This window comes from Amycolatopsis sp. NPDC051372 (assembly GCF_040682095.1).
In the GTDB taxonomy this organism is placed as follows: domain Bacteria; phylum Actinomycetota; class Actinomycetes; order Mycobacteriales; family Pseudonocardiaceae; genus Amycolatopsis.
On sequence record NZ_JBFBAF010000022.1, the window covers coordinates 18,273 to 73,414 of the forward strand.

The following is a 55,142-nucleotide window of genomic DNA, read 5'->3' on the forward strand; positions in this document are numbered from 1 at the left end:
ACCACCGCGCGCAGAGGACATGCGGACCACCGGTGAGAGACGGCTGAGGAGCGGCGCGACAGGCCTGGACCGCCAACACGGCGAAGCGACGAGAAGCATCGACAACCGCCGACCAGCACCGCCGTGGTCACACCACCGCGCGCAGAGGACATGCGGGCCACCGGTGAGAGACGGCTGAGGAGCGGCGCGACAGGCCTGGACCGCCAACACGGCGAAGCGACGAGAAGCACCGACAACCGTCAACCAGCACCGCCGTGGTCACACCACCGGGTGCAGAGGCAGGCGAGCCGCGGGTGGGAGCGGTGACGGCTGCGGGGTGGCGCGGAAGGCCTGGATGGCGAGGGCGGCGAAGCGACGCGAAGCCGCGACGCGCGCGGCGGGCGAGGTGGCGTGGATGCCGTTGTTGGCCATGAGGACCATGACGAGGTCGTCGACCACGAAGTCGGGGCGGAGGTGGCCCGTGGCTTTGGCGCGGCGGGCCAGTTCGGCGATCGAGGTGAGGGCGGAGTCGCGGGCGGTGGTGAAGTCGAAGGCGCGCGGGAAGCGCGAGAGGAAGGCCGCGGTGAAGCCGCGGTCGCGGGCGTGGACGTCGAACAGTTCTTCGATCACCAGGCAGAAGCCGAGCCACGGGTCGGGGGTCGCGAGGCCCTCGTCGACGATCTGCCGGCAGACCTGCAGCTGGTCCGCGAAAGCCGCGCCCGCCAGGTCTTCCTTGGTCGGGAAGTGGCGGTAGAGCGTGGCGGGTCCGACGCCGGCGCGGCGGGCGATTTCGCGCATCGGGACGTCGAGGCCTTCAGCGGCGAAGACCTCGCGGGCCGCGGTGAGGATGCGGTCGTGGTTGTCGCGGGCGTCGGAGCGGAGGGTGCGCGAAGCGGCCGAGTCACCGACGTCGGCGCGCGAGGCCGCTGCGGGCGGAACAGCAGCGCGCGGGGTGGCGGGGCGCGAGACAGTCGCCGACGGAGCAGCAGCGCTCGGCGTGGCGGGGTCCGAGGGAGCTTGACGCATGGCATCCGCAGGCGAAGCAGCAGCGCTCAGCATGGCCGGGCCCGAGGCAGCCGGACGCAGAGCATCCGCAGGCGAAGCAGCAGCACTCGGCATCGCAAGGCCCGAGACAGCCGGACGCAGAGCATCCGCAGGCGAAGCAGCAGCACTCGGCATCGCAAGGCCCGAGACAGCCGGACGCACAGCATCCGCAGGCAAAGCAGCAGCACTCGGCATCGCAAGGCCCGAGACAGCCGGACGCACAGCATCCACAGGCAAAGCAGCAGCACTCGGCATCGCAAGGCCCGAGACAGCCGGACGCACAGCATCCACAGGCAAAGCAGCAGCACTCGGCATCGCAAGGCCCGAAGCAGCCGAACGCACAACATCCGCCCGCGAAGCAGCAGCACTCGGCATCGCCGGGCCCGAAGCAGCCGGACGCACAGCATCCACAGGCAGGACAGCGGCGCGCGAGGCAACAGCGCGCGGTGCCGCCGGGCCCGACGCAGCGGCGTCCGAGCCCAGGGCGGCGCGCGAGGCCGCTGCGGGCGAAGCAGCACCCCCCGAGACCGCGGAGTCGGGGTGCGAGGTCTGAGGCAAACGAGCCGTCACGCTCTCACTTTAGCCGAAACGGACGCCCCCGTCCGTTAGCGTCGGGGGCGAGATCGAGAGGAGAACACGCAGGTGAAAGCAGTGGCGATTCAGGAGTTCGGGCCGCCCGAGGGGTTGCGGGTCATCGAGACACCGGAGCCCTCGCCCGGTGCGGGGCAGGTGCTGATCGAGACCGAGGCCATCGGGGTCGGCGGGGTGGACGCGGTGATCCGGCGCGGCACGCTCGGCAGTTACGGCTTCAAACCCGGCCACATCCCCGGCAGCGAAGTCGCCGGGACGGTCGTCGCGGTCGGCGAGGGCCTCGACGAGAACCTGAAGGGCCGGCGGGTGTGGGCGTTCACCGGCACGGGCGGCGGGTACGCCGAAAAAGCGGTGGCCAGTGATTTCCTGCCGATCCCCGAGGCTCTGACCAGCGAAGATGCCGTGGCCATCGGCACCTCGGGAGCCGTCGCGCACTTCGCGCTGGCGCACGCGCACTTCGAGGCCGGCGAGTCCGTGCTGGTGCGCGGGGCGGCCGGGAGCATCGGGGGGTCGGCGGTTCAGCTGGCGGCGCGAAACGGTGCCAAAACGGTGGCCGTCACGACCTCGAACCGAGAGCGAGGTGGGCGCCTCAAGAAGCTCGGCGCGACGGAAGTCCTGGACCGCGCGGGGACCGGCGAAGGCACCTACGACGTCATCATCGACCTGATCGCCGGCCCGAACCTGCCGGACTTCTTCGACAAGCTCAACCCCAACGGCCGCCTCGTCGTGGTCGGCGTGGTCGGCGGGATGCCCCCCGGCGACTTCGCCGCGAAGCTCCTGCAGAACTTCCAGAAGTCCCTGTCGTTCATGACCTTCAGCGCCGACACCGTGCCCCGCGAGGAGCTGCGACAAGTGCGCCTGGAGCAGTTCGACGACGACAGGTTCCAAGGCGTCGTCCACGAGATCCTGCCGCTCGACCAAGCCGCACTGGCCCACCGGAAGATGGACGACGGTGAGGTCTTCGGCCGGATCGTCCTGAAGCCCTAACCCTGGATGAAGTCGCGGACGGACGTCACCGGGTCGCCCGAGCGCACCAGCGCCTCGCCGACCAGGACGACGTCCGCGCCCCAGCCGCGGTACTCCGCGACGTCACCCGGGCCGGCCACGCCCGACTCCGCCACGCGCACGCGGTCGGCCGGGATCTGCGGGCCGAGCTCCTTGAACACGGTCCGGTCGACCTCCAACGTCGTGAGGTCACGAGCGTTGATCCCCAGCACCTGCGCCCCGCAAGCGACCGCGCGCTCCAGCTCACCGGCCGTGTGCGATTCCACCAGCGGCGTCAGGCCCAGCTCCACCGCGAGGCCGTGCAGGTCGTCGAGCAGCGAACCCTCGAGCGAGACGACCATCAGCAACGCCAGATCCGCGCCGAACGCCCGCGCCTCCCACAGCTGGTACGGCTCCACGATGAAGTCCTTGCGCAGCACCGAAACGTCCACCCGCGCCCGCACGGCTTCGAGGTCCGCCAGCGACCCGCCGAACCGGCGACGCTCCGTCAGCACACTGATGGCCGCCGCACCGCCCTGCTCGTACTGGCCCGCGAGCGCGGCCGGGTCGGTGATGTCGGCGAGCGCGCCCTTGCTCGGGCTCTTGCGCTTCACCTCGGCGATGATCGACACGCCGGGTGCGCGGAACGCCGGCAGCGGATCCCGCGTCGGCGGCAGATCACGGACGCGCGCCTGCAGGTCGGCCAGCGACGTCGACCGCTTGCGCTCCTCCAGATCCTCGCGGACACCCTCGAGAATCCCGTCCAGCACGCTCATACCCAACTCCTCCACCGACGACCAGCCAGCCACCATCGTCGGTCCGCCCGGGACAGAAGGCACGCGGGAGTGCGCGCGATCACTGCGTGACGTACCGCCCAGGGCACACAGCGTGGCCGAACAGGCGCCCACCGCACCATCGCATCGCGAAAAAAGAAAACCCGAAATGCCCGTTACGGCCAGAACTTGCGCCAGCCGTCCGCTTCCAACGTCGACGGCTCCACGCCCGCGTCCCGCGCCGCTTCCTCAGCCGCCCGGATGTCACGCTCGAACTGCTTCGCGACGGCCCGCAGCTCACCCTCCGGGTCAGTGCCCGCCCGGCGCGCCGTGGCCGCCGTGCGGAACAGCTGCGAGGCCGGATCGGAGCCGGCCGGGAACAGGTCCAGCGGAATCCCCGCCCGCCCGCTGCGTTGCCCGAGCTTGGCGGCCAACGCGACCGCCGGCTGGCCGAGCGCAACACCGTCCACAATGGAGCGACGCTGCTTCTCCGCCTGCTTGAGCTCTTCCCACTTCAAGTTCTGCTGATCGACCGTGGCCACCTTCGCCGCGTCGGTGAACACGTGCGGGTGCCGCCCGACGAGCTTCGCCGTCAACGCCCGCGCGACGTCGTCGATCGTGAACGGATCCTCGGCGTCCTCCGCGGCCACGCGAGCGTGGAAGAGCACCTGCAGGAGGACGTCGCCGAGCTCTTCGCGCAGGGCCTCGCGGTCGCTCTCCTCGATGGCGTCGAGCAGCTCGTAGGTCTCCTCGACCAGATACTGGCGGAGCGTTTCGTGTGTCTGCACCGCGTCCCACGGGCAGCCGCCGGGCGAGCGCAGGCGGTCCATGACCTCGGCGGCTTCCACCAGCGGCGCCACCGGAGCCTCGATCACGCGCGCACCCGCGGCCACCAGCGCGGCAGCTTCCGGCGACGACGTCGACCCGGTGATCAGCACGAAATCACCGGAAATACCGGATGGAACCGGCGCCACGCCGAACTGCGCAGCGTCAACGTCCGAAGCCGCGTACACAGCGGCGCCACGCACCAAACCGACCGCTTCGGCCGGCACCGTCGCCCCATGCGCGACGACGACAACCGACCCGCTCACTGCTGAGCCGGAGCACTACCCCGGACCGGCAGCACGATTCCCTGGAAGCTGTTCGCGTTGGCCGCGAGGTCCATGCCGACCGGGTCCCACACGCCGTAGCGCGGGTTGATCTTGTAGTCCACGTCGTTCACGTACGGCTGCAGCAACCGCACCCCGATCGCCCCGATCTGGTCGGGCGTCGGCTGCTGGACCTGGTCGGTGGCCACCGGCTTGTCGGTGGCGCGCTGCCGCACGATGGCCGTGACCCACCACGTCGGCGCCGACGTCGGGTTCGGCTGGAACGCGATGGCCGTGTTCGCCGGAACGCCGAACAGCACCGTCGCGGCGTCCTCCGGCGACGACAGCGCCGGCGCCTGCTGCCCGACGTTGCCCTGCGCGCGGCTCTGGATCTCGGCCTGGATGGCGTTGGGGTTGGCCGCGTATTCCTCGGCCTTCGCGATGGCCTGGCTCCGCGCGGTCGCCGCGTCGATGGCCGGCGCTTCGCTGTCGGACGTCGGCGCACCGATGCTCGTGTAGTCGAAGTTCACCGACAGCGTCGGCAGGTACTTCGCCGCGAGCTTCTGCTCCAGGTACTGGTCGGTGATCGCCTCACGGTGGTCACGCACGCGCCAGACGAGCTGCGTCACGGCCGCGGGCTGGTCCTGCGCGAGGTTCTCCGGCAGCGCCCCGGCCAGCGGATCGCCCTGCGACATCGCGGCGGAGATGGCGGCGTCGTCGGTGGAGAGGCCTTCCTTCTGGGCGGCCTTGCGCACCACGGCGTGGAGCAGCTGCTGGCGCACGATCTCCCGGCCCACCAGGTCGAGCTTGTGCTGCGCGGCGAGCTGCTGCGCGTACGGCTGCTCCTGGACGGCCTTGTCCAGCAGGCCCTGCACCTGGTCGATGGTGGTGACCTGGCCGTCGATGACGGCCGCGGTGCCCACCTGGCTGGGGCCGGCGCCGCACCCGGCGAGCAGGAGACCACTGGCAACGACACCCACCAGCGCGCTAGACCGTTTTTTCGAGCCGAGGCGCCCCATGATCCGCATCACAGGCCATACCCTCTCACACCGCCGCCCCCGAAACGCAACACCATCGGGGTGCGCGAAGCATTATTGTCGACAAATGGACTCGTGGTTGTCGATCGAGGTTCTCGACGGGGAGTTCGCAGCGCACAGCTGGCAACGCGCGCACGGCGACAACCTCACCGAAGCCGCCCTGACCCATGGCGCCGAACAGTGGACGTGGCACGTCCACCGGTGGGGCGTCACGCTCGAGATCGAGTTCGCCACGGAGGCACAACGCGACCGGTTCCGCGGCCTCCCGGCGGTGACGGCCGCCCTCGACGCCGTCCCCGACCCCGAACACGGGTTATTGGTGTACCCCGGCCGCGGCGGCGGCTCGGGCTCACGCGTGCCGCGCCGCCCCCGGCCCCTGCCGATGGCCGGCGCGGGCGCGGTGCCTACGCCGAAAGAGGAAGTCCGTTTACAGCTGGCAACAGGTGAGCCGCCGATGTTCCAGCTCAGTTCAAGCGGCTGAGAAGTTCCTGCCAGGCAACCGCGGGGACGGTGAGGTGGCCGCCCTCGCGGTCCTTCGTGTCGCGAACGAGCACCTCGCGACCGGTCGCAACCTCCACGCAGTCACCGGCATTGGGACTGTAGCTGCTCTTGCGCCATTCGAGGGACATGCGACTGCTCTCCTGGTGAGTAGAGCTCGATGGCCATGTCGGCTACGAGCTCCCTCGATTCTGCCTCACCGAGCGCAGCGCTACCAAGGCGCTTAAGAACACCTCGATAGGCCTTGATCTCCTCAGGTTTCTCCAGGAAGAGCGAAGCCACCTCGCTGTCGATATACGCAACCGGCCCGAAGTCCTCCGAATCGATCAGCTGGAAGTGACCTGCCACCGCAGCGTGACTACCGAGCGCTGCGGGCACGATCCGGATCGAAACGTTCGGCCGAACCGCCAGCTGCAAGAGGTGGTGCAGCTGCCCCGACATCACACTCTTGTCAGTCCTGCCCACCTCAAGTCGCAGAACGAACTCGTGCAAGAAGAAGTCGAACTTGATGAGAGGCTGCCGGCTCAGGAGCGTCTGCCGCGACATGCGCGCGAAGATCAGCTGATCAAGGTCGTCACGGTCAGGCACCGTGCCAGCTTCCTCGGCCAGCGCTCGTGCATAGGCCGGAGTTTGCAGAAGGCCGGGCATGATCATCTCTTGGTATGCAGCGATCGCGCTCGCGCGCTCTTCGTGCCACACCAACGTTTTCACCTGCGCTGGCAGGTTCGGATAGGTCTCCAGCAGTCCTGGCTCGTCGAGGTCGTCACACAGGGCGTAGATCTCATCGGCCTTGTCACCGATCACTCCCATGAGCGTGAGCATCTTGACCACGTCGATGTACTTGCTGCCCCGCCGCGCGTTGAACATGTTGGAGATGCGGGTGGGCGGCCAGCCCAACCGGCGCGCCATTTCCCGCACTCCCCAGTGGTGCTCTTCCATCAGCTCTCGCAGACGGACACCGAGCTGGCGGCTGCGCACGGTCGAATAGCGGTCGTCCATGCGAGGAAGCGTACGGTCGAAACCGGTTCCACTCCAACGTTTCCGCTGGTAGTTCGCCCAAAGGTCGCGCTGTGCCCAGCCGCGTACAGCGTCACACGACGGCGGGGGTTTTCGTGAGCTGGCTCAGGAGCTTCGTGCACCACTCGAGCAGTTCGACATCGCGCAGTGTCGGCGCGCCCATGCGGCCGCCGGCCGGGCCTTCGGTGGGTTTGGGCACGGAGACGGTGTTGGTCACCGCCTTGTACAGCGCCTTGGGGTACAAGCGTTTCAGCCGCACCATTTGCGAATCGGCCAATGGCAATGGCGCGAAGCGGATGGTGTTGCCCTGCACCGCAACCTCCGTGACGCCCGCCGCGCGGCAGGTGTGGCGGAAGGCGGCCACCGCAAGCAGACGGTTGACGGGCGCGGGCGGCAGGCCGTAGCGATCGATGAGTTCTTCGCGCACGGCGTCGAGGCCCGCGGTGTCGGGCGCGGCCGCGATCTTGCGGTAGGCCTCCAACCGCAACCGCTCGCCTTCGACGTAGTCGTGGGGGATGTGGGCGTCGATGGGGAGGTCGACGCGGACTTCGGCGAGTTCCTCTTCCTCGCTGGGCTCGGCGCCGGCGTGGCGGCGGAAGGCTTCGACGGCTTCGCCGACCAGGCGCACGTACAGGTCGAAGCCGACGCCCGCGATGTGGCCGGACTGTTCGGCACCGAGGATGTTGCCCGCGCCGCGGATCTCCAGGTCCTTCATCGCGACAGCCATGCCCGCGCCGAGCTCGGTGTTCTGCGCGATGGTCGCGAGCCTGTCGTGCGCGGTCTCCGTCAACGGCGCTTCCGGCGGGTACAGGAAGTAGGCGTAGCCGCGTTCACGACCGCGGCCGACGCGTCCGCGCAGCTGGTGGAGCTGGGCCAATCCCAGTAGGTCACCGCGTTCGACGATGAGGGTGTTGGCGTTGGAGATGTCCAGGCCGGTTTCGACGATCGTGGTGCAGACGAGCACGTCGTACTCGTTTTCCCAGAAGCCCTGGATGATCTTTTCGAGCTTGTCCTCGTTCATCTGGCCGTGGGCGGTCACGACGCGCGCTTCGGGCACCAGCTCGCGGATGCGTTTGGCGGCCTTCTCGATGGAGGACACGCGGTTGTGGACGTAGAAGACCTGGCCGTCGCGCAGGAGCTCGCGGCGGACGGCGGCGCCGACCTGCTTGTCGTCGTAGCCGCCGACATACGTCAGAATCGGGTGCCGGTCTTCCGGCGGGGTGAGGATGGTGGACATCTCGCGGATGCCGGCGAGCGACATCTCCAGCGTGCGCGGGATGGGGGTGGCCGACATCGTGAGCACGTCGACGTGGGTGCGCAGCGCCTTGATGTGTTCCTTGTGCTCCACGCCGAAGCGCTGCTCCTCGTCGACGATCACGAGGCCGAGATCCTTGTACCGGATTCCGGTCTGCAGCAGGCGGTGCGTGCCGATGACGATGTCGACCTCACCCTCGGCGAGCTGCTCCAGGACCTGGTCGGACTCGGCCTTGTGCGTGAACCGCGAAAGGCCCTTGATGGTGACCGGGAACGACTGCATGCGCTCGGTGAAGGTGTTCAGGTGCTGCTGCGCGAGCAGGGTGGTCGGCACGAGCACGGCGACCTGCTTGCCGTCCTGCACCGCCTTGAACGCGGCGCGCACGGCGATCTCGGTCTTGCCGTAGCCGACGTCGCCGCAGATCACGCGGTCCATGGGGACGCCGCGTTCCATGTCGGCCTTGACCTCGTCGATGGCGGCGAGCTGGTCGTTGGTCTCGGTGAACGGGAACGCGTCTTCGAGCTCGCCCTGCCACGGTGTGTCGGGGCCGAAGGGGTGGCCGGGCGCAGCCTGGCGGGCCGCGTAGAGCTGCACCAGCTCGGCCGCGATCTCCTTGACGGCCTTCTTGGCGCGCGCCTTGGTGTTCTTCCAGTCGGAGCCGCCGAGCTTGTTGAGCGTGGGCAGCTCGCCGCCGACGTAGCGGGAGACCTCGTCGAGCTGGTCGGTGGGTACGAACAGGCGATCGCCGGGGTGGCCGCGCTTGGAACTCGCGTACTCCAGCAGCAGGTACTCGCGCGTGGCGCCGGCGACGGTGCGCTGCACCATCTCGACGAAGCGGCCGATGCCGTGCTGGTTGTGCACCACGTAGTCGCCGGCCTTCAGGGCCAGCGGGTCGACGGCGTTGCGCCGCCGCGACGGCATCTTGACGTTGAGGTCCTTTGTGGACGTTCCGGCAGTGGCGCCGCGGCCCGTGAGGTCGGCTTCCGAGAGCACCACGAGGGCGCGCTCGGGTGAGACGAAGCCGTCTACGAGGGCGCCGCAGGTGACGGTGACGACGCCGGCGTGCGGGGCCTCGGTGATGCCTTCGCCGGCCAGCGCCGCCGGGACCTCGGCCGCGGTGAGCTGCTCGACGGCGCGGCTGGCCGTGCCGTGGCCCGCGACCACGAGCACGCCGGTGCCGCCGGCGGCCACGTGGGCGCGCAAGTCGGTCATCGCGCGGTCGAACTCGCCGCGGTAAGCGGGCGCGGCCTCGACGCCGACTCGGTAGACGTCGGGGTCTTCGCTGCTCAGCTGGGTGATCGTCCACCAGGCACGCTTGGTGTCCTGCGCGTGCTCGGCGATCTCGGCGAGGTCGCGGTAGGCCGAAGCACCGAGGTCGATGGGCGCCTGCCCGCCCGCCGCGGCCGTGGTCCACGAGGCTTCGAGGAACTCCTGGCCGGTGCGCACGAGGTCGTGGGCGCGGGCGCGGATCTTCTCCGGGTCGGCGAGCAGCACGTGACTGCCGCGCGGCAGGGCGTCGGTGAGCAGGGTGAGCTCGCCGGCGCACAGCACCGGGATGAGGGCTTCCATGCCTTCGACGGCGATGCCGTCGGCGAGCTTCGTGAGCATTTCGGCCAGCTGGGCGTCTGCCTCATACGTGACGGCGAGCTCGGCGGCCTTGGCCTTGACGTCGGCGGTGAGCAGCAGCTCGCGGCACGGCGGCGCGGTGACGTGCTGGATCTCGCCCGGCAGGGAGCGCTGGTCGGAGACCGCGAACGCGCGGATCTCGCTGACCTCGTCGCCCCAGAACTCCACGCGCACGGGGTGCTGCGCGGTGGGCCCGAACAGGTCGAGGATGCCGCCGCGCACGGCGAACTCGCCGCGCTTCTCGACCATGTCCACGCGGGTGTAGGCGAGCTCGACCAGGCGCTCCAGCAAGCCTTCGAAGCTCTGCTCCTCGCCGACGACCAGGTCGACGGGGTCGAGCGAGCCGAGGCCGGGGGCCATGGGCTGGATCAGGCTGCGGACGGTGGAGACGACGACCTTGAGCTCGTCGTCGCCCTTGTGCAGGCGGTGCAGCACCTCGAGGCGCCGCCCGACGGTGTCGGCGCGCGGCGAGAGACGCTCGTGGGGCAGCGTCTCCCACGAGGGGAAATCGACGACCTTCTCGCGCCCGAGCAGGGCTTCGAGGGCGGCGGTGAGCTCGTCGGCTTCCCGGCCGGTGGCGGTCACGGCCAGCACGTGGCGGCCCGCGCCGCCTCTGGATTCGTCTTCGGCGAGCGCGGCGGCGACCAGCTGACGTGCGGTCACGGCGCCCTGCAGCTCGAGCAGCGGGGCGCCGGCGCGTTCGACGACCCCGCGCAGGGCGGGGTCGGGGAGGATGGCTTGGAGGAGTCCGGACAGTGGAGCGTCGGTCACGTCTTCCAGACTACGTCGGGGCACCGACAGTCCGGGGGCGACCTAGCCACGTGGTGAGGGCGGCGCGCAGGTCGGTTTGGCCGGGGCTCACCCAGGCGACGTAACCGTCGGGGCGGATGAAGGCCGCGAGAGGCTGGTCGGGGAAGGCGGTGGGCCTGGCGGTGGTGATCGTCAGGCGGTCCGACCAGGGTGCGGCCGTGGCTGTGGCGTTGGCGCCCGCGTCGAGGAGGACGGCTTTGCCCGCGCGGAAGTGGGCGGCGAGGGTGGTGCCGTCGTCCAGTGGGAGGTCGGGGACGCGGTGGCCGAGGAGGGTTTCGTCGGTCCCTTCGCCGTAGTGCTGCCAGGTGCCGCTGATCCGCGTGACGACGTGGGTGGCGCCGTCGGGGGTGTCGAGGAGGTCGGTGATCACCTCGCGCAGCGCGTCGGCGCGGGCGCCGCGGTGCTGGGTGAGGGCGGTTTGGGCCATGCTCCAGCGCTGGGCTCAGGCTCCGATGGGATGGCGTTCTTCGGTGTAGGTGTCCAGGAGCGTTTCGGGGGCCTGCTCGCGGACGACGAGGGCGAGCTTCCCGCCCAGGTTGGTGGCGTCGCCGAGGCCGACGTTGAGGCCTTGGCCGCCGGCCGGCGAGTGGACGTGGGCGGTGTCGCCGGCGAGGAGGACGTCGCCCTGCCGGTAGGTGGTGGCTTGGCGGGTGGTGTCGGAGTAGCGGGTGGCTTGATGGAGCTTGGTGATCTTGAAGTCGGTGCCGGTGGTGCGCCGGAGGCTGGCTTGTAGTTCTTCTCGGGTGACGGGGCCGGTGTCGGTGGGGGCGGTCAATTCGACGGTGTGGATGCGCAGCGCTTTGCCGGCTTCGGGGGCCCAGCCGCCGACGGTGTAGGAGCCGTTTTCGGTGCGCTGTCAGCCGTCCGCGGTGAGTTCGGCCGGGTCGTCGAGCTCGACGATCGCCTGGCGGCCGGTGAAGACGGGATCTTCGCCGGGGAACTCGAAGCCGGCGAGCTTGCGGACGGTGCTGCGGCCGCCGTCGGCGCCTACCAGCCAGTTCGTGGTGATCGTGCCGGCTGTGGTGTGGACGGTGCCGTCTTCGAAGCCGACGAGTTCGGCGCCTCTTTCGACGTGCACGCCCAGGCGGGTGGCGTGGTCTTCGAGGATGGTTTCGAGATCGGCTTGGGCGATCACGCCGGCACCGAGGAACTCCTGCTGCGTGTCCGGCTTGAGTCGACTGGCGCGGACGCCGATGCCGGCGAAGTGGCCGACGAAGATGTCTTCTGGTGGTTGTTCCCGTTGCAGGGCTTGCCCGTTGAACCACCACAGGGCGGCGGACTCGACTTCGGGCAGAAGCCCGCGCAGGTGCAGGGCGTGGACGCTGGGGGCGTTGAGCGCGCGGGCGCCCATGGAGCCGTACCGCGTCGGCGGACGTTCCGTCTCGCGCTCCAGGACTTTCACACTGGCGCCGCCCAGCCTCAGCTCCGCGGCGAGCATCAGGCCGACCGGCCCCGCACCGGCCACGACGACGTCGTAGTCCATGTTCGCCCCCCAAAACCCGGTTACAGTGTTCCTGGTATACCGAACTGGGTACGCAATAGCTTGTTTTTCGAGTCGGCGAGGAGGCCCGGGCGGTGGCGGACTACCCCGTGATCTGGATGCGCCCCGAACACGGCACGCGCGGCCCCCGCCCCGCCCACAGCCGCGTCGATGTGGCGCGCGCGGGCATCGAGCTCGCCGACGCCGAGGGCCTGGACGCCGTGTCGATGCGGCGCATCGCCTCGGCGCTGGGCGCCGGCACGACCTCGCTGTACCGCTATGTGTCCAAAAAGGACGATGTACTCGAGCTGATGGTCGACGAGGTCATGGGTTCCCTCGCCGGCACGCGGCTGAGCGGGTCCTGGCGCACCGACCTCGCCACGATCGCCCGCGCGCAGCGCGGCCTCGCGCTACGGCACCCGTGGCTGGCCGGCCTGTCCTCCGGGCGCACCAACCACGGCCCGAACAGCCTGCGCTGGCTGGAACTCTCGCTGTCGGCCTTCGACGGCCTTGACCTCTCGACCGACGACATGCTCGCCAACCTGGGCACCCTGTCGGCCTTCGTGCTTGGCCACGTCCTCGGCGAACTCGGCGACCGCGCCGCCGCCCACCGCTCCGGCCTCACGCACGCCCAATGGATGGACCAGCAAGGCGAGTACGGCCCGACGATCGTCGGCAGTGGCCTCTATCCGCGGTTCACGCGGGTGATCGTGGAAGCTGAGACGCCGCACGCGGAGGACCGGCAGGATCGGCTGTTCGAAGCGGGGCTGGCGCGGGTGCTGGATGGGCTGGCGGCGCATGTGCCTTGAGCCGGCCGGTGTCTCCAGCCGGGCTGGAGTCCTTGCCGCCGGCCGGCAGGAGTGCCGCTTACTGCTTGATGAGCGTCGCGACGTTGATGTGCGGCCAGTCGATGCCGAGGAAGCGCAGGATGATCGTCTGCGTGTACTGAAGCTGGAGGAAGTGGCCCAGCACCGGGTCCTCGACCTTCTCGATCCAGAACACGGCCGTCATGCTGGTGGCGTTGGCGTTCGCCACCACGAACGGGATGTTCTGGATGCCGCCGGCCGTGCCGCCGATCGCGTCGGTGGTCGAGAGCGGCAGCACTACGGTTTCGGTGATCTTCTGGCCCTTGATCGCGTCGGTGAGCAGCACGTTCGGGTTCAGCACCGCTTCGGCCGGGATGCCGACGGGCAGCGCGGTGTTCTTGAACGGCGCCAGGTATTTGTCGTCGGTGACCGGTTTGCCCGTGCTGGTCGTGATGGGCGTCGAATCCACCGGATCGATGCGCGGCCCGCCTGGCACGGCCAGCGGTTCTCCCTGCGCCAGCAAGGCATCCCCGTGCGGGATGGTGGCGAGCCTGGTCACGGTCTCGGGAGCGGCCGGCGCGGTGGTGGCCGGAACGTCGAGCCACATGCCCGTTTCGAAGTGCAGCGCACCGCCCGTGGCCGCGTCCGCGATCTGCTGTGTGTAGTGCACGCCACGGAAGAAGATGTCGTCTTGCGCCGAACCGCGGTTCGGCACCGGAGCGCCGATGGGCGCGAACTCGATCGTCTCCTGCGTCGCGCTGAGCTGCAGGAAGAACGGCTGTTCGTCGTGCTTGTCCGGGCGCGAGATCAGGTTGAACCCTTTGCCCATCCACCTACCCGGCAGCTCCCGCAGCGAGCGCAACGTCGCGAGGTTGGCGGGCGCGCCCGCGCGGAAGACGTGAGGAGTGGTCATGACTGCACTTCCTTTCCGTGGCAACGGATCCCGGTGATCGAGTCCGCGGGTGACACGGCGGGGACCTGGGCGCTGGTTCAGGGGTTCACTCGAACGGGCACAAACGCTGCCCGGGTGGCATCGCGGTTCCAGTCGGGGTCTCCGGTGATCTTCATGGCTTTCCTTTCGTGTCAACGGATCCCCCGGGTGGGGATCCGTTCATGACACGGATGGAAGGCACTCGAGGGTTCAGCGTTCTTTGGAATTGGTCGGCAAGAGTCCGGACAGCAGGCGCAACTGGTCGGCCACCACGCCGGCGTCCAGGGCGGCGATGCGGATCAGAATATGGTCTGCACCAGCGAGTTCGTACTCGCGCAAGCCGGCCGCGACGGTCTGGACCGGGCCGGTGAGCATCGTCTGGATGGTGCCGATCGCGGACAGCGGGCGGCCGTAGGTGGCTTGGCAGTAGGTGTCCAGCGACTGGCGGCCGCGGGCGGGCTCGTCGGCGATGAAGGCCGTCGCGAAGAGGGCCGGGGTGATGGGGCGGTCGGAGAGGGAGCGGATGGTGGTGAGGCCGCGGGCGTAGTCGGCGGGGTCGGGCGGGTAGGGCAGCCAGCCGTCGTAGAGGTCGGCCGTGCGGCGGAGGGCGGACGGCGTCGCGCCGGCGAGCCACAGCGGGGGGCCGCCGGGGCGGGAGGGCGCGGGGACGTCGGGGAGCCAGTCGTGGTGGAGGACCTTGCCGTGGAACGAGCGGGGCGTGCCGGTCCAGAGGTCGCGCCAGAGGCGGGCGACGTCGTCGAGGTGGGAGAAGCGCGTCTTGAACCGCACGCCGACCAGGTCGAACTCCGGCTCGCTGAAGCCGGGGAACCCCGCGCCGAGGCCGAGCACGAGGCGGCCGCCGGAGAGTTGGTCGAGGGTCGAGATCGCGCACGCGGCCTGCACGGGCTGGCGGAACGCGGGCAACAGCGCGGCGGTCCCAACCGTCACGCGCTCGGTGGCCTGCGCGACGGCGGTCAGCAAGGTGAGCGGCTCGGCCCGGGCACGCACGAGCGAGTCGCCCGCCCAGACGGAGTCGAAGCCGAGGCGCTCGGCCTCGCGCGCGAGCTCGACGACGGCGGTGACGGGAAGCTGGGCCTGCCCGGCGGGCAGGAGGAGTCCGTAGTGCATGGGGTCGAGATTGTTCCGCCGCGGGTCCGGCGGCAATTCCCTTGAAGGAATGGCACGGGTTCTGCTTGCCTGGCCCCATGGACCCGGCCTTCGCCACCGCGCTGCGCGACGCCCGCACCCGCCGCCGCCTCAGCCAGCTCGACCTGGCCCTGGCCGCCGGCACCACGCAGCGGCACGTGAGCTTCCTGGAACGTGGCCGTTCGACTCCTGGCCGCGGCATGGTCGTCCGCGTGGCCGAAGCCCTCGGCCTGCCCCTGCGCGAACGCAACGCCCTGCTCCTGGCGGCCGGCTTCGCCCCGCGCTACGCCGAGACGCCACTGGGCGACCCCCGGCTGGCCCCCGTCCTCGATTCCTTGACGGCCCTGCTCGACGGCCACCGCCCGTACCCGGCGCTGATCATCGACCGCTACGGCACGCTGGTCTCCGCGAACGACGCCTTCACTCTCCTGACGGAAGGCGTCTCGCCGGACCTGCTGGCTCCACCCGTGAACGTCCTGCGCCTCGCCCTCCACCCCGACGGCATGGCCCCGCGCATCCACAACTTCGCCGACTGGGCGCAACACGTGCTCGAACGCCCCCGCCAGGGCCTGCCGAATCCGCGTCAGGCCGAGTTGCTGGCGGAGCTGACGTCGTACCTGCCCGCGCCTTCGCCGCCTTCGCCGGACCACCTCGGCTTCGCGGTGCCCCTGCAGCTGTCCACCTCTCTGGGCGACCTCCACCTGATCACCGCCATCACCCGCCTCACGACGGCCGTCGACGTGACGATCGCGGAGCTGAGCCTGGAGACGTTCCTGCCGGCGGACGCGCAAACGGCGGCTTTGCTTACGGCACAACCCACCCCGCCAGCTGCCCCGCCAGCAACTCCACCCCCGCCCACATGACCGCGGCACAAACACTCCCCACCACAAACCGCCGATACGGCAGCCCGGCCGAGCCCGCCACTCGGGGCACCAACGTCCGCACCCCCGCCAAACACCGGCCCAAAACAACCGCCGGCACGCCGAACCGCACGATCACCGACTCGGCCCGGTCCCAGCGCGCCGCGCCAACCCGGCGCCCCAGCCGCGAAGAACGCAGCCGCGGGCCCAACATCCGCCCCTCCCAGTACGCGACCTGGTCGCCGAGAACAGCGGCGCAAACGCACACCACCAAAGCCACCCACCAGGACAAAGTCCCCCGCTGCACGAGGAAACCCATCAGCAGCAAAGTGGACAGTGTCGGCAGCACGATTCCCGGCAGCAGAGCCGTTTCCGCCGTGATCACCAAGGCACACACGACGTAGACGACCACAGCGGGTGCGTCAAGAAGCGGGTGCAGCAGAGCGTTCACGGGAAACCCCAGCGCAAACCGGCAAAGCGGCCCGATACACGTACGCCGGCGGCAAGTTCCGCCACACCACCGGAGTCCGCTCGACCACGAAGAAGCGGCTGCGCAGCAGGCGGGCGAAGCGGCGGGCCGGCGGTGTCCAGGCGGTGTGCGCGTAGGCGAAGGTCGTGAAGCAGCCGCGCGGGGACAGGATCGAGCAGGCCGAGTCCAAAATCTCCTGCTGTCGCGAAGAAGGCATGGCGGTCCAGGGCAGGCCGGAGATCACGACGTCCGGTGGGGCCAGCCCCAGGGAACCCAACGAGGAAGCCGAGCCGCACACCACCGAGACCGAGGGAAACCGCGAACGCAGCGAAGAGGCCAGCCGGGGATTGATCTCCACAGCCGTGAAGGACGCAGACGCCGGCAGCAACGCCAGCACCGCCGACGTGAACACCCCCGTCCCCGGCCCCAGCTCGACGACCGAAGACGCGCCCTCGAGACCCAGGCCTCGGGTCATGGCCGTGGCCAGGAACCCCGAACTCGCCGCGACAGCACCCGTCAGCATGGGGTGCCGGAAGAACTCCGTGGTGATCGACATGTTCCCGAAACTAGGGACGTCGGGTGTGGCCGCGGATCGGCCGATCGGGCCCTGTGGGTCGTCCCATCGGAGGAGGCGAGGCATACCGCGGAAGGACGCGGCGAGCGGCCGGCGAGCGTTACGTTCGGAGACGTGCGAGCACTGGTGATGTGGGTACGCAGGCAGCGCTGGACGCTGGACCTGCCGCTGTACGCCGTCTTCGTGCTGCTCGGGCCGAACATCGCGGCCGGCGACTGGTCCCTGCGGCTGGTGCCGCTGGCGTTCCTGCTGCCGCTGCTCGTGCGACGGCGCTGGCCGCGGACGACGGCGGTGCTGATCATCGCCGGGGTGGTGGCCGTCTACACGAACGAGGTGTGGGCGTTCGACCGTGGGCGCAGTGAGCTGGCGATGGCGGTGGTGCTGTTCACGCTGGTCAAGAAGGGTGACCGCCGGTTCGCGGCGGTGATCGCGGCGGCCGTGCTGGGCCTCGACTGGATGTGGGGGGCCACGTGGGGCGTCGCCACGCAGAACCCGACGTTGACGATCGTCGGGGTGCTGCCGCTGCACATCGCGGCGTGGGCGCTCGGCGAGTTCTTCCGCGCGAAGGAGCAGCTGACCGACGAGGAACGGCTGCGGGCGGACCTCGCGGTGTCCGAGCGGCAGGCGCAGGCGCGCGCGGCCGTCGCGGAGGAGCGCACGCGCATCGCGCGCGAGCTGCACGACGTGCTCGCCCACAGCATGAGCGTGATCGTGCTCAACGCGGAGGGCGCGAAGCTCGCGCGGCACCAGGACCCGAACGCCGTGGACCGCACCCTCGACACCATCAGCCGCACCGGGCGCGGTGCCCTCGCGGAGCTGCGGCGGCTGCTCGAGGTGATGCACGCCGGCGAGCCCGCGCGCACGCCACAACCGACGCTCGACGAGCTGCGCACCCTCGTGGAGCAGTCCGGGCGGGACGTCGAGCTCGAAGTGACCGGTGATGCCACCGACCTGCCCACGGGCGCCGCGCTGCAGGCGTACCGGATCGTCCAGGAGGCGCTGACCAACATGCTCAAACACGCTCCCGCCGACGCGTCCGCCCGCGTGCGCGTGGAGTTCACGCGCACCGAGGTGCTGGTCGAGGTGACCAACACGGGGGGCCACGAGCCCGTGGCGGCCGGGCTGCCGTCGTCGGGGCGCGGGCTGGCCGGGATGGCGCAGCGCGTGGAGCTCTACCGCGGCAAACTCGAAACGGGCCCGCTGCCCGACGGCGGGTTCCGCGTGCTCGCGACACTGCGGACGGACGCGGCGCGATGACGTCCGTGCTGATCTGCGACGACCAGGAACTGGTGCGCGTCGGGCTGCGGATGATCGTGGACAGTCAGCCGGACCTCGACGTCGTCGCGGAGGCGGGCGACGGAGCGGAGGCGGTGCGGATCGCCCGCGAACGGCGACCTGACCTGGTGCTGATGGACGTGCGCATGCCGGTGCTCGACGGCGTCGCCGCGACCGAGCGCATCTGCGCCGCCCTGCCGGACGTGCGGGTGCTGGTGATCACGACGTTCGACCTCGACGAATACGCCTACTCGGCCCTGCGCGCCGGCGCGAGCGGGTTCCTGGTGAAGGACGCGCCGTCGGACGAGATGCTGGTGGCCATCCGCGGCGTGCTGCGCGGCGACGCGATGGTGTCGCCGTCGGTCACTCGGCGGCTGCTCGACCGCTACCTGACCGGGCGGCCCGTCGAGTCGGCGAAGCTGGGTTCGCTCACCGAGCGTGAGAAGGACGTGCTCGGACTGATCGCTCGCGGGCTGTCGAACGGCGAGATCGCGGGCAAGCTGATCATCGGCGAGACGACGGTGAAGACGCACGTCGGGCGGGTCCTCGCCAAGCTCGGCCTGCGCGACCGGGTGCACGCGGTGGTGTTCGCGTACGAGTCGGGGCTGGTCCGGCCCGGCGATTGAGACGCGAACGTCGCTTTTGTCGGGCATGCTGGGTGGTATGCGCCTGCCCGGAGTCGTGCTGCTCGCGTCGGTCGCGGTGCTCGCTGCCGCTTGTACGGGGGCGGCAAGTGCGCCACCGCCGTTGACGAGCGCGCCTTCGTCGGCGTCTGCCACCGGGTTTCGCGTCGAAGAGGTGGCGGGCGGGCTCGAGCACGGGTGGGACGTCGGATTCCTGCCGGACGGGTCGCTGCTCGTGCCGCAGCGGCCGGGCAAGCTGGCCTTGATCCGGGGTGGGCGGACCACTGAGGTGCGCGCCGACTTCTCCGACGTCCTCGTGCAGGGTGAGGGCGGGTTGATGGGGATGGTGCTCGCGGCGGATTTCCCTTCGTCGCGGGAGTTCACAACGTGCCAGACGCATCAGGAGAGCGGCCGGGCAGTCGACGTCCGGCTGATCACGTGGCGGCTCGCGCCCGATGGGGCGAGCGCGTCGAAGGTGCGGGACCTGCTGACGGGGCTGCCGGTGAACCCCAGCGGCCGGCACTCCGGCTGCCGGCCGACGCTGGCCCCGGACGGCGCGCTGCTCGTCGGGACCGGGGACACGGCGCGGTCGACGATCGCGCAGGACCGGCACAGCCTGGGCGGGAAGGTGCTGCGGATCAACGCGAAGACCGGCGAAGCGTTGCCGGACAACCCTTTCTTCGCTTCGACAGATCCGCGTGAGCGGCGGATTTACACCTACGGGCACCGCAACGTCCAGGGCGTCGCGATCCGGCCCGGGACCGGGCAGGTGTTGACTTCCGAGCACGGGCCGACGTTCGACGACGAGGTGAACCTTCTGCGCGCGGGCGCGAACTACGGGTGGGATCCGTCGAAGGGCGGCACGGATTCTTCGTACGACGAGAGCGTGCCGATGACGGACCTCACGCGGTTCCCCGACGCGGTTCGTCCACTCTGGACTTCCGGGGAGATCACCGAGGCGACCTCCGGTGACGCGTTCCTGACCGGATCTCAGTGGGGTGCCAATGAGGGCGCGTTGGCCGTGGTGGCGTTGAAGGGGCAGAAACTGTTGCTACTGCACCTGGATGCCGCGGCGAATGTCACTTCGGTGACGCTTCCGCCCGAATTCGACGACCGGTTCGGGCGGTTGCGCGCCGTCCGTTCCTCGCCGGACGGCGCGCTTTACGTGACCACCTCGAACGGATCGGATGACAAATTGCTGCGTGTCACTCCGGGCACCTAAGAGCCCTGGTACGCGCCGCCGTTGACGTGCACGACCTGACCCGTCACATGGCCCGCGCCGGGACCGGCGAGGAACTCCACGACATCCGCGATGTCTTCCGGACGGCCCTCTCGTTTGTTCATCGTGTTGGCGACCAGCCGGCCGCGGCGTTCGTCGGTGAGCTTGCCGTGGAAGAACTCCGTGTCCACGACCAGGCCGGGCGCGACCACGTTCGCGGTGATCCGCCGTCGCCCCAGAACCTTGGCGATATCCGAGTTCCACGCCTCGACGGCCGCATTGGCCCAGCCGTACGAACCGGCGCCGGTGTGTGCGGCGATGGACCCGATGGTGATGATTCGGCCGTTGTCGGCGATCCGGTCGCGCAAACCGGCCGTCACCAACGCGGCGGTGAAGACGTTGGCGCGGAAATTGGCCGTCCAGGCGGTGTTCAGGGTGGCGAGGTCGATGTTGTCGTCGCGGAGGAAATCGGTGTTGCCGCCCGCGTTGTTCACCAATACGTCAACGCGTTCCGGCAGTTCGGGCAAGGCCGCCTCGACGGCCTCGTGATCGCCGGCGTCGAACGCGACCGCCTTCGCACCGAGCAGCGCCGCGGCCTCGGCGAGCACGCTCTCGCGGCGGCCGGTGATCGTCACGCGGTCGCCGGCGCGCGCGAACGCGGCCGCGATGGCGTAGCCGATTCCCGTGCCACCGCCGGTGACCACTACTTCCCGGTTCATCACGGACATCCTTTCCCCAGTGGACGAACACAGACCGTACCGGGATCGGCCTAGGATCTGCCGTATGACTGAGATCGACCCCGCGTCGACGGCGCTCGTGCTCGTCGACTTCCAGGAGCGGATCGTCGCGATGCCGACGACGCCGTTCGCCGGGCCCGAGGCCGCCGCCAACGCCGTGCGCCTGCGCGACGCGTTTTCCGAAGCCGGCCTCCACACGCACCTGCGCGACGCGGGCGTGCGCACCGTCGTCTTCGGCGGCATCGCGACGGAGTTCGGCATGGAGTCGACGCTGCGGGCCGCCGCGGACCACGGGTACGCCGTGATCGGCGTGTCCGACGCGATGACGGGCCTTTCGGACGTGTCACACGAATCATCCACCACCAAGATCTTCCCGCGCCTCGGCACGGTGCTCACCACGGCCGAAACCCTTGCGGCGCTGGGATGATCGACAAACTCGCGTGGCTGCACGTGGTGGACGGCCGCGTGCTCGCGGCGGTGTCCTCCGGCAAGAACACGTGGTACCTGCCGGGCGGCAAGCGCGAGCCGGGCGAGTCGGACGCCGAGGCGCTGGTGCGGGAGATCGCGGAGGAACTGTCGGTCGCGCTGGACCCGTCGTCGCTCGCGCCCGCCGGCGTGTGGGAGGCGCAGGCGGACGGGCGTTCGGCGGGCACGGTGGTGCGGATGACCTGTTACACCGGCACGTTTTCCGGCACGTTGGCGGCCTCAAGCGAGATCGCCGCCTTTGATTGGCTGGGTTTCGAGGACCGTCCCCGGGTGTCCGCGGTGGTGCAGTTCATCTTCGACGACCTGCACGCGCGCGGCGTGCTCTAGCTGTCGCCGAGCTGCTTCTGCATCGCCGCGGCCAGCGCGTTGAGCCCCGACAACGGGCGCACCATGACGACGAACTCGTCGATCTGACCGGCTTCGTTGGTGCGCAGGAAATCGCAGCCCTCCACCTCACGGTCGCCGACGCGCGCGGTGAAGACGAGGGCGTGACCGTGGTCGTCTTTCAGTTCCCGCTGGTAGCCGAAGTCCTCGAACACCGCGAACGCCGCGCGCAGGATCGCCGCGACCTGCTCGCGCCCCTGGTAGGGCCGGTGCACGGCGGGGCTGCGGAACACGGCGTCCTCTGCGAACAACGCGATGGCGGCGGTGAAGTCTTTGGTCTCGACGGCTTCCCGGAAAGTCTTCATCGGATGATCGTCAAGCACTTGCGCCGTTCGGACAAGCCCGAGCTCGGCACCAGTGGGGTCCGCCCGTCGGTACCCGCTGACACCGGGACAAGTCCCCGGCTCAGCCCAGCAACCTCGGCTTGTGCTCCAAATGCGACAACCCATTCCAAGCCAAGTTCACCAGATGCGCCGCCACCTCATCCCGCTTCGGCTTGCGCGCGTCCAGCCACCATTGGCCCGTCAGCGCCACCATCCCCACCAAGGCCTGCGCGTACAGCGCCGACAGCTTCTCCTCGTACCCGCGCGCCGCGAATTGCTGGGCGAGGATGTGTTCGACCTGGCCCGCGATGTCGTTCAGGACGGTGGAGAAGGTGCCCGTGGAGCTGGCCACCGGGGAGTCGCGGACGAGGATGCGGAAGCCGTCGTGGGAGTCCTCGACGTAGCTGAGCAGGGCGATCGCCGCTTGTTCGAGCATGACGCGCGGGTGGCCGCCGTGGAGGGTGTTGACCATGCGGTCGAGCAGGAGCTGAGTTTCGCGGTCCACGACGACCGCGTAGATGCCTTCCTTGCCACCGAAGTGTTCGTAGACCACGGGCTTCGAGACGTTCGCGCGGGAGGCGATCTCTTCCACCGACGTGCCGTCGAAGCCCTTCTCCGCGAACAACGCGCGCGCGACGAGGAGCAGCTGCTGCCGGCGCTCGCTGCCCGTCATGCGGACGCGCGTCACCGGCGCCGCCGGTCGCGCGCCGGTGACCGCTGCTTCGCGCTTCGCCCTTCGTCTCCCCGCCATGCGCAGCAGGGTAGCCGCCGGGTGTCACGCCATCGGAGTGAGCACCGTTCGGGAGAAGGCGCCGCCCGAAGCGGCGGCGTGCGCGACAGCCTTGTCGACCTCGGCCAACCCGAACCGCGTCACCCGCTCCGGTGCCAGGTCGAGCGCACCCGACGCGACGAGGCGGATGATCCCGACGTTGGCCGCGCGCGGGTACATCCACTGGCCCCGCACCGTCACCGAGTTCCGCATCAGCCACGGGTACGGCAGGGACAGATCCGCGCCACCGAGCATGCCGACACCGCCCATCAGCACCACACGGCCGTGTTCGCGCACGGTCACGCGGCGGCGCGGGCGACGGACGCCGAGGCCCGCGGCGGGAGGAGGTCGAGCACCAGGTCGACGGGACCGTTCGCACGCATCGCGGCACGGTCCGTGTCAGCGTCGCCGCAGAGCTCGACCGGCCGCACGCGCGGGCCGAACCGCTCGGCCAGCAGGTCGAGCACCGCCCGGTTGCGGCCCGGCGCCACGACGAGGCCGGCTCCCATCGCCAGGGCCACGGCCACCGCGCAGCTGCCCAGGTTGCCGGTCGCGCCGCTGACCAGCACCGTCTCTCCGGCCGCGAGCCCACCCGCGAGCAGGCCGCCATACGGGATCACGTGCACGCCCAGCACTGCCCACCGCACGGGATCCACGCCGGCGGGCAGCGGATGGACGTTTTCAGTGGGCACGCGCATGAGCTCGGCGAACGCGCCGTCGTGGAAGTACCGCGACAGGCGCGCGCCGCCTTCTCCGCGGGAGCTCCAGCCCTGCAGCGTGATGTCGGGGGTGAGGGCGTCGTCGCGGGCGCGAACGGTCGAATCGCACCACACGAGGTCACCCGGAGTCAGTTTGGTCGCGTCCGCCCCGGCGCGTCGAACCCGCCCGATCCCCCCGATGCCGGGCACCACCGGCGGTTCGAGCGGATACCGCCGTTCACCGCTGAACACTTCGGCGGCGTACGGGGGCACGATCGTCGCGAGGACCTCGACGAGCACTTCGCCGTCCGGCGGATCGGGCACCTCGCCGACGACGAGCGGGGAACCGAAAGCGGTCAGAGTCGCTGCGCGCACGGGAAAGCCCTTCTGCTCAAGCACTTTCCCGAACAGTAGGACCACTCGGAGCCATGCCGGAAGCGAAGATCAGTCAACCCGGGTGTGCGTAATCCGCATGGTCCGGGCACGACACGAGCCGCCGGCGAAGACGCGGCGCGCTCAGGCGAACGCGGTGTCGCGCGCGTGGCCCTCCCAGGCCGTCAGATCGGCGCGCACCTGGTCGAGGTGGCCGCCGATGGCGTCGACGGCGTCCGCGCCGAGGGCCAGGCGCAGCGGGGTGTCGGGGGCGTCGAGCGCGGTGAGGATCGCGGCGGCGGCCTTGGCGGGGTCGCCGGCCTGCGTGCCGTCGGCGTCGACGACGAGGCGGCGCGTCGGGCCGACCGACTCGGCGTAGTCGTCGATCTCGCCGCTGCGGGTCGTGCTGCCCCACAGGCCGGTGCGAAACGCGCCCGGCTCCACGATCAGCACCTTGATCCCCAGGCGGCCCACCTCGTCTGCGAGCCCCTCGGACAGCCCCTCCAACGCGAACTTCGTGCCGCTGTAGGCGGAGAACCCCGCGAACGACAGCTGCCCGCCCATGCTGCTCATCTGCACGATCGCGCCGGAACGTCGCTCGCGCATGTACGGCAGCACTGCGCGCACGAGGGCCGCGGGGCCGAAGACGTGCACGTCGAACAGCGACCGCAGCTCCGAGTCGGTGGTCTCTTCGAACGCGCCGACGTGGCTGCGGCCGGCGTTGTTCACCAGCACGTCGAGCCGGCCGTGCCGCGCGATCACCGACGCGACGACCACGTCGACCGCCGCGAGGTCCGTGACGTCGAGCGCCACCGCCTCCACCTGGTCCGGGTGCGCGGCGACGACGTCGGCGAGCGTTTCGGTGCGCCGCGCCGCCGCGACCACCACGTCGCCGGCCGCCACCGCGGCCTCGGTGAGCGCGCGGCCGAAGCCGCTGTTCGCGCCGGTGATCAGCCAAACCTTGTTCATGTCCTGAGCCCCTTTCGCTGCCACCGACTCTGGGCGAAAATCGCTCGCGGGTCCAAGACCTGCTGCGATAACCATTGGCTATGGACGTGCACGGCCGCGATCTGCGGTACTTCGTCACGGCCGCCGAAGAGCTCCACTTCACGCGCGCGGCCGAGCGGCTCTACGTCTCCCAGCCCGCGCTGAGCAAGCAGATCCGCATGCTCGAACGCCAGCTCGGGGCCCCGTTGTTCGATCGCGACCGCCGCGAGGTCCGGTTGACACCGGTGGGCGAGGCCTTGCTGCCGCACGCCCGCCGGGTGCTCGCGGAGTGGGACGCGGCGCACGACGCCGTCACGCAGGCGAAGGCCGAGAAACGCGGCACGCTCGTCGTCGGTATGAGCACGAGCCCCGGCCGCGGCGGCATGCTGCCCGCGATCCGGTCGAGGTTCACCGACGAGCACCCCCACGCCCGGCTCACGCTGCGCCAGGTCGGCTGGCACGACTCCACGGCGGGGCTCGCCGACGGCTCCACCGACGTCGCCTTCGTCTGGCTCCCGGTGCCGGGCGCCGAACGCTACAGCTGGGTCGTGGTCGCCGAGGAACCCCGGCTGGTCGCGATGTCCGCCGCCCACCCGCTCGCCGGGCAGTCCACAGTGGACTTCACCGACCTGCTCGACGAACCGTTCCTCGCCCTGCCCGCCGACGCTGGCCCGCTGCGCGACTACTGGCTCGCCCCCGAAGCCCGCGGCGGCCGCGCCCCCGTGATCGGCGCGGAGATCAGCAGCGCGGACGAAACCTACGAGGCGCTCGTCGACGGCCGCGGCGTCTGCCTCATCGCCGCCGGCAACGCGCCCCTGCTCACCCGCGGCGACGTCGTCGCCCTCCCATTGCGCGGCGTGTCCCCCAGCCGCCTCGCGCTGGCATGGCGCAAGGACGACACCCGCCCGCTGGTCCACGGGTACGCCCGCGCCGCCCGGCTGGCCACCCAATCGACCGAGGACGAGCAGTGACCGGCGTGTTCTGCGCTCTGCTCAAGACCGGCGCGGCGACCTGGCTCGTCCGCGAACCGCACGCCGCCGCCTCCGCACCGCTGCCGGAGCGTCCACTCGCGCCGGGCCATGCGCTCGTGGCGCCGCCGGAGCATCGCGTCGGCGTCCTCGACGCATCCGACGCCGCGCCGCACCACACCATCAGCCTGGTGCGCCGCGTCGGCGACGCGATGACGCGCGCCCTGGGCGCAACCGGTGTGGACGTCCTCAACGCCGGCAGGCCCGGCTCGGGCCAGAGCGTGCCGCACCTGCACGTTCACGTGGTCCCGCGGTGGCCGGGCGGACCGCTCACGCCGCCGCGCGACCGGCGACGAACACGAGCGGCTCGCGGACGTCCTCAAAGAGAAGCGGACCACCGAAAACCGGTGGTCCGCAGAGGAAAACAGAAAGACTCAGCCCTCGGAAGCGATCCGCGCCAGCCGTTGCGGAGTCGGCCAGCGCACGTCGTGCACCCAGCCGAACTTCTCGAACATCCAGATCAGGCGGGCCGACATGTCGATCTGGCCGCGCTTCACGCCGTGGCGGGCCGAGGTCGGGTCGGCGTGGTGCAGGTTGTGCCACGACTCGCCGAAGGAGAAGATCGCCAGCGGCCAGAAGTTGGCCGAGCGGTCACGCGCCGCGAAGGGGCGTTCGCCGATCATGTGGCAGATGGAGTTCACGGACCAGGTCACGTGGTGCAGCACGCAGATGCGCACGAGGCCGGCCCAGAAGAACGCGGTGAGCGCACCCCAGAACGACCACGAGATCAGACCGCCCAACAGCGCCGGCAGCGTCAGCGACAGGAGCGCCCAGAGCCAGAACAGGTCGTCGACCTTCCGGATGGCGGAGTCCTTCACCAGGTCTGGCGCGAAGCGGGCCTGGTTGCTCGTGTCACGCTCGAACAGCCAGCCCATGTGCGCGTGCCAGAAACCGCGGGCGATGGCGGCCGGCGAGGTGCCGAACATCCACGGCGAGTGGGGGTCGCCGTCGCGGTCGGAAAACGCGTGGTGACGACGGTGGTCGGCCACCCAGGTGATCACGGGGCCCTGCAGGGCGATGCTGCCGGCGATGGCCATCACCACACGCAGCCACGGCTTCGCCTTGAACGACCCGTGGGTGAAGTACCGGTGGTACGCGACGGTGATGCCGAGGCCGCTGACGCCGTAGAACACCACGAACAGCGCGACGTCGACCCAGGTCAGTCCCCAGCCCCACGCGAACGGGACGGCGACCAGCAGGGCCACCAGCGGCGCGAGCACGCCGAAGTACACGGAAAGCTGCACGCCGATGCCGCGCTGACCTTCGACGATCGGCTTGGGGCCCTTCGGGGCCGGTTGCTCTCCAGCTGGCTGGGAACGGTCGAGGGTGGCCGTCATACAGTTCACTTCTTCCTACGAGCCCCTGCGAAGGGTGACCTAACCTACGATGCCGTAAGTTACGGTACAGGAGGTTTCGAGCCCTGGGGAGGCCCGAAACGTCCGTTCCGCTCCGGCGCGGTTCAACCGGTGAGGTACCCCGGAAGCGGGCGCTTCACCCTCCCGCCACCACTGTCGCCGATCATCGCTATCCTGACCAGGATCGATCCGCCGTAGTGTAATCGGCAGCACTTCAGATTTTGGTTCTGACAGTTCAGGTTCGAATCCTGGCGGCGGAGCAGGCATGTGACCAACCCGAGCCGAGACAGCGAAGCGATGGGGGTGTGGGGCGGCTGAGCGATGAAGCGATCGACCCCGGAACCGCCCGGCGTCCGACCCTCGTCGAGATGTCCGACGCGTGGCTGGTCGGCCGCGCGCGTGAGCTGATCGCCGCCGTCCAGCGGCAGGAGTTCGACAAGCAGCTCGAGATCGTCGAGATCATGGACGGGCTGCTCGAGGAAACGCTGCGCCGCGGTGAACCGACGCTGGTCGCGCAGTTGCTGCGCGCGTCGGCGTTCGCCCGCCTGGTCACGCGTGGGCTGGCCGCCGAAGCGGAGCCGCGGCTCGACGAGATGCTCGCCCACACCCGCCGCCACGGCCTGTCGCTGCTGCGCGCCGACGCGCACGCGTTGCGCGGACGCCGGCTGGTGCTGGCCGCGCAGGAAGACGCCGCGCTCACCGAGATCGCCCGCGCGCTCGCGATCCTCGACGACTCCACGATCCCCGACCGCCAGGTCGGCGTGCGCAACTGGAACCGCATGCAGTCAATGGCGCTCATCGACTGCTGGATCGTGCTCAACCAGCTCGGCGTGTACGAGGCGGCCGAAGAGGTCATCAGTCGCGCCCACCAGGCGATCCGCGAGAGCGCGAGCCCCCACGAGATCACGCTGCAGCTGATGAACCGCGTGAAAATGCTGGTGGGCTGGGGCCTGCGGCTGGAGCGCATCGAGCAGTACGACGAGGCGGCCGAGAAGTTCCGCACCGCCGCGTCGATGGCGGTGGCGGCCGAGGGCCCGTTCGCCGAGTCGTTGTTCCCGCGCAAGCCCGGCGTCTCCGCCGTGGACCAGGTGGGTGTGCTCGCTTCCGCGCTCGCGCTGCACAACCCGGCCTCGGAGCACGTGGACCGGCTCAAGCAGATGCAGCGCGGTCACCACTTCCCGCACGAGCAGGAGATCGTCGCCATCGCGCTCGCGCGTTGCCTCGATCGCGCCGGGCGCCGCGAAGAAGCGCTCGACGTGCTGCGCGAGACGCGCAAGGCGATGTCCGAGGACATCTCCCAGCCGTCGATGCGCCTCAACATCGCCCGCGAGCTCGCGCGGCTCGACACCACGCCGGACTACGCGTCGGGCGCTGGCAATTCGCTGATCGACTACGCGACCACGCTCGAGGCCGAGATGTGGACGCTGCGCGAGTCGCAGATCGCCACGCTCAACGCGCGCCGCGAGCACGAACGGCTGTCGGCCGAACACGGTGCGATCACGCAGCAGGCGCTGCAGGACCCGCTCACCGGCCTGCCCAACCGCCGCGCGCTCGACGAACGCCTGCGCGCGCTCGCGTCGTCGGCCGACGCGCAGCCGCTCGCCGTCGGCCTCGTGGACCTCGACGGGTTCAAGGGCGTGAACGACAAGCAGTCGCACGCCGAAGGAGACAACGTGCTCCGCGTCGTCGCGAGCACACTGCGTGACGCCCTGCGCGGCGACGACGTCGTCGCGCGCTACGGCGGGGACGAGTTCATCGTCCTGCTGCCGGGCGCGCCCGCGTCGGCCGCGAAGATGGCGCTGGGGCGCGCAGTGAAGTCGGTGGCAGAGCTGCCACACCACCTTTCGCACGGCGTCACTCTGTCCATCGGGCTGGTGTCGCTGCGGCCGCAGGAGCGGGCCGAGCAGGTGCTCGCGCGCGCGGACGCGGCGATGTACGAAGCAAAACGCGGTGGGGGCAACCAGGTCGCCTCCGCGAATTCGATGGCGGGCGACGCCGGCGCGAGCTGGCCCGCGGAGAGCATCCCGGCCGACCCCTCGTGGGGCGCCGAGGAGCCCACGTAGGATCGTTGCCCGTCGGAACGAGCCGGTAAATCGTTGTTGGGAGTCTCGTTGAGCGGCCCGCTGAGCACGCTGATCCTCGCCGCGGGTGAGGGCACCCGCATGCGTTCGTCCACCCCGAAGGTGCTGCACCCGATCGCCGGGCGCCCCTTGGTGGAACACGCCGTCCGCGCCGCGGCCGGTCTGAACCCCGAACACCTGGTGGTGGTGATCGGCCACGGCCGCGAAGCCGTCAGCGCCGAGCTGGCGCGCGTCGGCGGGGTGCTGGGCCGCGAGGTGACCACCGCCGTGCAGGCCGAGCAGAAGGGCACCGGCCACGCCGTGTCGTGCGCGCTGCACGAGCTGCCCGCAGGCCTCACCGGCACCGTGCTCGTGAGCTACGGCGACGTGCCGCTGCTCGACACCGAGACCCTCGCCGCGCTGCTGGCCGAGCACACCGGCTCGGGCAACGCGGTCACGGTGCTCACCGCCGTGGTCGCCAACCCGGCCGGCTACGGCCGGATCGTGCGCGACGGCGCCGGCGTGGTCCAGTCGATCGTCGAGCACAAGGACGCGACGCCGACGCAGCACGAGATCACGGAGATCAACTCGGGCGTCTACGCGTTCGACGCCGCGGTGCTCACCGACGGTCTCGCTCGGCTGTCGACGGACAACGCGCAGGGCGAGCTGTACCTCACCGACGTGCTGGGCATCGCCCACCACGACGGCAAGGGCGTCGGTGCGCTGGTGGTCGACGACCCGTGGGTCACCGAGGGCGTGAACGACCGCGTGCAGCTGGCGACGCTGGGCGCGGAGTACAACCGCCGGATCGTGCGCCGCTGGCAGCGCGAGGGCGTGACCGTGACCGACCCGAACACCACGTGGATCGAAGCGGATGTGACGCTCGCGCGCGACGTGCTGCTGGAGCCGAACACGCAGCTCAAGGGCACCACGTCGGTCGGCGAGGGCTCCGTGGTCGGCCCGGACACAACGCTGACTTCGGTGACGGTCGGGGCCGGCGCGTCCGTGGTCCGCGTGCACGCCGACGAGTCCGAGCTGGGCGACGGCGTGAACGTCGGCCCGTACACCTACCTGCGGCCTGGCACCAAGCTGGGCGCGAAGGGCAAGCTGGGCGCGTTCGTGGAGACGAAGAACGCGCAGATCGGCACCGGCACGAAGGTTCCGCACCTCACCTACGTAGGCGACGCGACCGTCGGCGACTACAGCAACATCGGCTGCTCCAGCGTCTTCGTGAACTACGACGGCGTGAACAAGCACCACACCGTCGTGGGCTCCTACGTGCGACTCGGTGCCGACAACACGCTCGTCGCGCCGGTGCGGATCGGTGACGGCGCTTACAGTGGAGCGGGTGCGGTGATCCGGGACGACGTGCCGCCTGGTGCACTTGCGCTCTCGGCGGGGCCGCAGCGCAACGTCGAGGGCTGGGCGGTCCGGCGCAGGCCGGGCACGCCGGCGGCGGAAGCGGCGGAAGCCGCCCTCGCCGCGAGTGAGGACACCGCCGTGTCCGTGTCGGAAGCAGGAAACGACGGGGAGTCGCCAGCATGAGTCCGAAGCAAGGTACGCCGAAGAAGAATCTGATGCTCTTCTCCGGCCGTGCGCACCAGGAGCTCGCGGAAGAGGTCGCCAAGCACCTCAATGTGACGATCACCCCGCAGACCGCGCACACGTTCGCCAACGGTGAGCTGTTCGTGCGGTTCGAGGAGTCCGTCCGCGGCACCGACGCTTTCGTGATCCAGGCGCACACGACGCCCATCAACGAGTACGTGATGGAGCAGCTGATCATGGTGGACGCGCTCAAGCGCGCCTCCGCCAAGCGGATCACCGTGGTCATGCCGTTCTACCCGTACGCGCGGCAGGACAAGAAGCACAAGGGCCGCGAGCCGATCTCGGCCCGGCTCATCGCCGACCTGTTCAAGACCGCGGGCGCCGACCGGATCATGACCGTCGACCTGCACACCGCCCAGATCCAGGGCTTCTTCGACGGTCCGGTCGACCACCTGATGGCGCAGTCCGTCCTCGCCGACCACATCAAGGCGACTTACGGCGATGCCGACATCACGGTCGTTTCGCCCGACTCGGGCCGCGTGCGGCTGGCGGAGAAGTGGGCGCAGCAGCTGGGCGACCGGCCGATCGCGTTCATCCACAAGACGCGCGACCCGGACAAGCCGAACCAGGCCGTGGCCAACCGCGTGGTCGGCAAGGTGCAGGGCAAGCTCTGCGTGCTGATCGACGACATGATCGACACCGGCGGCACGATCGTGAAGGCCACGGAGGCTTTGATCGAGGAAGGTGCCGCGGACGTCGTCATCGCCACGACGCACGGGATCTTGTCGGACCCGGCGACCGAGCGGCTTTCGCAGTGTAAGGCGCGGGAGGTCATCGTGACGAACTCCCTGCCGATCCCCGACGAGAAGCGGTTCCCGGGGCTGACGGTGCTGTCGATCGCGCCGATGCTGGCGGAGGCGATTCAGCAGGTGTTCGAGGATGGCTCGGTGACTTCGTTGTTCGACGGGGCTGCCTGAGAGTTTTGAGTTTTCCTTTTCGCCGTCGGTGGATTTCGGTCCGCCGGCGGCGAAACTGTGTGTGCCGCCTGGCGTGGCGCGGCTAGGTTCGTGCGTCATGGGGAACTTCAAGTTCGGTGTCAGTCTGCGGACTGTCGATTCGTCGTTCGTCGGCTTGTGCCGGCGGGCCGAGGAGCTCGGGTACGACGCGATCAGCGTGCCCGACCACCTGGGCGCCGGTCGCCCCGCGCCGTTTCCCGCGCTGGTGGCCGCGGCGGCTGCCACTTCTCGACCGCGGGTGGGGACGTTGGTGTCGAACCTGCCGTTCTACAACGTGGCTTTGTTCGCGCGAGATGTGGCGAACACCTGGGTCCTGACCGGTGGGCGGCTGGAGCTGGGGCTGGGTTCGGGCCACATGAAGTCGGAGTTCGACGAGGCCGGGTTGCCGTGGCTGAAAGCTGCCGATCGGATCGCTTACCTGCGTGACGGCTTGGCCGAGCTGCGTTCTCGGCTCGGCGCGGATCTTCCGCCGCTGCTGATCGCGGGCAACAGCGACGGGGTGCTGTCGCTGGCCGCGTCCGATGCGGACATCGTGGGCTTCGCTGGTCTGCGCCAGGCGCCGGGCAAGCCGCCGGGGACGTTCGTGCTGGATCCGGCTTCGACGATGGATGCGCGGGTGGCGTACTTCCGGTCACTCGCGGGAGGTCGGGAAATCGAGTACAACCTGCTGGTCCAGCGGGTGGTCGTGACCGACGATCGCCGCGCCGCCGCCGCGGAATGGCAGGCGTTGACAGACCCGGAACCCGGCGTCGACGAGCTCCTCGAAGCTCCGCAGCTGTTGCTCGGGACGGTCGACGAAATCGTCACTCAGCTCGTCGAGCGCCGGGAACGGTACGGGTTTTCGTACATCACCGTGTTCGACTCGATGATGGAGACGCTGGCGCCGGTGGTCGCTCGGTTGCGCGGCCGTTGACCACCCGGTGATCCACCGCTCGATCACCCCCGTGCGCGGTTCTGCGTCACCCGGTCGACCAAGCCGTACTCCACCGCCTCGGCCGCGGTGAATCGCCGCCGCCGCTCGGCATCCGCGCGAACTCGCTCGACGGGTTGGCCGCTGCCGGCGGCGATCAACCCCACGACTTCGCTGGTCCACTTGTCGAGCAGAGCGAGCCGCACCGGCGACGGATCCGGCTGGAGCTGAGGAAGGCTCAACGCGATCAGGGCCTGCGGGATGGCGGACCGTTTGCCGGGAGTGCCGCACGACACGAGCAGCTGTGCCATCCCGGCGGCCAGCCCCATAGCGCAGGTGGCGACGTCCGGCTTGACGAGGTTCATCGTGTCGAGGATGGCCATGCCGGCCGTGACGGAGCCACCGGGCGAGTTGATGAAAAAGGTGATGTCGGCAGTCGCGTCCGCGTCCTCGAGGAGCAGCAGCTGCGCGGTGATCGTGTTGGCGATCGCGTCGTCGATCTCGGCGCTCAGCACGACGATGCGCTTTCGCAGCAGCTGTTCGGCGTGCGCACTGAGGTCGAGGCTGGGGGATCCGCCGGCCGGCTCTCGCTCGCTGTGGCCGGCATGATCTGCCGACGCCGGGTGCCCAGCGGAACCGGGGTGTCGGACGTCGGAGGGGCCCGAAACATAGCGGGAGGCAATGCCTCCCTCGGTCTCGTCGATGTCGCGGCGGCCGGGCTCTTCGCCAGTTCCGCCCGCCCTCCCGGCGGCGGCCGCGGATTCGGAAGCCAGCTCGTCACCCAGGTCCCGCTGCGCCCGCACGGCTCCGGTGGCGGGCCGGAGAATCCCGCGCAGCCGCCGAGCCACGTCATCGCGGCGCGTCACAGCCGGACCTCGCGCCGTCGAGTGCACGGCGGTTCGCGATCAGTGGCGTGGCTTCCGAGCGGTTCAGTCATGCGCGCGACGGTAACCGTGCGTTTCGGGAGCGGTCCCGGGCAACGCAGCCGGCTGACGCGGTATTCAGTCCCCCGCCACGCTTTCCGCCGCGGAACGCACGGCAGCCACCGCGTCGCCGGCGATCAACGTCAGGACCCGGCCCAGCAGGCCCTCCGGGACGGCTTCCTCGTCGATGTCCCCTTCCACGGCCAGGCCGTTGCTCAGTGCCAGCAGGATCACCGCGAACTCTTCGGCCGGCAACGGCAAGGAGAAGCCGAACCCCGAAGCCAAGCGCTCCAGCGCGGCCGCGATCGTCCGCCGGACAGCGCGGCGACGGTCGCGCAACGCAAGCCGGCGGTCAGCGTCGTGGTGCGCCAGGGCGAAGAACTCCGCCAACAGCCGGTGCCACACCGCGTCCGTGCGCATTTCGTGCATCAACACCGCCGCGATGTCCGCGAGCCCGGCCGCGCCGGTGCCGGCGGAGGCGAAGCTCTCGAGGCTGGCGGAAAGCCGGTGCGCCGCGTGTTCTTCCATCAACGCGAGCACGAGCTCGTCCTTCGACGCGAAGCTGGAGTAGACCGCGCCCTTCGTCAGTCCGGCGGCGGCGGCGACCTCGGTCAGCTTCGAAGCCTCGATGCCTTGGTCGCCGAAGACTCGGAACGCCGCGTCGAGGACGCGCCGGCGCGTTTCAGCGCGCGTCGGCCGCGTGCGGCCCGGTGCGGGCATCGGAGTGAATCCTCCTGATCAAGGGCTTGACTTTCACGAAGCCAACTCAATACCTTCAGGTATCCAATACCGGGAGGTATTCGATGTCAAGCGTGCAGCGGTACCTCGACAACGGCACCTGGCACGAGCGCACGTTCACCCAGCCCCACGAAGACGTCGACCGCGTGGCGACCCGCCTGCGACACCACACAAAGAGGTGCGACAAAGTCGCACTGCTCGCCGCCACGAGTCCGGAGTGGACGATCTGCGACCTCGCGATCGCCCGCATCGGCGCGATCTGCGTGCCGATCCACCCCACGAGCACACCGAGGCAGATCAGGTGGATCCCCGAAGACTCCGCCGCCGTCGCGGCGTTCGCGGACCAGCCCGGGCGGATCACCACGATCCCCGTCCTCGCCACCGAAATCCCCGACATACAGCCACCGGCCCGGGCGACGTCGTGTTCGCCTACCTCCCGCTCGAAGGTGCTCGCGCGCTCGGAAGGCGTCTTCAACGGCTACGACAACAATCGCGAGGCCACCGGAGAGACCATTGTGGACGGTTGGCTGCCCACGGGCGACCTCGGCGAGCTCGACGGCTTCCTCACCCTCGCCGACCGCAAGAAAGACCTGGTCTTCACCTCGGCCGGCAAGAACCTCGCCCCCGCCGCCATCGAGAACGACCTGCGCCGCACGCGCTGGATCACCGGCGGTACTGCTCTGCGACCGCCGGCCGTACCCGGTGGCGCTGCTGAGCGTCGATCCGGACGAGCTGCCGGCGCCGGCCGCGGAAGGGATCAACACCGACGCCCCCGGCCGGCACACCGACGAGCGACTGCGCTCGGTCATCGCCCGTGACGTGGAATCGGTGACGCACGCTATTCTCCGCGCGAGCGAATCCGGGATTTCGCCCTCGTACCCGAGCAGTTCTCCGTCGAGTCCGGTGAGCTGACCCCGGCCCTCAAGATCCGCAGGGACGTCGTCGCCCGGCGCCACGACGCGCTCTACTCCACCCCCTGAACCACCGGCAACGCCGCCGGTGACCGTGAGGAAGGACCCTTCTCCATGAGGAAACTGCGGACCAAAGCGGCCGTGCTGGCCGCCGTGGCGCTCGTGGCAGCCGCGTTCGCCGCGGGGCCGGCGCAGGCGACAGTGCAGGCGGCCGGCGGCAACAACGACCCGTCGTGCCGCCCGAGCGCGGCGCACCCCCGGCCCGTGGTCTTCCTCCACGGCCTGGGCGCCACCTACTACGAGGACCTCAACTTCCTGCAGTCGGCCGTCGCGGCCAAGGGCTACTGCACCTTCAGCCAGACCTACGGCGTCTACCCGGGCTTTCCCGTGGTCGGCGGCCTGCGCCCGATCGCCGACTCGGCGGGCGAGATCAAGCAGTTCATCGGCCAGGTGCTCGCCGAGACCGGGGCGTCGCAAGTGGACATCGTGGGCCACTCCGAGGGCGGCTTCCAGTCCCTCTACGTCACGAAGACCCAGGGCATCGCGGACAAGATCGGCTCGGTCGTGTCCATCGCGCCGCCCACGCACGGGACCACGTTCGCGGGCCTCACCAAGCTCGCGTACCTGCTCGGGCAGGGCGAGCGCGACGCCGTCGGCAAGGCCCTGCAGACGCTCGGCTGCCCCGCCTGCGATGACCTGATCACCGACGGCGCCGCCGTGACGAAGCTGACCACCGGCCCCATCGCGCAGCCCGGCGTGAAGTACACCGTGATCACCTCGCGCTACGACGAGCTCGTGACCCCCACCGACACGTCGTTCGTGCGCGAGTCGGGTGTGGTGAACGAATACGTGCAGGACACGTGTCCGTTCGACCCGGTGGGCCACATCGGCGAGGCCTATGACCTCAACGTCTGGAACCTCGTCACCAACGCCCTCGACCCCGCCCACGCCACGAAGTTCTTCTGCACCGTCGGCTCCCCGGGCTGACCCGAGCCGGGGCCCCTCGGTCTCGAGGGGCCCCGTCCGCCGTCAGTACGCGACGGTGAAGCGCGCCCGGCTGTGGCGCGGCTCGTCGATCTCGTCCACGAACGCGATCGCGAAATCGTCACCGCCGATCTGCGAACGGCCCTCCTCGTCGGACAGCAGCACGTCGCCACCCACCCGGAACGACCCGGTGCGCTCGCCGGCGTTCCACGCGCCGAACTCCGCGGCCGGGCTCACGTAGAACCACTCGACGTCGCCGGGCAGCTCACGCAGGGCGGCCAGGACCTCGGCGTGGCTGCTCGCCTCGGACTTGTACGCGTCCGGGAAGTCCGGCGTGTCCAGCAGCCGCGGGCCACCCTCGGCCACGAGCAGCGAGGCCGCACCGCCCACGAACGACAACCGCGCACCGGCCGCGCGGGCCGCGTCGGCGAGCGTCGGCAACGCATCGAGCAGCTTCTGCCCCTCGTCGTTCACCCGGCCCGGGGTCGCGATCACGATCACGTCGGCCCCCTTCGTCACGTCGGCGACGAACCCGGCGTCGTGCATCGAGCCCGCGCGGGCCTCGACGTCGGCGGGCAGGCCCTCGGCCTTGCGCGCCACCCCGACGACCTCGTGCCCGCGCCGCAGCGCCTCGTCCGTGATCCGGCCACCGGCGTACCCCGTCGCGCCGAACACCACCAGCTTGCTCATCTTCCGCTCCTCCTGAGGACACCTCGACGACGTCGAGGGTACGAACGGAAGATCCACTACTTCAACGAAACCAACGCACCCCGCGGTAGGCGTGCAGGTCAGGCGCCGAGCTGGGCGAACGACTTCGCGAGCTCGGCCTTCACGGCGTTCGCGTCGAAGGGCACGTGCACCTCGCCGACAGCCGTCGGCTTCGCGAGCACCTGGTAGCTGGCGGTGCGGTTGGGCAGCGAGAACTTGACCGAGCACGACATCGTGATGGTCGCGTCGGCCGCCGCGTCACCCTGCGTGGTGCAGGTCTTCGAGCCGAGCGAATCGGCGCTGATGTCGATCGTGAGCGTCACGTGCACCACGGGCTTCGAACCCGAGCTGTTGCCGACGACGCTGTTGGTCACGTCGACGGTGGCGGTGCACGAGCCGACGAAGTCCTTACAGTCGAGGCGGTCGTTGGTGACCACCACGCTCGACTGCGCGAGCCCGTCGAACGGCTGTCCGAGCCCGCCGACCGTGTTGTCGAAGTCGGTGTGGAACTTCTTGAGCGCGTCGCCGGTCAGCGGCTTCACCTGGAACCCGGTGCCGAGCTTCGGGCCGCCCAGCGGGTCGAGCAGCGCCGGCGCGAACGAGACCACGCGAAAGGGCTGCGCGGTGGTCACCTGCAGCGCGCCGAGGCCGCCGCCGAGCTGGTAGACCTCCGTGCCGTCCTCGAGCTTGCGTTTCACCGGGTCGGCCGTCTGGTTGAGACTCGACAACGATTTGACCAGCCCGGTCACGAGCTGGTCCGGGGCGAACCGCGCGCCGGGGTCCATCGGCAGCTCCGTGCCGACGGTGTGCACCCAACCCGCACCGAACTGCGTGCTGTTTTCCTCGAGGCCGTGCGACTTCCAGTAGTCGGCGTCGGCGGAGAGGTAGAGATCGTCCCCGAGCTCGGTGACCTGCACCACGTGACCTTCGAACGGCAGCGCGCCGAACCCGTCACCGTTGCGCGTGATGCGGAAACCGAGACCGATCGGCTTGCCCGACGCGTCCTTCACCGTGGTGTCGAGCTCCAGCGCGGGCGCCTTGCCCAGCGCGTCCAACGCGGCGTCCACGGCATCTCGCTGCTGCGCCAGCCGGTCGGCTATCTGCTGGTCAGCGGCGGAAACCCCCGCCGAACCCGTCACCGCGACCTGACAACCCGCCAGCACCCCACCCAGTAGTACGACCGCCGCGGCGATCCATCGAGCCCGCATTCTCGCCCCTTTTTTCCGCGGGGATCATCCCATGCCCGCGGCACGAACCTGCACCACCGGAATCGAGTCGCCACCCGCCGGCCGACCCAAGGTTTAGTCGTGCGGGGCCACCCACCGCAACCTCCTTGTCGAACGAGGGTTTACACTTCTCGAGTTGTCTCGGCGAGGCGGGTGCACCCTGTGGTGCCCAGCGTGATCGACGCGGCGGCTCGAGAAGCCCCGTGGAATGTGCACGCTTGGAAACTCGCCGCCGTATGCAGCCGATTGTGAACGCTGATTTGTGAACACCGCCCCGAGCAGAGATCGACGATCCCCGCCGCCACCTGCTGCACCGAATTGTGATTTGAAGGAGTGCTACACCGTGTCCGAGGTACGTCTTTCCGTCGAGCCGCGCACCGAGTTCGGCAAGGGCGCCGCGCGGCGCACCCGTCGCGCCGGCAAGATCCCCGCGGTCCTCTACGGGCACGGCTCGGACCCGCGGCACTTCGCGCTGCCGGCCCTCGAGTTCGCCCGCGTCGTCCGTGAGAACGGCAGCAACGCCGTGCTCACCCTGGACCTCGAGGGCTCCAGCGAGCTGGCGCTGACCAAGACCATCGTCGTGCACCCGCTGAAGAACTACATCGAGCACGTCGACCTGCTCGTGGTTCGCCGCGGCGAGAAGGTCACCGTCGACGTGCCGGTGGTCGTCACCGGCACCGCCGGCCCGGGTGGCCTGGTGAACCAGGACCTCGACGCCGTGCAGATCGAGGTCGAGGCGCTGCACATCCCGGACCAGATCGAGGTCTCGGTCGAGGGTCTCGAGATCGGCACCCAGATCACCGCCGCGCAGCTCACGCTGCCGCAGGGCGCGAACCTGGTGACCGACGGCGAAGCGCTGGTCGTGGCCGTGAACGAGCCGCAGCGTGAAGAGACCGGCGACGAAGAGGCCGCCGCCGAAGGCGCCGAGGCTCCCGCCGGGGACGCCGAATAAACTCACTTCCGTGAGTGAAGACCTGCCTGGGGCCGGCGAGCTGATCGTGCTCGCCGGCCTCGGTAATCCCGGGCCCCAGTACGCCGGCAACCGCCACAACGTCGGCTTCATGGTGCTCGACGAACTGGCCACCCGTATCGGGGGCAAGTTCAAGGCGCACAAGAGCGGCGCCGAGGTGCTGGAAGGACGGCTTTCGGGCCGTCGCGTGGTGCTGGTGAAGCCGCGTTCGTTCATGAATCTCTCCGGCGGGCCCGTGGTCGGTGCCGCCCGGTTCTTCAAGGTCGAGCCCTCGGGCGTCGTCGTGGTACACGACGAGCTCGACGTGCCGTTCGGCGCACTGAAGCTCAAGCTCGGCGGCGGCGACAACGGGCACAACGGCCTTCGTTCCATCACCAAGTCGCTCGGCACGCGTGAGTACTACCGCGTGCGCTTCGGCATCGGCCGTCCCCCGGGCCGCCAGGATCCCGCCGATTTCGTGCTGAAGGACTTCTCGACGGTCGAGCGCAAGGAGCTCCCGTTCGAGGTCTCCGTGGCCGCCGACGCCGCCGAGGCGCTCGTGGCCAAGGGGCTCACCGCGGCCCAGAACGAGTTCCACGCAGGCTGATCAGCCGGTTGCTCTCTGTTAGTGATCAAGAGTGGCGCTGCGTAGTTTTTCCTCACTCGATGGGCGGCTTATGGGGCCCTGATCGAGTCGTCCCGACGCGCTCGGGGTTCCCGGTGCCTCGGTGACCGGTTAGGACGGAATGCGGGAGTCCGCACACCGACCCTGAATCGGAGAATGCTTCATGTCGTTCACCGCCGAGGACCTCACCGAGGTCACCTTCGGTAACGCCCCGATCGGCCGCCGTGGCTATGCCAAACAGGAGGTCGACGAGTTCGTGCGGCGCATCGCGAAAACGATCGCCGAAGAGGACGACCTGACCGCGGCCGAAGTCCACCACGTCATGTTCAACAAGCCGCTGATCGGCAAGCGCGGCTACGACGAACGCGAGGTCGACCACTTCCTGGACACCGTGGAGGAACAGCTGGCCGACCTGTCCGGCCGGCGCGCTCCCGCCGTGCCCGGCGCGCGCGACGAACACGAGGCGACCGCCTCCCGGGCCCCGCGTCCGGAGGTGACGGAGAACGCCAAGTCCTTCCAGGACCGGTAGGTCTTTCCGGCCTTGACCGCGTCGTTCCCCCGCGGCGTTTTCCTGGCCTGCGTTTGTCCTTCTTCCTGAAACAACCCCGCCCTCCGGACTTCCCAAGCCCCGAGAACACGGAACCGGCCCGCTCACTGTGGTGAGGGGGCCGGTTCCGTGTCTGCGTGCGGCTGTTCGAAGCCGAGGTCAGTGGTCCGCGTTGTGCGCGATCTTGTCCGCGTACTGCACCGCAGTCGCCGCGCGCTTGACCTTGCCCGAGGGCGTCTTGGGGAGGCTGCCGGCCGGGAGGACCACCACGGCGAACGGGCGTATGTCCACCGCGTCGCGGACGCGGGCGGCGACCTGCTTCGACAACGCGCGTTCGGCCTCCGCGTCGCCGGCGAGCTTGGATTCCACAACGACGGCGAAGCGTTCGCGGCGGCTGCCCGCGTCGAGGCGGACGGCGACGGCGTTACCGGCCCGCACGCCCTCGACCGACGTGGCCGCGCGTTCGATGTCGGTGGGGTACAGGTTCCGGCCGCCCATGATGATGACGTCCTTGCGGCGACCGCAGATGACGATCTGGCCGTCGATGAGGTAGCCGAGGTCGCCCGTCTTCATCCAGCCGTCGGCGTCCTGGGTGTCGAGGGGCCCGTCGACGGTGAGGTAGCCCGGAGTGACGGCCGGGCCGCGGAGGCGGATTTCGCCGACTTCGCGGTCGCCCAGCAGCGAACCGTCCGCGGAGACGATGCTCGCCTCCAGGCCGTCCAGCGGACGGCCCAGCACGGCGAAGGAGCGCACCGCGTCCGTGCCCCGCCGAGAGTCGCCCTCAGGGACCGGGACGGCGCGATCGTCCGCCTCCAGGGCGTCGGCCTCGACGACGTCCAGGGTGAGACCTGTGAACAGCGGCGCGAAAGACACCGCCAGAGTCGCCTCGGCCATGCCGTACGCCGGGAACACACACTCGGCCGGCATCTTGAAGCGGGCGCCCGCGTCGACGAAGGTCTGGACGGCCGTCTCGTCGATCGGCTCGGCCCCGTTGAGCGCGATGCGGAGCTTGGACAGGTCGTAGGCGTTGTCGTCCTCGACGCGGGCCATGCGGCGGCCCACGATGGCGTACGCGAAGTTCGGCGCGGCCGTGGTGGTGCCGTTGTACTTGGAGATCAGCTCGGGCCAGATCAGCGGGCCGGACAGGAACTCGACGGGCGTGATCTTCACCAGTTCCACGCCGAAGGTCATCGGCACGGTCAGGAAGCCGACCATGCCCATGTCGTGGAACGTCGGGAGCCACGACACCATCACGTCGACGTCGAAGTCGAACTCCGCGCGTTCGACCATGGCCTTGACGTTGGTGTAGAGGTTGCCGTAGGTGATGCGCACGGCCTTGGGTTCAGCCGTCGAACCGCTGGTGAGCTGGAGCAACGCGGTGTCGCTCTCGTCGGTGGGCACGACCTCGGCCAGCGGCTCGCCCTCGGCCAGCTCGGTGATCAGGCGGTGCTCGATGCCCTTCTCCGCCAGCACGGGCGCGAGCTGGTCGAACGGCTCGCCCAGCACCACCAGCCCGGCGCCGATCATCCCCAGCACCTTGACCGTGTCCTCGGCCCACTCGGCGAGGTCCGTGCGCGCCGTCGGCTGGTGCAGCATCGTCACGCTGCCGCCGGCCAGCCACACGGCCTGCACGGTGGGCGCGATGAGCACCGGCGCCGCGGCCAGCACGGCCACCGCGCTCCCGGGCTTCAACCCGCCCGCGACCAACCCACCGGCGATCTTCTTGGCCTGGTCGTGGACCTCGGCCCACGTCCGGCGAACCGGCTCCTTGGGCTCGCCCGTGACCATGCCGCGCTGCTGACCCCGCCCCGTCGCCGTCTCGACGAGCGTGTCCACGAACCGACTCATGCGCGACAGATTACTGTCTGGTTGTCAACGCTCGCCTGCGGCGGCGTGAACAGCGTCGATCGAGCCGTCATTCGAGCGCTTCGGACGTCTCCAGCCACTTCGCCTCGACGTCTTCCTTCTCCGCGTGCACGCCCTTCAGCTCCGTGTTCAACGCGATGAGCTTGTCCGGGTCCGTGGCCGCCTCGAGCAGTGCCGCGTGCAGCTTCTCCTCGCGCGCGGCCAGCTGGTCGAGCTTGCGCTCCAGCCGGCCGAGCTCCTTCTGCGCGGCCCGGATCTCCGCGTTGCTGCGCTTGGCCTCGGCCTTCTCCGGAGCCGCCGACGCCCCGCGCCCCGGCGCCATGTCACGGCGCCGCGGCGCCGCCTCCCGCAGCTTCGTGCGGCGGTTGAGGTACTCCTCGATGCCACCGGGCAGGTTCGTCACGTGGCCGTCGCCGAACAGAGCCACGGTCGTGTCGCAGACGCGCTCGACGAGGTAGCGGTCGTGCGAGACCACGACCATCGTGCCGGGCCAGCCGTCGAGCAGGTCTTCGAGCTGCTGCAGGGTGTCGATGTCCAGGTCGTTGGTGGGCTCGTCGAGCAGCAGCACGTTGGGCTCGGCCATCAGCAGCCGGCACAGCTGCAGCCGGCGCCGCTCGCCACCCGACAGGTCACCGACGGGCGTCCACTGCCGCTCGGCCGGGAAGCCGAGCTTCTCGCCCAGCTGCGACGCCGTCATCTCCTGCTTGCCGAACACCACGCGCCCGGCCACCTGCTCGATCGCCTGCAGCACGCGCAGGTCGGCCGGCAGGTCGTCGAGCTCCTGGCGCAGGTGCGCGAGCGCGACCGTCTTGCCCTCGACCCGCCGCCCCGTCTCGGGAGCGACGTCGCCGCCCAGCAGCTTGAGCAGCGACGTCTTTCCGGATCCGTTCACGCCGACGAGACCCACGCGGTCGCCCGGCCCGATCCGCCACGTCACGTGGTCGAGCAGCGTCCGGTCGCCGACACTGAACGACACGTCTTCCAGCTCCAGCACCGTCTTGCCGAGGCGGCGCTTGGCGAACGCCATCAGCTCCACGGAGTCGCGCAGCGGCGGCACGTCGGCGATCAGTGCCTCGGCGGCTTCCACGCGGTAGCGCGGCTTCGACGAGCGCGCCTGCGGGCCGCGGCGCAGCCACGCCAGCTCCTTGCGCGCGAGGTTCTGCCGCTTCTCCTCGGCCGTCGCGGCCAGTCGCGCGCGCTCGGCGCGCGCGAAGATCCAGTCGGCGTAACCACCTTCGTACTGCTCGACGCGCCCTCCGGTGACCTCCCAGGTGAGGCTCGCGATGGTGTCGAGGAACCACCGGTCGTGGGTCACGACCACCACGGCGATCCGGCGCGCCAGCAGGTGGTCGGCCAGCCAGCGGACACCTTCGACGTCCAGGTGGTTGGTGGGCTCGTCGAGCACCACGAGGTCGAGCTCGCCGGTCAGCGCCGCGGCCAGCGCGACGCGACGGCGTTCGCCACCGGAGAGGTTCGCGGTCGGGGTGTCGAGGCCGATCGCCGTGATGCCGAGTCCGTCTACAATGGACCGGACGCGCGCGTCGGCGGCCCATTCGTGTTCCGCGCCATAGCGTTCGAGCACGACGTCGCCGACCGTGCTACCCGAAGGCAGCTCGGTGCGCTGGGTGACGACGGCCATGCGCAGGTCACGAACATGGCTCACCCGGCCGGAATCCGGCTCGCTCAGACCCGCGAGCACCTCCAGCAACGTCGTCTTGCCGCCTCCGTTGAGACCGACCACGCCGATGCGCTGTCCGGCGGCGACGCCGAGCGAAACGCTGTCCAGCAGCGGTTTCACCCCGTACGACTTGCTCACCGACTCCAGGTTGACCAGGTTGGCCATCCGATTCAGCCGATCCTTTCCACAGTGGACTAGATGTTCAGGCGTGCACGCGCGGTGGCGCGCCACGGGGTGCGTCGTCGCCGCCGACCAGCCGAGCGCCGGGCACCGGGCCGTGGGCGACGCGCACCGTTCGGCACACGCCGGCGCCGGACAGCTCGGCCGCCACCTCGACGGCGGCCTGCGCGTCGGCGCAGAGGAACGCGCACGTGGGCCCCGAGCCGGACACGCAGCCGGCCAAAGCACCCGCGTTCACGCCCGCGCGCAGCGTGCGACGCAAGCCAGGACGCAGGGACACGGCGGCCGCCTGCAGGTCGTTGCCCAGCAGCAGCGCGAGCTGACGGGGGTCGCCCGACGCGAGGGCCTCGACGACCGGGGTGTGCGAGCCGATGCGCGGCGGGTTGCCTTCGGCGCGCAGGCGGTCGAGCTCGCCGAACACCTTCGGCGTCGACAGGCCTTCGGTGTCGAACGCGAGCACCCAGTGGAACGTGTGGCGCGACAGCACGGGCACGAGCTGCTCACCGCGGCCGGTGCCGAGCGCGGTGCCGCCGTAGAGCGCGAAGGGCACGTCGCTGCCGAGCTTGCCCGCGATGGCGGCCAGCTCGTCGCGCGTCACGTCGAGCTTCCACAGCGAGGCCAGGCCGACGAGCGTCGCCGCCGCGTCGGCGCTCCCGCCCGCCATGCCGCCGGCGACGGGGATGCCCTTGCGCAGCACGATCCGCAACTTCGGGTCGTCGCCCTCGGCGCGGCCGGTGTAGGTGGAAAGCTCCTGGGCCGCGCGCCAGGCGAGGTTGGTGGCGTCGGTGGGCACCGACCCCTCCCCCTCGCCGAAGACTTCGAGCCCCGGGTCGTCGGTGGCCGCGACGGTCACCTCGTCCGTGAGCGACAACGCCTGGAAGACGGTGACCAAGTCGTGGTAGCCGTCCTCGCGCAGGTCACCGATGGCCAGGTGCAGGTTGACCTTGGCCGGGACCCGGACGGTGACTGGTGGTGGAACTACGGCGAGCACCCGTCAAGCCTACGTGGCCGGGCGCCTGGGCTCCCCACCAGGAGAAAACAGCCGTTTTCGGGACGCCTGTCCCAACCTCTCGGACACCTCGTCGCCAACCTTGGACCCCGAGACCCGCGCACCGAGCCGTGAAGGGCCCGCTGAAGGAATCGGAGTCCTTCAGCGGGCCCTTCACGGCACCGACGGGTTCGGCTGGGGTCAGGCGGCGACGCTGTGCGCGGCCCGCACGACCGGCGTCACGTGGGCGCCGCGGTCGGCGATCCACGCCAGCGCCGCGTCGGCCCGCTCGCCACGGACACCGATGCGGAAACGGGCGATCGGGGTGTCGCCGATGCGCGTGAGTCCGCCGCCGATGGTGGCGACCTCCACGTCGAAACGGCCGGCCGCCTCGGGCAGCAGGGCGCCGACGGACGCGAAGCCGATCAGCACGACGTCGGCGGACCGGTCGTACTTCGCGGCTTGCGCGCGAGCGGTCTCGATCGCCGGCAGCACCGCCTGCGCGGTCCAGCTGCCCGGCGAGGCGATGAGGTCGAGCACGTGACCGCGTTCGACGACCGCGCCGTCTTCGAGCACCGCGACGTCGTCGCAGACGCGGCGGACGACACCGGCGTCCGGAGTGGTCAGCAGCACGGTGGTGCCCAGCTCGGCGCGCGCCCGGTCGAGGACGGCCAGCACGGCGCCGGCCTCTTCGGGTGCGATGCCGGCGGTGGGGTCGTCGGCGAGCAGCACGGCCGGGCCGGCGGCGAGCGCCTTGGCCACGGCGACACGGCGCAGCTGGCCGGGCGTGAGGTCGGCCGGCTTCTGTGCGGCACGGGCGGTGAGGCCCACGAGGTCGAGCAGGTTGCCGACGCGGGTCTTGCGCTGCGGCCCCTCGATGCCGAGCTGCTCCAGCGGGGTGGCGATGTTGCCGGCGACGGTGCGCTCGGCGAGCAGCTCCGGCTTGGTGCCGACGACACCCAGCTGGCGGCGGACTTCACGCAGCCGGCGGCCGTCGAGCGCACCGGTGTTGAGGCCGTCGAGCCGCACGACACCGCGGTCCGGGCGCTCCTGCAGCGCGATGCAGCGGGCGAGTGTGGACTTGCCGGAGCCGGCTGGCCCCACCACGCCGAAGAGGGAACCGGCCTGCACGTCGACGCTCACATCACGCAGCGCGGCGACCGGATTTCCGTTGAGGGGAAAGGACTTGGACACGTTTTCGACAGTGATCACGAAGGGAGCTCCAGGCATGAGGCGCAGCACCGTTTCCGGGCGCGCCGGGCGTCACCGAATTACCGTCCTTTTCGGACGGTGCGCAGAATTGCGGTAGAAAAGATCAGGCGATGACTGTGGAGCGTCGACACGCACATACCGTGCGGCGACCTTCATCGACGACGCGCCGCCGGGTCAACAGGAGCGGGCGGGCTACCCTCTGCATCGGAAACAGCCTCCATCGGTCCTGGCTGTAGCACCTGCCCCATGGGGGGTGGTTGCTGCGACTTCGGCGAGCCAGGTCTCTCAGTCGCTCGGGATGGACATTCTGAGTAAAGCCGATCCCATTGGGTGAACGCAAGCGCGTTGGTGCAGATCACACGAGTGGTGGTGCCCGGATACCGGGACACCCGCAGCCACATCCTGGACCCCGAAAGCTCCGGCACCGAATTTCTTCCCCGCGGCGAATCCGGCGACCTATTCCACTGTGGACGCTGCCGATCCCTGGTGGAGACCCGATTCCGGCACGGGCGACGCGGAGCAGCTCGCGCGTGGGTAAATGACGGTTCGGCGAGGTAGTTCGCCACGGCGAGACACTCCGTCTTCCCGGCCGGACACCCCACTCCCGTCCGCGAGCCGAATCCGGACGTCCGTCACACCCGGCTGTGATACGCGCGTATCGGATACAATCGTACCACAACAGCGGAGGAGGACCGTGGCGCACCGAGTCGACCACGAACAGCGCCGGCGCGAGATCGCCACGGCAGTGTGGCGCATCGCGGCCGAACGCGGGCTCGACTCCGTGAGCATGCGCGAGGTGGCCGCCGAGGCAGGCGTGTCGCTGCGGCTGGTGCAGTACTACTTCGAAACGAAGCACAACCTGCTCGTGCTGTCGCTGCGTTACCTCCATGAACGCGGCGAGCAGCGCACGCAGGTCCGCATCGCGGCGCAGGTCGACCAGAGCGTGCGTGGCGTGGTCCGGACTCTTCTCACGGAGCTGCTCCCGCTGGACGCCGAGCGCGAACTGTCGCTACGCGTCAACCGCGCCTACTTCAGCCGCACCCACAGCGACCCGGCGCTGGCGAAGGTGTTCCTGCACGCCGAGACGCCGATCGAAGACCTGCTCACCAGCCTGTTGCGTCGCGCGGTGCTCCCACCCGGCGTCCAGCCGCGGCACGAGGCCAACCTGCTGGTCGCGGGCTTCACCGGCCTGGGTCTCGACGTCCTGCACAGCCGTTTCACCCAGCCCGAAGTCCTCGCGACGCTGGACTACCACCTGGGTCGGCTCTTTCAGGCTTGAGCCGCGAGCCGGACGAAGTCGTGCACGTCGAGCTGCTCGCCGCGCGTCTTCGGGTCGATTCCGGCCGCCACGAGGAGCTCGCCGGCGCGATCGGCCGAACCGGCCCAGCCCGCGAGGGCCGCGCGCAGCGTCTTGCGGCGTTGGGAGAACGCGGCGTCCACGACCTCGAACAGGCGTTGCCGCTCGACGCCCTCCACCGGAGTGCCGCGTTCGAAAGCCACGAGCGACGAGTCGACGTTCGGCACCGGCCAGAACACCGACCGCGGCACGGCGCCGACCTTGCGCGCCGGCCCGTACCAAGCGAGCTTCACGCTGGGCACGCCGTAGATGCGGCTGCCGGGACCGGCGGCCATGCGGTCGGCGACCTCCGTCTGGACCATCACCATCCCGCGCTGCAGCGAGGGAAGCTCGGCCAGCAGGTGCAGCACGACGGGGACCGCGACGTTGTACGGGAGGTTCGCCACCAGTGACACGGGTTCGGCCGGCAGATCGGCCGCGCTGATCCGCAACGCGTCGGCGCCGACCACAGTCAGCTGATCCGCGACGGAAGAAGCGCGTTCGGCGGCAGTGCGCGGAAGCCGCGCCGCCAGCTTCGGATCGATCTCGACGGCCACCACGTGGGCCCCGGCGTCGAGCAGGCCCAGCGTCAGCGACCCCAGTCCGGGGCCGACCTCGAGGACGACGTCGCCCGGCTGAACTCCGGCCAGCTCGACGATGCGGCGAACCGTGTTGGGGTCGTGCACGAAGTTCTGGCCGAGCTTCTTCGTCGGCCGGACGTCGAGCTCGTCCGCCAGCCCGCGGATCTCGGCAGGCCCCAGCAGTTCAACCACCGGGGAAGCCTACCGAGCCTCGGGAACCGCGGAACTCAGGCCCGCTTGCCGCAGACCGGCCAGGCGCTGTAGCCACCGCGGGCGTCGCGGACCTTCTCGGCGATCGAGATCTGCTGGGCGCGCGAAGCCTGGTTCGGGTACGACGCGTACTGGTCGCCGCCGTAGGCGTCCCAGGTCTGCTTGTCGAACTGGAGGCCACCGTAGTAGCCGTTGCCGGTGTTGATGGCCCAGTTGCCGCCGGCCTCGCACGCCGCGATGCGGTCCCACGCGGAACCGTCGCCGATCGCCGGGTCGGCAGGCTTTTTCGTGCCCACCTTGAGGATCTTCGGCTTGGCCTCGAGGAGGACCTTCACCGAGACCTGCTCGCGGGAGATCTCTTCGCCGTTCTTCTTGGTGACCTTGTAGGTCACCATCTTCTGGCCCGCGGTGCCCGGGTCCTGAACGGTGGTCTTGCCCTGTTCGAGCGTCGGGTCGTCGACCTTCTGCACGTCGGGGTCGATGGTCTCCTGCTGGTTGACCATCGAGACGCCCATGCGGCTGACGTGGACTTCGGCGCCGTCCTTGAGGGAGACGTCCAGACCACCCTCGACCGCGTCGTCCGGGCCGAGGCTCATCTTGAAGTCGGAGAGGAACTCCTTGGTGGTCACCGCGTTGGTGGCGACCTGGCGCGGCGCGTTGGTGCCGTCGAAGAGCGTGATGTGCTTGAGGGTCTTGACCTGCACGGTCGAGCCCTCGAGCGGCAGCTCGCCGGTGCCCGGCATCGAGGTCCAGGCGCCCTTGCCCATCATGTCGGCCATGCCGAGCTGGGTCATGGCCTCGCCGAGCGTGGTCGCGCGCACCCAGGACGGGCGGGACACACCGTCGACGACGAGGTTCAGCTGACGGCCGCGCTCGAGCTTGATGACGCCGCCGTCGCCGACCTCGGCCTGCGGCGAGGGCGAAAGCGAGTCGTGGGCGCCGACGGAAAGGCCGGCGTCTTCCAGAACCTCGCCGACGGTGTCGCCGTAGCTGTGGACGGTGACCTCGTGACCATCGACGTCGACGGTCACGCTCTTGTTCATCGCCAGCGCCGCGGCACCGCCGCCGCCGACGGCGATCAGGACCGACAGCACGGCACCCTTGAGGAAGCGGCGCTTCCAGACGCGGGTGGCCTCACGCAGGCCGTCCTCGACGGCGGCCTTCTTGGCCTCCGGAGAAGCGGTGCGGTCCTCGGCGAGCTCGTCCGGGAGGGCGAGCGGCGGGAGCATCGTCGTCTCGGCGTTGATCAGGCGGATCAGCTCGTCGACGTCGACGTCGATCTCGGCCATCATCGCGTCGGCGTCGGGCCCGAGGGCCGCGAGCACATCCTGTTGGGTCACATACAGCTCGTCGGAGAATTCAAGCTCTCCATAGGCGGTGTCGTCGAGCTCTCGCTCGAGCACGGCCACCGAACCAGCGGAAGAGAATAGGGTCTGCGCAGCACCACGGTTCTCGGTGCTATGGCGCGAGGCACCCTGCCTGCTACCAGTCACTGGGTCGTTCCCTTTCCCAGGACAGGACGTGTCGCCACGACCTGTTCCTTCGTCGCGACGCACCATTCGGCGCGCCTCTCAAGTCCGACACCCCCAGTCAGCGCCATCGTCACGGTCCCGAGTCGTACCAACCTCGGTGCCGCTTCCCCGACGTGCACTGACGTGACTGTGGGCGTATCAGCCGGATCCGCGTCTGCGGTTCCGACCGGCACGATCACGGGACAGTAACGGAGGTCGCCGGGTTGCGCAAACACCCCCCGGAGTGTCGTGACCTGTGTCACTCGTCAGTGTGGGCTACCGCATTCCCCGAACGTCGCAATCCGTTCAACCCGTTGTGACACTGGGCAATTGGTAGACGTGCTCGGCGGTGGTCCGGACCGCTTCGGCCACTTCGTGGACCGCTTCGCCCCTCAGCGCCGCGAGGTGCCGGACGGTGTAGGCGGTGCAGTAGGGCTCGTTCGGGCGCCCACGGAACGGGTGGGGGGTCAGGAACGGCGCGTCGGTCTCGGCGAGGTATTGCCCTGCCGGCGCGAGCCGAGCGGCCTCGTGGAGCCCGCGGGCGTTCTTGAAGGTGACGGTGCCGGCGAACGAGAGCACGTAGCCCTTGTCGAGGCAACGGCGGGCGATGTGCTCGTCGCCGGAGAAGCAGTGGAAGACGACGGTGTCCGGTGCGCCCTCTTCGTCCAGGATGCGCAGCACGTCCTCGTGGGCGTCGCGGTCGTGGATCATCAGCGTCTTGCCGAGGCGCTTGGCGAGGTCGATGTGCCAGCGGAACGCGTCCTGCTGGGCGTCGTGCGGTGAGTAGTCCCAGTAGTAGTCGAGGCCGGTCTCGCCGACGGCGACCACGCGCTCGGCCGACGCCAGACGCTCCACTTCGGACTTGTCCGCGTCGGAGAACTCCTTGGTACGCGTGGGATGGATCGCCACGGCGGCGAACACGCGCCCGTCCCACGTGGACGCGTCGACGGCCCAGCGCGCGGAGGCGAGGTCGTCGGCGACCGTGACGACACGGGCCACACCGGCGCGTTCGGCGCGGTCGACCATGGCCGTCACGTCGGCGGCGGTCACCGCCCCGCAGGCGTCGAGGTGGGTGTGGGCGTCCACGACCGCGGCGGGCAGGCGGTCGGGAATCGGCGGCAGTTCGCGCTTGTCTTCACCCATGCTGTGAATTTACTGCGTCGGCTCCGCCGCCGCGTGCGAGATCGCCCCAAGCCGGCGCGATCTCGCGCAGTGGTTGTCAACGTCGGCTGGTTTTGGCCAGCTAGTCATACTTACTTGACGATCGGCGCCCAGTCGGGGCCGTCTTCACCGAGCTTCGGGTCGAGCTTGGTGAACAGCGGCGTCGGCTTCTGCAGGGGACGACCGACCTCGATCGGCCGCGACTCCCACTTGGCCTGCTCGCCCGCGTAGTCACCGGTGAGGATCGGGTTGATCCGGCCCGGGATGTCGAGGTCCTCGACCTCCTGCAGCTCCGGCTGCGCGGCCCACACGCCGGTGCCGCCGAGCGCCTCGTGCACCTTCTGCGCCGAGTGCGGCAGGAACGGCGTGAGCAGCGTGTTCGCGTCGCTGACCACCTGCAACGCGGTGTGCAGCACGCTGTCGCGGCGCGCGGGATCGTCCTTGAGCTTCCACGGCTCCTGGTCCGACAGGTACCGGTTGGCGGCCGTGACCACGCGCATCGCCTCCGACGCCGCCGCCTTGAAGCGCGAGCGGCCCAGGTGGGCGCCGGCGACGTCGAACGCCTTGCGCGACAACGCCTTCAGCTCCTCGTCGGCCGCCGTGGGCGCGTCGGGCCGCGGGATGGCGCCGACGTTCTTGTGCGCCATCGAGATCGAGCGGTTCACGAGGTTGCCCCACTCGTTGGCCAGCTCGAAGTTGGTGCGGCGGACGAACTCGTCCCACGTGAAGTCGGTGTCCTGCGTCTCCGGGCCCGCCACGGAGATGAAGTAGCGCAGCGCGTCGGGGCCGAACTCGCGCAGGAAGTCGTGCACGTAGATGACCGTGCCGCGCGAGGTGGAGAACTTCGAGCCGCTCATGGTGAGGAACTCGCTGGACACGATCTCGTCCGGCAGGTGCAGCTTGCCGTACTTGCCCGCCTGGCCGCCGTGGTCGCCCTCGCCGTTGTGGCCGAGCAACAGCGCCGGCCAGATCTGGGCGTGGAAGGTGATGTTGTCCTTGCCCATGAAGTAGTAGGAGCGCGCGTCGGCGTTGTTCCACCACTCCTGCCACGCGTCTGGGTTGCCGGTGCGCCGCGCCCACTCGACGCTGGCGGAGAAGTAGCCGATCACGGCGTCGAACCACACGTAGAAGCGCTTCATCGACTGGTCGCGCCAGCCGTCGAGCGGGATCTTCACGCCCCAGTCGAGGTCACGCGTGATCGGGCGCGGCCGCATGTCGTCGATGAGGTTCTTGGTGAAGTTGAGGACGTTCGGGCGCCAGTCGTTCTTCGTCGACAGCCAGTCGCCGAGCGTCTTGGTGAACGCCGGCAGGTCGAGGAAGTAGTGCTCGGTCTCGACGAACTTCGGCGTCTCGCCGTTGATGCGCGAGTGCGGGTTGATCAGCTCGGCGGCGTCGAGCTGGTTGCCGCAGTTGTCGCACTGGTCGCCACGCGCGAACTCGTAACCGCAGATCGGGCAGGTGCCCTCGACGTAGCGGTCGGGCAGCGTGCGCCCGGTCGACGGGCTGATCGCGCCGCGCGTGGTCTTCGGGACCACATACCCGTTGCGGTTGAGCGCGAGGAAGATCTGCTGCGTGACCTCGGCGTGGTTGCCGGTGGACGTGCGCGTGAACAGGTCGTAGGACAGGCCGAGACCGCGCAGGTCCTCGTCGATCTGACGGGTGTACTTGTCGGCGGTCTGCTGCGGGGTGAGGCCCTCGTTGTCGGCCTGGACGGTGATCGGAGTGCCGTGCTCGTCGGTCCCGGACACCATGAGCACCCGGTTGCCGGCCATTCGCTGGTAACGGGAGAAGACGTCGGACGGGACGCCGAATCCGGATACGTGGCCGATGTGGCGGGGGCCGTTGGCGTAGGGCCAGGCCACCGCTGTCAACACAGAGGTGCTCATACCTGTTTAGCCTACGGAAACCGTCCAAGGCGTTTGTGGGCGGTACGCGAAGGGAGAAGCGGTGTCGGCGACGCGTCTGCTCGTGCTCGGGGTCGTGCGCATGTTCGGCCGGGCGCACGGCTACCAGGTGCGCCGGGAGCTGCTCACGTGGTCGGCGGAGAAGTGGGCGAACGTCCAGCCGGGTTCGATCTACCACGCGCTGAAGAAGATGACGGCCGAGAACCTGTTGGAGAAGGTGGACGTCGAGCCGGGCGACTCGGGGCCCGACCGCGTCGCCTACCGGCTCACCGACGACGGCGAGCAGGAGTTCCAGCTGCTGCTGACCCGGGCGTTGTCCGATCCCGAGGTGGGTCATCCGGAGATGTCGGCCGGCATCGGGCTCATGCCCGCGCTGCCCCGCCAGCACGCGATCAGCCTGTTGCGGCAGCGGCTCGTGCACCTCGAAGGTGAGGAACGGCGGGCGCGGCTGATGCTCGACGATCAGGCCGACTGGGGCCAGCCGGCGCACGTCGTGGAGCTGTTCCGGCTGCGGGCGGGCATCGCGGGGGCGAGCCACACGTGGCTGGAGAACCTGATCGAGCGCCTGGAGAAGGGCGAGTACGTGATGGCTGACGACGCCCAACCGTTGTTCCGCAAGCTCTCGGAGTAATCAAATTTGACTAGCGTTCGCGACTCCGGCACTGTGTGCTCTTCGATTAGTCAACTTTGACTAGTTGATCTCTGGGAGGAGAGGGGTTCTTCATGATCACGGCACGCGGTCTCGAGCGGCGGTTTCGCCGCAAGGGCCGAGGCGGCGGTGAAGTGCACGCCGTGAAGGGGGTCGACCTCGACGTGGAGGCCGGCGAGCTGGTGGGGTTCCTCGGCCCGAACGGGGCGGGCAAGACGACGACCCTGCGCATGCTCACCACGCTGCTGAAACCGTCGGCCGGGACGGCGACCGTCGGCGGGCACGACCTGCTCGCCGATCCGCTGGGGGTCCGGCGCAACATCGGCTACGTCGCGCAGGGCGGGGGCGCGTCGCCGGAGGTGCGCGTCGCCGAGGAGATCGAGCTGCAGGGCCGGCTCTACGGCATGTCGAAGGCCGACGCGATCGCGCGCGGCGCGGTGCTGAGCGAGCAGCTCGACCTCGCGGGGCTGGACCAGAGGCTCACGAAGACGCTGTCCGGGGGTCAGCGGCGCCGGCTCGACATCGTGCTCGGGCTCGTGCACAACCCGGGCCTCGTGTTCCTCGACGAGCCCTCGACCGGGCTCGACCCGCAGAGCCGCGCGAACCTGTGGGACCACATCCGCCGGCTGCGCGCGGAGCACGGCGTGACGATCTTCCTGACCACGCACTACCTCGACGAGGCCGACGCTTTGGCCGACCGGCTGATCGTGATCGACGACGGCCGGATCGTCGCCGAGGGCACGCCCGATTCGCTGAAGTCCCGGGTTTCCGGCGACGGCGTGGTCATCGGCGTCGACCCGGCCGTGACGACGGAGGCCGCCGACGTCGCCCGGCAGCTGGCGGGTGCGCACGAGTTCGACGTGGCGGACGGGTTGATCCGCTTCCGCGTGCCGCGCGGCGACACGGCCATGCCGGAGCTGCTGCGCGCGCTCGACGCGAAGGGCATCGTGATGGAGTCCATGCAGGTCACGCGCCCGACACTCGACGACGTGTTCCTCACGCTGACCGGCCGGACCCTGCGCGACGCCGAGCAGCCGAGTTCCCCGGAGGTGTCCGGTGTTGCTTGACACGTGGCTGATCTTCCGCCGCGACATGACCGCGGCGCTGCGCAATCCCGCGTGGCTGCTGATCGGGATCATGCAGCCGCTGTTGTACCTGTTCTTCTTCGGGCCGTTGCTCGTGAAGACGCTCAACGCGCAGGGGATGTCCGACGTCGACGGCTGGATGGTGCTCACGCCCGCGCTCATCGCGCAGCTGGCGCTGTTCGGCAGCTCGTTCGTCGGGTTCTCGCTGCTGGCCGACTACCGCTCCGGCGTGGTCGAGCGGCTGCGCGTCACGCCGGTGAGCCGCGCCGCGCTGCTGCTCGGGAAGGTGCTGGCCAACGCGTTGCAGGCGGTGGTGCAGTCGGTGCTGATCATCGTGCTCGCGTACCTGGTGTTCGACCTCGACGCGCCGGTGGGCGGGGTGCTGCTGAGCCTGCTGATCGTGTTCCTGCTGGCG

54 protein-coding genes, 1 tRNA gene, 2 pseudogenes and 1 riboswitch (1 of these 58 only partly in view) are annotated in these 55,142 nt (G+C 69.9%); of the genes and pseudogenes, 25 read left to right on the forward strand and 32 right to left on the reverse strand.

The annotated features are described in order from the left end of the window. Positions 1-258: 258 nt before the first annotated feature. On the reverse strand, positions 259-1,005 hold the full coding sequence (locus tag AB0M56_RS30005; protein ID WP_364181909.1) for a helix-turn-helix domain-containing protein: 747 nt from the start codon (positions 1,003-1,005) through the stop codon (positions 259-261). Positions 1,006-1,665: 660 nt separating this feature from the next. On the opposite strand from AB0M56_RS30005, the gene AB0M56_RS30010 reads away from it, so the two are divergent. Then, entirely contained in the window at positions 1,666-2,601 is a 936-nt protein-coding gene (locus AB0M56_RS30010; protein ID WP_364181912.1) for a zinc-binding dehydrogenase, read from the forward strand. Here AB0M56_RS30010 and trpC read toward each other — a convergent pair. The 3 genes from trpC to AB0M56_RS30025 form a co-directional block, all read right to left on the reverse strand. Next, positions 2,598-3,374 carry an indole-3-glycerol phosphate synthase TrpC gene (gene trpC, locus AB0M56_RS30015; protein WP_364181914.1) on the reverse strand — a complete coding sequence of 259 codons (777 nt, stop codon included), beginning with the start codon at positions 3,372-3,374 and terminating at the stop codon, positions 2,598-2,600. The genes AB0M56_RS30010 and trpC overlap by 4 nt on opposite strands. Before the next feature lie 173 nt (positions 3,375-3,547). Next, entirely contained in the window at positions 3,548-4,462 is a 915-nt protein-coding gene (locus tag AB0M56_RS30020; protein WP_364181917.1) for a MazG family protein, read from the reverse strand. Beyond that, positions 4,459-5,439 (reverse strand): hypothetical protein, encoded by a 981-nt coding sequence (locus tag AB0M56_RS30025; protein WP_364181919.1) that lies wholly within the window; start codon positions 5,437-5,439, stop codon positions 4,459-4,461. Before AB0M56_RS30025 ends, AB0M56_RS30020 begins: the two co-directional genes overlap by 4 nt. A gap of 124 nt (positions 5,440-5,563) precedes the next feature. Here AB0M56_RS30025 and AB0M56_RS30030 point away from each other — a divergent pair, with 124 nt between their 5' ends. Beyond that, complete coding sequence (locus AB0M56_RS30030) at positions 5,564-5,977, forward strand: hypothetical protein (protein WP_364181922.1); 414 nt, start codon at positions 5,564-5,566, stop codon at positions 5,975-5,977. On the opposite strand, the gene AB0M56_RS30035 is transcribed toward AB0M56_RS30030, so the two are convergent. The 5 genes and pseudogenes from AB0M56_RS30035 to AB0M56_RS30055 form a co-directional block, all read right to left on the reverse strand. After that, positions 5,961-6,125, reverse strand: coding sequence for a DUF397 domain-containing protein (locus AB0M56_RS30035; protein ID WP_364181927.1), 165 nt, complete (start codon positions 6,123-6,125; stop codon positions 5,961-5,963). The genes AB0M56_RS30030 and AB0M56_RS30035 overlap by 17 nt on opposite strands. After that, positions 6,079-6,993, reverse strand: a complete 915-nt coding sequence (locus tag AB0M56_RS30040) for a helix-turn-helix transcriptional regulator (RefSeq protein ID WP_364181929.1) — start codon at positions 6,991-6,993, stop codon at positions 6,079-6,081. Before AB0M56_RS30040 ends, AB0M56_RS30035 begins: the two co-directional genes overlap by 47 nt. Before the next feature lie 91 nt (positions 6,994-7,084). Next, positions 7,085-10,648: a transcription-repair coupling factor gene (gene mfd, locus AB0M56_RS30045; RefSeq protein ID WP_364182298.1), complete on the reverse strand. Its 3,564-nt coding sequence runs from the start codon at positions 10,646-10,648 to the stop codon at positions 7,085-7,087. A gap of 25 nt (positions 10,649-10,673) precedes the next feature. Next, the gene (locus tag AB0M56_RS30050; RefSeq protein WP_364181932.1) at positions 10,674-11,129 is read right to left on the reverse strand and encodes a hypothetical protein; all 456 of its coding nucleotides are present in this window, start codon (positions 11,127-11,129) and stop codon (positions 10,674-10,676) included. Positions 11,130-11,144: 15 nt separating this feature from the next. Further along, a pseudogene (locus AB0M56_RS30055) lies at positions 11,145-12,185 on the reverse strand (FAD-dependent monooxygenase). A 92-nt stretch (positions 12,186-12,277) separates the two neighbouring features. Here AB0M56_RS30055 and AB0M56_RS30060 point away from each other — a divergent pair. Continuing rightward, the gene (locus AB0M56_RS30060) at positions 12,278-12,991 is read left to right on the forward strand and encodes a TetR/AcrR family transcriptional regulator (RefSeq protein WP_364181934.1); all 714 of its coding nucleotides are present in this window, start codon (positions 12,278-12,280) and stop codon (positions 12,989-12,991) included. Between the two features lie 58 nt (positions 12,992-13,049). Here AB0M56_RS30060 and AB0M56_RS30065 read toward each other — a convergent pair whose 3' ends face one another. Continuing rightward, positions 13,050-13,901 carry a heme-binding protein gene (locus AB0M56_RS30065; protein WP_364181937.1) on the reverse strand — a complete coding sequence of 284 codons (852 nt, stop codon included), beginning with the start codon at positions 13,899-13,901 and terminating at the stop codon, positions 13,050-13,052. Positions 13,902-14,129: 228 nt separating this feature from the next. After that, positions 14,130-15,047 (reverse strand): LLM class flavin-dependent oxidoreductase, encoded by a 918-nt coding sequence (locus tag AB0M56_RS30070; RefSeq protein ID WP_364181940.1) that lies wholly within the window; start codon positions 15,045-15,047, stop codon positions 14,130-14,132. A gap of 77 nt (positions 15,048-15,124) precedes the next feature. Here AB0M56_RS30070 and AB0M56_RS30075 point away from each other — a divergent pair, with 77 nt between their 5' ends. Beyond that, a complete protein-coding gene (locus AB0M56_RS30075; protein ID WP_364181943.1) occupies positions 15,125-15,928 on the forward strand; it encodes a helix-turn-helix transcriptional regulator in 804 nt (267 codons plus the stop codon). On the opposite strand, the gene AB0M56_RS30080 is transcribed toward AB0M56_RS30075, so the two are convergent. Both AB0M56_RS30080 and AB0M56_RS30085 read right to left on the reverse strand, forming a co-directional pair. Further along, entirely contained in the window at positions 15,870-16,376 is a 507-nt protein-coding gene (locus AB0M56_RS30080) for a DedA family protein (protein WP_354863998.1), read from the reverse strand. The two genes, AB0M56_RS30075 and AB0M56_RS30080, sit on opposite strands and share 59 nt — an antisense overlap. Continuing rightward, the gene (locus tag AB0M56_RS30085) at positions 16,348-16,950 is read right to left on the reverse strand and encodes a methyltransferase domain-containing protein (protein WP_364181944.1); all 603 of its coding nucleotides are present in this window, start codon (positions 16,948-16,950) and stop codon (positions 16,348-16,350) included. The genes AB0M56_RS30080 and AB0M56_RS30085 overlap by 29 nt, the downstream gene beginning before the upstream one ends. Positions 16,951-17,097: 147 nt before the next feature. Here AB0M56_RS30085 and AB0M56_RS30090 point away from each other — a divergent pair, with 147 nt between their 5' ends. Genes AB0M56_RS30090 through AB0M56_RS30100 form a run of 3 tightly spaced genes read left to right on the forward strand, consistent with a single transcriptional unit; the run spans position 17,098 to position 20,088 of the window. Next, on the forward strand, positions 17,098-18,225 hold the full coding sequence (locus AB0M56_RS30090; RefSeq protein ID WP_364182301.1) for a histidine kinase: 1,128 nt from the start codon (positions 17,098-17,100) through the stop codon (positions 18,223-18,225). Beyond that, positions 18,222-18,869, forward strand: a complete 648-nt coding sequence (locus AB0M56_RS30095) for a response regulator transcription factor (RefSeq protein ID WP_364181947.1) — start codon at positions 18,222-18,224, stop codon at positions 18,867-18,869. Before AB0M56_RS30090 ends, AB0M56_RS30095 begins: the two co-directional genes overlap by 4 nt. A 37-nt stretch (positions 18,870-18,906) precedes the next feature. Continuing rightward, positions 18,907-20,088 (forward strand): PQQ-dependent sugar dehydrogenase, encoded by a 1,182-nt coding sequence (locus AB0M56_RS30100; RefSeq protein WP_364181950.1) that lies wholly within the window; start codon positions 18,907-18,909, stop codon positions 20,086-20,088. Here the strand turns inward: AB0M56_RS30100 and AB0M56_RS30105 are convergent. Next, positions 20,085-20,804 (reverse strand): SDR family oxidoreductase, encoded by a 720-nt coding sequence (locus AB0M56_RS30105; RefSeq protein WP_364181952.1) that lies wholly within the window; start codon positions 20,802-20,804, stop codon positions 20,085-20,087. The genes AB0M56_RS30100 and AB0M56_RS30105 overlap by 4 nt on opposite strands. A 64-nt stretch (positions 20,805-20,868) precedes the next feature. Here AB0M56_RS30105 and AB0M56_RS30110 point away from each other — a divergent pair, with 64 nt between their 5' ends. Both AB0M56_RS30110 and AB0M56_RS30115 read left to right on the forward strand, forming a co-directional pair. Continuing rightward, positions 20,869-21,249, forward strand: a complete 381-nt coding sequence (locus AB0M56_RS30110; RefSeq protein WP_364181955.1) for an isochorismatase family protein — start codon at positions 20,869-20,871, stop codon at positions 21,247-21,249. Then, on the forward strand, positions 21,246-21,635 hold the full coding sequence (locus tag AB0M56_RS30115) for an NUDIX domain-containing protein (RefSeq protein WP_364181958.1): 390 nt from the start codon (positions 21,246-21,248) through the stop codon (positions 21,633-21,635). The genes AB0M56_RS30110 and AB0M56_RS30115 overlap by 4 nt, the downstream gene beginning before the upstream one ends. Here AB0M56_RS30115 and AB0M56_RS30120 read toward each other — a convergent pair. From AB0M56_RS30120 to AB0M56_RS30140, 5 genes are all read right to left on the reverse strand, one after another. Then, the gene (locus tag AB0M56_RS30120) at positions 21,632-21,997 is read right to left on the reverse strand and encodes a nuclear transport factor 2 family protein (protein WP_364181960.1); all 366 of its coding nucleotides are present in this window, start codon (positions 21,995-21,997) and stop codon (positions 21,632-21,634) included. The genes AB0M56_RS30115 and AB0M56_RS30120 overlap by 4 nt on opposite strands. A 100-nt stretch (positions 21,998-22,097) precedes the next feature. After that, entirely contained in the window at positions 22,098-22,688 is a 591-nt protein-coding gene (locus tag AB0M56_RS30125; protein WP_220247130.1) for a TetR/AcrR family transcriptional regulator, read from the reverse strand. Positions 22,689-22,790: 102 nt separating this feature from the next. After that, complete coding sequence (locus AB0M56_RS30130) at positions 22,791-23,087, reverse strand: hypothetical protein (RefSeq protein ID WP_364181962.1); 297 nt, start codon at positions 23,085-23,087, stop codon at positions 22,791-22,793. Next, entirely contained in the window at positions 23,084-23,857 is a 774-nt protein-coding gene (locus AB0M56_RS30135; protein WP_364181963.1) for a zinc-binding alcohol dehydrogenase family protein, read from the reverse strand. Before AB0M56_RS30135 ends, AB0M56_RS30130 begins: the two co-directional genes overlap by 4 nt. 141 nt (positions 23,858-23,998) lie before the next feature. Further along, positions 23,999-24,823 carry an oxidoreductase gene (locus AB0M56_RS30140; protein WP_364181965.1) on the reverse strand — a complete coding sequence of 275 codons (825 nt, stop codon included), beginning with the start codon at positions 24,821-24,823 and terminating at the stop codon, positions 23,999-24,001. 80 nt (positions 24,824-24,903) lie between these two features. Here AB0M56_RS30140 and AB0M56_RS30145 point away from each other — a divergent pair, with 80 nt between their 5' ends. After that, positions 24,904-25,812: a LysR family transcriptional regulator gene (locus AB0M56_RS30145; RefSeq protein ID WP_364181967.1), complete on the forward strand. Its 909-nt coding sequence runs from the start codon at positions 24,904-24,906 to the stop codon at positions 25,810-25,812. Further along, positions 25,725-26,111, forward strand: a pseudogene (locus tag AB0M56_RS30150) (HIT domain-containing protein); the annotation flags it as partial. The gene AB0M56_RS30145 and the pseudogene AB0M56_RS30150, both read left to right, overlap by 88 nt. Positions 26,112-26,243: 132 nt before the next feature. Here the strand turns inward: AB0M56_RS30150 and AB0M56_RS30155 are convergent. Next, positions 26,244-27,206 (reverse strand): acyl-CoA desaturase, encoded by a 963-nt coding sequence (locus tag AB0M56_RS30155; protein ID WP_364181969.1) that lies wholly within the window; start codon positions 27,204-27,206, stop codon positions 26,244-26,246. A 206-nt stretch (positions 27,207-27,412) separates the two neighbouring features. Here AB0M56_RS30155 and AB0M56_RS30160 point away from each other — a divergent pair. From AB0M56_RS30160 to AB0M56_RS30180, 5 genes are all read left to right on the forward strand, one after another. Beyond that, a tRNA-Gln gene (locus AB0M56_RS30160) sits at positions 27,413-27,484 on the forward strand. A 108-nt stretch (positions 27,485-27,592) separates the two neighbouring features. After that, positions 27,593-29,287: a GGDEF domain-containing protein gene (locus AB0M56_RS30165; RefSeq protein WP_364181972.1), complete on the forward strand. Its 1,695-nt coding sequence runs from the start codon at positions 27,593-27,595 to the stop codon at positions 29,285-29,287. A gap of 48 nt (positions 29,288-29,335) precedes the next feature. Continuing rightward, entirely contained in the window at positions 29,336-30,829 is a 1,494-nt protein-coding gene (gene glmU / locus AB0M56_RS30170; protein ID WP_364181974.1) for a bifunctional UDP-N-acetylglucosamine diphosphorylase/glucosamine-1-phosphate N-acetyltransferase GlmU, read from the forward strand. Then, positions 30,826-31,806: a ribose-phosphate diphosphokinase gene (locus tag AB0M56_RS30175; protein WP_220244310.1), complete on the forward strand. Its 981-nt coding sequence runs from the start codon at positions 30,826-30,828 to the stop codon at positions 31,804-31,806. Before glmU ends, AB0M56_RS30175 begins: the two co-directional genes overlap by 4 nt. Before the next feature lie 97 nt (positions 31,807-31,903). After that, positions 31,904-32,758 (forward strand): TIGR03621 family F420-dependent LLM class oxidoreductase, encoded by an 855-nt coding sequence (locus tag AB0M56_RS30180; protein WP_364181977.1) that lies wholly within the window; start codon positions 31,904-31,906, stop codon positions 32,756-32,758. A 23-nt stretch (positions 32,759-32,781) separates the two neighbouring features. On the opposite strand, the gene AB0M56_RS30185 is transcribed toward AB0M56_RS30180, so the two are convergent. Further along, positions 32,782-33,621: an ATP-dependent Clp protease proteolytic subunit gene (locus AB0M56_RS30185; RefSeq protein WP_364181980.1), complete on the reverse strand. Its 840-nt coding sequence runs from the start codon at positions 33,619-33,621 to the stop codon at positions 32,782-32,784. 135 nt (positions 33,622-33,756) lie between these two features. Further along, complete coding sequence (locus AB0M56_RS30190; RefSeq protein ID WP_364181983.1) at positions 33,757-34,398, reverse strand: TetR family transcriptional regulator; 642 nt, start codon at positions 34,396-34,398, stop codon at positions 33,757-33,759. An 83-nt stretch (positions 34,399-34,481) separates the two neighbouring features. Here AB0M56_RS30190 and AB0M56_RS30195 point away from each other — a divergent pair, with 83 nt between their 5' ends. Then, complete coding sequence (locus AB0M56_RS30195) at positions 34,482-35,234, forward strand: AMP-binding protein (protein ID WP_364181986.1); 753 nt, start codon at positions 34,482-34,484, stop codon at positions 35,232-35,234. Positions 35,235-35,441: 207 nt separating this feature from the next. Then, positions 35,442-36,314, forward strand: a complete 873-nt coding sequence (locus AB0M56_RS30200) for an alpha/beta fold hydrolase (RefSeq protein ID WP_364181989.1) — start codon at positions 35,442-35,444, stop codon at positions 36,312-36,314. A 42-nt stretch (positions 36,315-36,356) separates the two neighbouring features. Here the strand turns inward: AB0M56_RS30200 and AB0M56_RS30205 are convergent, their stop codons facing one another. After that, on the reverse strand, positions 36,357-37,001 hold the full coding sequence (locus AB0M56_RS30205; protein WP_364181992.1) for an NAD(P)H-binding protein: 645 nt from the start codon (positions 36,999-37,001) through the stop codon (positions 36,357-36,359). Between the two features lie 98 nt (positions 37,002-37,099). Then, on the reverse strand, positions 37,100-38,227 hold the full coding sequence (locus AB0M56_RS30210; RefSeq protein WP_364181995.1) for a hypothetical protein: 1,128 nt from the start codon (positions 38,225-38,227) through the stop codon (positions 37,100-37,102). 361 nt (positions 38,228-38,588) lie between these two features. On the opposite strand from AB0M56_RS30210, the gene AB0M56_RS30215 reads away from it, so the two are divergent. The 3 genes from AB0M56_RS30215 to AB0M56_RS30225 all read left to right on the forward strand — a co-directional run bounded on the left by AB0M56_RS30215 (position 38,589) and on the right by AB0M56_RS30225 (position 40,348). Further along, positions 38,589-39,197: a 50S ribosomal protein L25/general stress protein Ctc gene (locus AB0M56_RS30215; protein WP_364181997.1), complete on the forward strand. Its 609-nt coding sequence runs from the start codon at positions 38,589-38,591 to the stop codon at positions 39,195-39,197. Positions 39,198-39,207: 10 nt separating this feature from the next. Next, on the forward strand, positions 39,208-39,801 hold the full coding sequence (gene pth / locus AB0M56_RS30220; RefSeq protein ID WP_285972352.1) for an aminoacyl-tRNA hydrolase: 594 nt from the start codon (positions 39,208-39,210) through the stop codon (positions 39,799-39,801). A 181-nt stretch (positions 39,802-39,982) separates the two neighbouring features. Then, complete coding sequence (locus AB0M56_RS30225) at positions 39,983-40,348, forward strand: DivIVA domain-containing protein (RefSeq protein WP_364181999.1); 366 nt, start codon at positions 39,983-39,985, stop codon at positions 40,346-40,348. Positions 40,349-40,525: 177 nt separating this feature from the next. Here AB0M56_RS30225 and AB0M56_RS30230 read toward each other — a convergent pair whose 3' ends face one another. From AB0M56_RS30230 to AB0M56_RS30245, 4 genes are all read right to left on the reverse strand, one after another. Beyond that, the gene (locus AB0M56_RS30230; RefSeq protein WP_364182002.1) at positions 40,526-42,214 is read right to left on the reverse strand and encodes a fatty acyl-AMP ligase; all 1,689 of its coding nucleotides are present in this window, start codon (positions 42,212-42,214) and stop codon (positions 40,526-40,528) included. A gap of 67 nt (positions 42,215-42,281) precedes the next feature. Beyond that, positions 42,282-44,075 (reverse strand): ABC-F family ATP-binding cassette domain-containing protein, encoded by a 1,794-nt coding sequence (locus AB0M56_RS30235; protein ID WP_364182004.1) that lies wholly within the window; start codon positions 44,073-44,075, stop codon positions 42,282-42,284. A 37-nt stretch (positions 44,076-44,112) separates the two neighbouring features. Continuing rightward, entirely contained in the window at positions 44,113-45,081 is a 969-nt protein-coding gene (locus tag AB0M56_RS30240; protein WP_364182007.1) for a 4-(cytidine 5'-diphospho)-2-C-methyl-D-erythritol kinase, read from the reverse strand. A 198-nt stretch (positions 45,082-45,279) separates the two neighbouring features. After that, positions 45,280-46,290, reverse strand: coding sequence for an ATP-binding cassette domain-containing protein (locus AB0M56_RS30245; RefSeq protein WP_364182009.1), 1,011 nt, complete (start codon positions 46,288-46,290; stop codon positions 45,280-45,282). Between the two features lie 198 nt (positions 46,291-46,488). After that, positions 46,489-46,595: riboswitch (SAM riboswitch) on the reverse strand. Positions 46,596-46,984: 389 nt separating this feature from the next. On the opposite strand from AB0M56_RS30245, the gene AB0M56_RS30250 reads away from it, so the two are divergent. Then, positions 46,985-47,569, forward strand: a complete 585-nt coding sequence (locus AB0M56_RS30250; RefSeq protein WP_364182012.1) for a TetR/AcrR family transcriptional regulator — start codon at positions 46,985-46,987, stop codon at positions 47,567-47,569. On the opposite strand, the gene rsmA is transcribed toward AB0M56_RS30250, so the two are convergent. From rsmA to metG, 4 genes are all read right to left on the reverse strand, one after another. After that, a complete protein-coding gene (gene rsmA, locus AB0M56_RS30255) occupies positions 47,560-48,399 on the reverse strand; it encodes a 16S rRNA (adenine(1518)-N(6)/adenine(1519)-N(6))-dimethyltransferase RsmA (RefSeq protein WP_364182015.1) in 840 nt (279 codons plus the stop codon). The genes AB0M56_RS30250 and rsmA overlap by 10 nt on opposite strands. 35 nt (positions 48,400-48,434) lie before the next feature. After that, positions 48,435-49,820 carry a transglycosylase family protein gene (locus tag AB0M56_RS30260; protein WP_364182303.1) on the reverse strand — a complete coding sequence of 462 codons (1,386 nt, stop codon included), beginning with the start codon at positions 49,818-49,820 and terminating at the stop codon, positions 48,435-48,437. Between the two features lie 414 nt (positions 49,821-50,234). Beyond that, a complete protein-coding gene (locus AB0M56_RS30265; RefSeq protein WP_364182018.1) occupies positions 50,235-51,071 on the reverse strand; it encodes a TatD family hydrolase in 837 nt (278 codons plus the stop codon). Positions 51,072-51,181: 110 nt separating this feature from the next. Beyond that, positions 51,182-52,975: a methionine--tRNA ligase gene (gene metG / locus AB0M56_RS30270; protein ID WP_354875078.1), complete on the reverse strand. Its 1,794-nt coding sequence runs from the start codon at positions 52,973-52,975 to the stop codon at positions 51,182-51,184. A gap of 61 nt (positions 52,976-53,036) precedes the next feature. Here metG and AB0M56_RS30275 point away from each other — a divergent pair, with 61 nt between their 5' ends. The 3 genes from AB0M56_RS30275 to AB0M56_RS30285 all read left to right on the forward strand — a co-directional run. After that, entirely contained in the window at positions 53,037-53,624 is a 588-nt protein-coding gene (locus tag AB0M56_RS30275; RefSeq protein ID WP_364182021.1) for a helix-turn-helix transcriptional regulator, read from the forward strand. A 92-nt stretch (positions 53,625-53,716) separates the two neighbouring features. After that, complete coding sequence (locus tag AB0M56_RS30280; RefSeq protein WP_220244328.1) at positions 53,717-54,709, forward strand: ATP-binding cassette domain-containing protein; 993 nt, start codon at positions 53,717-53,719, stop codon at positions 54,707-54,709. Then, positions 54,699-55,142, forward strand: the 5' portion of a protein-coding gene (locus tag AB0M56_RS30285) for an ABC transporter permease (RefSeq protein ID WP_364182024.1). It continues 321 nt past the right edge of the window; 444 of the gene's 765 nt are visible here — the first part of the coding sequence; it begins with the start codon at positions 54,699-54,701; its stop codon lies off the right edge, out of view. Before AB0M56_RS30280 ends, AB0M56_RS30285 begins: the two co-directional genes overlap by 11 nt.

What these genes read in the sequence shown, in the direction of transcription:
- AB0M56_RS30175 (WP_220244310.1), top strand. Translation starts at nt 30,826, where the DNA reads ATGAGTCCGAAGCAAGGTACGCCGAAGAAGAATCTGATGCTCTTCTCC.
- AB0M56_RS30005 (WP_364181909.1), bottom strand. Translation starts at nt 1,005, where the DNA reads ATGCGTCAAGCTCCCTCGGACCCCGCCACGCCGAGCGCTGCTGCTCCG.
- AB0M56_RS30265 (WP_364182018.1), bottom strand. Translation starts at nt 51,071, where the DNA reads ATGGGTGAAGACAAGCGCGAACTGCCGCCGATTCCCGACCGCCTGCCC.
- AB0M56_RS30100 (WP_364181950.1), top strand. Translation starts at nt 18,907, where the DNA reads ATGCGCCTGCCCGGAGTCGTGCTGCTCGCGTCGGTCGCGGTGCTCGCT.
- AB0M56_RS30050 (WP_364181932.1), bottom strand. Translation starts at nt 11,129, where the DNA reads ATGGCCCAAACCGCCCTCACCCAGCACCGCGGCGCCCGCGCCGACGCG.
- AB0M56_RS30120 (WP_364181960.1), bottom strand. Translation starts at nt 21,997, where the DNA reads ATGAAGACTTTCCGGGAAGCCGTCGAGACCAAAGACTTCACCGCCGCC.
- AB0M56_RS30235 (WP_364182004.1), bottom strand. Translation starts at nt 44,075, where the DNA reads ATGGCCAACCTGGTCAACCTGGAGTCGGTGAGCAAGTCGTACGGGGTG.
- metG (WP_354875078.1), bottom strand. Translation starts at nt 52,975, where the DNA reads ATGAGCACCTCTGTGTTGACAGCGGTGGCCTGGCCCTACGCCAACGGC.
- AB0M56_RS30155 (WP_364181969.1), bottom strand. Translation starts at nt 27,206, where the DNA reads ATGACGGCCACCCTCGACCGTTCCCAGCCAGCTGGAGAGCAACCGGCC.
- AB0M56_RS30280 (WP_220244328.1), top strand. Translation starts at nt 53,717, where the DNA reads ATGATCACGGCACGCGGTCTCGAGCGGCGGTTTCGCCGCAAGGGCCGA.
- AB0M56_RS30210 (WP_364181995.1), bottom strand. Translation starts at nt 38,227, where the DNA reads ATGCGGGCTCGATGGATCGCCGCGGCGGTCGTACTACTGGGTGGGGTG.
- AB0M56_RS30180 (WP_364181977.1), top strand. Translation starts at nt 31,904, where the DNA reads ATGGGGAACTTCAAGTTCGGTGTCAGTCTGCGGACTGTCGATTCGTCG.
- AB0M56_RS30225 (WP_364181999.1), top strand. Translation starts at nt 39,983, where the DNA reads ATGTCGTTCACCGCCGAGGACCTCACCGAGGTCACCTTCGGTAACGCC.
- AB0M56_RS30200 (WP_364181989.1), top strand. Translation starts at nt 35,442, where the DNA reads ATGAGGAAACTGCGGACCAAAGCGGCCGTGCTGGCCGCCGTGGCGCTC.
- AB0M56_RS30075 (WP_364181943.1), top strand. Translation starts at nt 15,125, where the DNA reads ATGGACCCGGCCTTCGCCACCGCGCTGCGCGACGCCCGCACCCGCCGC.
- trpC (WP_364181914.1), bottom strand. Translation starts at nt 3,374, where the DNA reads ATGAGCGTGCTGGACGGGATTCTCGAGGGTGTCCGCGAGGATCTGGAG.
- AB0M56_RS30110 (WP_364181955.1), top strand. Translation starts at nt 20,869, where the DNA reads ATGACTGAGATCGACCCCGCGTCGACGGCGCTCGTGCTCGTCGACTTC.
- AB0M56_RS30125 (WP_220247130.1), bottom strand. Translation starts at nt 22,688, where the DNA reads ATGACGGGCAGCGAGCGCCGGCAGCAGCTGCTCCTCGTCGCGCGCGCG.
- AB0M56_RS30195 (WP_364181986.1), top strand. Translation starts at nt 34,482, where the DNA reads ATGTCAAGCGTGCAGCGGTACCTCGACAACGGCACCTGGCACGAGCGC.
- AB0M56_RS30030 (WP_364181922.1), top strand. Translation starts at nt 5,564, where the DNA reads ATGGACTCGTGGTTGTCGATCGAGGTTCTCGACGGGGAGTTCGCAGCG.
- AB0M56_RS30095 (WP_364181947.1), top strand. Translation starts at nt 18,222, where the DNA reads ATGACGTCCGTGCTGATCTGCGACGACCAGGAACTGGTGCGCGTCGGG.
- AB0M56_RS30190 (WP_364181983.1), bottom strand. Translation starts at nt 34,398, where the DNA reads ATGCCCGCACCGGGCCGCACGCGGCCGACGCGCGCTGAAACGCGCCGG.
- AB0M56_RS30115 (WP_364181958.1), top strand. Translation starts at nt 21,246, where the DNA reads ATGATCGACAAACTCGCGTGGCTGCACGTGGTGGACGGCCGCGTGCTC.
- AB0M56_RS30230 (WP_364182002.1), bottom strand. Translation starts at nt 42,214, where the DNA reads ATGAGTCGGTTCGTGGACACGCTCGTCGAGACGGCGACGGGGCGGGGT.
- AB0M56_RS30040 (WP_364181929.1), bottom strand. Translation starts at nt 6,993, where the DNA reads ATGGACGACCGCTATTCGACCGTGCGCAGCCGCCAGCTCGGTGTCCGT.
- AB0M56_RS30070 (WP_364181940.1), bottom strand. Translation starts at nt 15,047, where the DNA reads ATGCACTACGGACTCCTCCTGCCCGCCGGGCAGGCCCAGCTTCCCGTC.
- AB0M56_RS30205 (WP_364181992.1), bottom strand. Translation starts at nt 37,001, where the DNA reads ATGAGCAAGCTGGTGGTGTTCGGCGCGACGGGGTACGCCGGTGGCCGG.
- AB0M56_RS30145 (WP_364181967.1), top strand. Translation starts at nt 24,904, where the DNA reads ATGGACGTGCACGGCCGCGATCTGCGGTACTTCGTCACGGCCGCCGAA.
- AB0M56_RS30065 (WP_364181937.1), bottom strand. Translation starts at nt 13,901, where the DNA reads ATGACCACTCCTCACGTCTTCCGCGCGGGCGCGCCCGCCAACCTCGCG.
- AB0M56_RS30140 (WP_364181965.1), bottom strand. Translation starts at nt 24,823, where the DNA reads ATGAACAAGGTTTGGCTGATCACCGGCGCGAACAGCGGCTTCGGCCGC.
- AB0M56_RS30035 (WP_364181927.1), bottom strand. Translation starts at nt 6,125, where the DNA reads ATGTCCCTCGAATGGCGCAAGAGCAGCTACAGTCCCAATGCCGGTGAC.
- AB0M56_RS30090 (WP_364182301.1), top strand. Translation starts at nt 17,098, where the DNA reads ATGTGGGTACGCAGGCAGCGCTGGACGCTGGACCTGCCGCTGTACGCC.
- AB0M56_RS30165 (WP_364181972.1), top strand. Translation starts at nt 27,593, where the DNA reads ATGTCCGACGCGTGGCTGGTCGGCCGCGCGCGTGAGCTGATCGCCGCC.
- AB0M56_RS30105 (WP_364181952.1), bottom strand. Translation starts at nt 20,804, where the DNA reads ATGAACCGGGAAGTAGTGGTCACCGGCGGTGGCACGGGAATCGGCTAC.
- AB0M56_RS30085 (WP_364181944.1), bottom strand. Translation starts at nt 16,950, where the DNA reads ATGTCGATCACCACGGAGTTCTTCCGGCACCCCATGCTGACGGGTGCT.